At 71.5% G+C, this 57,671-nt stretch carries 49 protein-coding genes and 1 pseudogene (1 of these 50 cut by a window edge); 31 read left to right on the top strand and 19 right to left on the bottom strand.

Annotated features, from left to right (window positions below; all coding sequences use genetic code 11):
• The first annotated feature begins 933 nt into the window (after positions 1-933).
• From ACH4N1_RS20770 to ACH4N1_RS20790, 5 genes are all read left to right on the top strand, one after another.
• Positions 934-1,707 (top strand): isoprenyl transferase, encoded by a 774-nt coding sequence (locus tag ACH4N1_RS20770; RefSeq protein WP_382790649.1) that lies wholly within the window; start codon positions 934-936, stop codon positions 1,705-1,707.
• A 509-nt stretch (positions 1,708-2,216) separates the two neighbouring features.
• Positions 2,217-3,542, top strand: a complete 1,326-nt coding sequence (locus ACH4N1_RS20775) for a PhoH family protein (RefSeq protein ID WP_398098934.1) — start codon at positions 2,217-2,219, stop codon at positions 3,540-3,542.
• Between the two features lie 390 nt (positions 3,543-3,932).
• Entirely contained in the window at positions 3,933-4,637 is a 705-nt protein-coding gene (locus ACH4N1_RS20780) for a transglycosylase SLT domain-containing protein (RefSeq protein WP_398098936.1), read from the top strand.
• Between the two features lie 59 nt (positions 4,638-4,696).
• On the top strand, positions 4,697-5,431 hold the full coding sequence (locus tag ACH4N1_RS20785) for a transglycosylase SLT domain-containing protein (RefSeq protein ID WP_398098938.1): 735 nt from the start codon (positions 4,697-4,699) through the stop codon (positions 5,429-5,431).
• Positions 5,432-5,568: 137 nt separating this feature from the next.
• Complete coding sequence (locus ACH4N1_RS20790) at positions 5,569-6,993, top strand: AI-2E family transporter (RefSeq protein WP_398098940.1); 1,425 nt, start codon at positions 5,569-5,571, stop codon at positions 6,991-6,993.
• 25 nt (positions 6,994-7,018) lie between these two features.
• Here ACH4N1_RS20790 and ACH4N1_RS20795 read toward each other — a convergent pair whose 3' ends face one another.
• Both ACH4N1_RS20795 and ACH4N1_RS20800 read right to left on the bottom strand, forming a co-directional pair.
• The gene (locus ACH4N1_RS20795; protein WP_398098942.1) at positions 7,019-7,552 is read right to left on the bottom strand and encodes an alkyl hydroperoxide reductase; all 534 of its coding nucleotides are present in this window, start codon (positions 7,550-7,552) and stop codon (positions 7,019-7,021) included.
• Positions 7,553-7,558: 6 nt separating this feature from the next.
• On the bottom strand, positions 7,559-8,113 hold the full coding sequence (locus ACH4N1_RS20800; RefSeq protein ID WP_398098944.1) for a peroxiredoxin: 555 nt from the start codon (positions 8,111-8,113) through the stop codon (positions 7,559-7,561).
• Between the two features lie 139 nt (positions 8,114-8,252).
• Between ACH4N1_RS20800 and ACH4N1_RS20805 the strand changes: the two genes are divergently transcribed.
• Entirely contained in the window at positions 8,253-9,206 is a 954-nt protein-coding gene (locus ACH4N1_RS20805) for a LysR substrate-binding domain-containing protein (RefSeq protein WP_398098946.1), read from the top strand.
• A gap of 90 nt (positions 9,207-9,296) precedes the next feature.
• Here the strand turns inward: ACH4N1_RS20805 and ACH4N1_RS20810 are convergent, their stop codons facing one another.
• From ACH4N1_RS20810 to ACH4N1_RS20830, 5 genes are all read right to left on the bottom strand, one after another.
• Positions 9,297-11,639: an ABC transporter permease gene (locus ACH4N1_RS20810; protein WP_398098948.1), complete on the bottom strand. Its 2,343-nt coding sequence runs from the start codon at positions 11,637-11,639 to the stop codon at positions 9,297-9,299.
• Positions 11,636-12,325: an ABC transporter ATP-binding protein gene (locus ACH4N1_RS20815; RefSeq protein WP_398098950.1), complete on the bottom strand. Its 690-nt coding sequence runs from the start codon at positions 12,323-12,325 to the stop codon at positions 11,636-11,638. The genes ACH4N1_RS20810 and ACH4N1_RS20815 overlap by 4 nt, the downstream gene beginning before the upstream one ends.
• Complete coding sequence (locus ACH4N1_RS20820) at positions 12,322-12,846, bottom strand: PadR family transcriptional regulator (RefSeq protein WP_382786588.1); 525 nt, start codon at positions 12,844-12,846, stop codon at positions 12,322-12,324. Before ACH4N1_RS20820 ends, ACH4N1_RS20815 begins: the two co-directional genes overlap by 4 nt.
• A 297-nt stretch (positions 12,847-13,143) precedes the next feature.
• Positions 13,144-13,464, bottom strand: coding sequence for a hypothetical protein (locus ACH4N1_RS20825; protein ID WP_398098952.1), 321 nt, complete (start codon positions 13,462-13,464; stop codon positions 13,144-13,146).
• Complete coding sequence (locus tag ACH4N1_RS20830) at positions 13,461-14,408, bottom strand: SPFH domain-containing protein (RefSeq protein WP_398098954.1); 948 nt, start codon at positions 14,406-14,408, stop codon at positions 13,461-13,463. Before ACH4N1_RS20830 ends, ACH4N1_RS20825 begins: the two co-directional genes overlap by 4 nt.
• 294 nt (positions 14,409-14,702) lie before the next feature.
• Between ACH4N1_RS20830 and ACH4N1_RS20835 the strand changes: the two genes are divergently transcribed.
• Complete coding sequence (locus tag ACH4N1_RS20835; RefSeq protein WP_398098956.1) at positions 14,703-17,126, top strand: transglycosylase domain-containing protein; 2,424 nt, start codon at positions 14,703-14,705, stop codon at positions 17,124-17,126.
• A gap of 246 nt (positions 17,127-17,372) precedes the next feature.
• Here the strand turns inward: ACH4N1_RS20835 and ACH4N1_RS20840 are convergent, their stop codons facing one another.
• From ACH4N1_RS20840 to ACH4N1_RS20855, 4 genes are all read right to left on the bottom strand, one after another.
• Positions 17,373-19,463, bottom strand: a complete 2,091-nt coding sequence (locus ACH4N1_RS20840; protein ID WP_398098957.1) for a SpoIIE family protein phosphatase — start codon at positions 19,461-19,463, stop codon at positions 17,373-17,375.
• A 296-nt stretch (positions 19,464-19,759) separates the two neighbouring features.
• Positions 19,760-20,452 (bottom strand): DUF402 domain-containing protein, encoded by a 693-nt coding sequence (locus ACH4N1_RS20845; RefSeq protein ID WP_398098959.1) that lies wholly within the window; start codon positions 20,450-20,452, stop codon positions 19,760-19,762.
• Between the two features lie 72 nt (positions 20,453-20,524).
• Positions 20,525-21,910 carry a class II fumarate hydratase gene (locus ACH4N1_RS20850; protein WP_398098961.1) on the bottom strand — a complete coding sequence of 462 codons (1,386 nt, stop codon included), beginning with the start codon at positions 21,908-21,910 and terminating at the stop codon, positions 20,525-20,527.
• Between the two features lie 187 nt (positions 21,911-22,097).
• The gene (locus ACH4N1_RS20855; RefSeq protein ID WP_398098963.1) at positions 22,098-23,765 is read right to left on the bottom strand and encodes a fumarate hydratase; all 1,668 of its coding nucleotides are present in this window, start codon (positions 23,763-23,765) and stop codon (positions 22,098-22,100) included.
• Positions 23,766-23,932: 167 nt separating this feature from the next.
• Between ACH4N1_RS20855 and ACH4N1_RS20860 the strand changes: the two genes are divergently transcribed.
• A complete protein-coding gene (locus tag ACH4N1_RS20860) occupies positions 23,933-24,622 on the top strand; it encodes a DUF1707 domain-containing protein (protein WP_398098965.1) in 690 nt (229 codons plus the stop codon).
• Between the two features lie 105 nt (positions 24,623-24,727).
• Positions 24,728-25,102: a WhiB family transcriptional regulator gene (locus tag ACH4N1_RS20865; RefSeq protein ID WP_366060711.1), complete on the top strand. Its 375-nt coding sequence runs from the start codon at positions 24,728-24,730 to the stop codon at positions 25,100-25,102.
• 390 nt (positions 25,103-25,492) lie between these two features.
• On the opposite strand, the gene glpX is transcribed toward ACH4N1_RS20865, so the two are convergent.
• Positions 25,493-26,527: a class II fructose-bisphosphatase gene (glpX, locus tag ACH4N1_RS20870; RefSeq protein WP_382795031.1), complete on the bottom strand. Its 1,035-nt coding sequence runs from the start codon at positions 26,525-26,527 to the stop codon at positions 25,493-25,495.
• Between the two features lie 125 nt (positions 26,528-26,652).
• Between glpX and ACH4N1_RS20875 the strand changes: the two genes are divergently transcribed.
• Positions 26,653-27,180, top strand: a complete 528-nt coding sequence (locus tag ACH4N1_RS20875; protein ID WP_382795034.1) for a DUF4245 domain-containing protein — start codon at positions 26,653-26,655, stop codon at positions 27,178-27,180.
• Positions 27,181-27,281: 101 nt separating this feature from the next.
• Here ACH4N1_RS20875 and ACH4N1_RS20880 read toward each other — a convergent pair whose 3' ends face one another.
• The 3 genes from ACH4N1_RS20880 to xseA form a co-directional block, all read right to left on the bottom strand.
• Positions 27,282-27,872 (bottom strand): malonic semialdehyde reductase, encoded by a 591-nt coding sequence (locus tag ACH4N1_RS20880; protein WP_398098968.1) that lies wholly within the window; start codon positions 27,870-27,872, stop codon positions 27,282-27,284.
• A 166-nt stretch (positions 27,873-28,038) separates the two neighbouring features.
• Positions 28,039-28,272, bottom strand: coding sequence for an exodeoxyribonuclease VII small subunit (locus ACH4N1_RS20885; RefSeq protein WP_398098970.1), 234 nt, complete (start codon positions 28,270-28,272; stop codon positions 28,039-28,041).
• Entirely contained in the window at positions 28,269-29,492 is a 1,224-nt protein-coding gene (gene xseA, locus ACH4N1_RS20890; RefSeq protein ID WP_398098971.1) for an exodeoxyribonuclease VII large subunit, read from the bottom strand. Before xseA ends, ACH4N1_RS20885 begins: the two co-directional genes overlap by 4 nt.
• Positions 29,493-29,601: 109 nt before the next feature.
• On the opposite strand from xseA, the gene ACH4N1_RS20895 reads away from it, so the two are divergent.
• Positions 29,602-30,618, top strand: coding sequence for a 4-hydroxy-3-methylbut-2-enyl diphosphate reductase (locus ACH4N1_RS20895; RefSeq protein ID WP_398098973.1), 1,017 nt, complete (start codon positions 29,602-29,604; stop codon positions 30,616-30,618).
• 29 nt (positions 30,619-30,647) lie between these two features.
• A complete protein-coding gene (gene ppgK, locus ACH4N1_RS20900; protein ID WP_366060704.1) occupies positions 30,648-31,397 on the top strand; it encodes a polyphosphate--glucose phosphotransferase in 750 nt (249 codons plus the stop codon).
• A 202-nt stretch (positions 31,398-31,599) separates the two neighbouring features.
• On the opposite strand, the gene ACH4N1_RS20905 is transcribed toward ppgK, so the two are convergent.
• On the bottom strand, positions 31,600-32,013 hold the full coding sequence (locus ACH4N1_RS20905; protein WP_398099183.1) for a DUF6542 domain-containing protein: 414 nt from the start codon (positions 32,011-32,013) through the stop codon (positions 31,600-31,602).
• A gap of 556 nt (positions 32,014-32,569) precedes the next feature.
• Here ACH4N1_RS20905 and ychF point away from each other — a divergent pair.
• From ychF to ACH4N1_RS20930, 5 genes are all read left to right on the top strand, one after another.
• The gene (gene ychF, locus ACH4N1_RS20910) at positions 32,570-33,658 is read left to right on the top strand and encodes a redox-regulated ATPase YchF (protein ID WP_366060701.1); all 1,089 of its coding nucleotides are present in this window, start codon (positions 32,570-32,572) and stop codon (positions 33,656-33,658) included.
• A 194-nt stretch (positions 33,659-33,852) separates the two neighbouring features.
• Entirely contained in the window at positions 33,853-34,134 is a 282-nt protein-coding gene (locus ACH4N1_RS20915) for a type II toxin-antitoxin system Phd/YefM family antitoxin (RefSeq protein WP_398098976.1), read from the top strand.
• Positions 34,131-34,385 (top strand): Txe/YoeB family addiction module toxin, encoded by a 255-nt coding sequence (locus ACH4N1_RS20920; RefSeq protein ID WP_398098978.1) that lies wholly within the window; start codon positions 34,131-34,133, stop codon positions 34,383-34,385. The genes ACH4N1_RS20915 and ACH4N1_RS20920 overlap by 4 nt, the downstream gene beginning before the upstream one ends.
• A 159-nt stretch (positions 34,386-34,544) precedes the next feature.
• Positions 34,545-34,823 carry a hypothetical protein gene (locus tag ACH4N1_RS20925; protein ID WP_398098980.1) on the top strand — a complete coding sequence of 93 codons (279 nt, stop codon included), beginning with the start codon at positions 34,545-34,547 and terminating at the stop codon, positions 34,821-34,823.
• Positions 34,824-34,880: 57 nt separating this feature from the next.
• On the top strand, positions 34,881-35,561 hold the full coding sequence (locus ACH4N1_RS20930) for a hypothetical protein (protein ID WP_398098981.1): 681 nt from the start codon (positions 34,881-34,883) through the stop codon (positions 35,559-35,561).
• Between the two features lie 120 nt (positions 35,562-35,681).
• Here ACH4N1_RS20930 and ACH4N1_RS20935 read toward each other — a convergent pair whose 3' ends face one another.
• Both ACH4N1_RS20935 and ACH4N1_RS20940 read right to left on the bottom strand, forming a co-directional pair.
• A complete protein-coding gene (locus ACH4N1_RS20935) occupies positions 35,682-36,203 on the bottom strand; it encodes an ATP-binding protein (protein WP_398098983.1) in 522 nt (173 codons plus the stop codon).
• Between the two features lie 94 nt (positions 36,204-36,297).
• On the bottom strand, positions 36,298-36,852 hold the full coding sequence (locus tag ACH4N1_RS20940) for a hypothetical protein (RefSeq protein WP_398098985.1): 555 nt from the start codon (positions 36,850-36,852) through the stop codon (positions 36,298-36,300).
• A 79-nt stretch (positions 36,853-36,931) separates the two neighbouring features.
• Here ACH4N1_RS20940 and ACH4N1_RS20945 point away from each other — a divergent pair.
• The 7 genes and pseudogenes from ACH4N1_RS20945 to ACH4N1_RS20975 all read left to right on the top strand — a co-directional run.
• Positions 36,932-37,165: pseudogene (locus ACH4N1_RS20945) on the top strand (hypothetical protein); the annotation flags it as partial.
• Between the two features lie 371 nt (positions 37,166-37,536).
• Entirely contained in the window at positions 37,537-38,763 is a 1,227-nt protein-coding gene (locus tag ACH4N1_RS20950; protein ID WP_398098987.1) for a DUF4190 domain-containing protein, read from the top strand.
• A gap of 147 nt (positions 38,764-38,910) precedes the next feature.
• Positions 38,911-39,663 carry a GntR family transcriptional regulator gene (locus tag ACH4N1_RS20955; RefSeq protein ID WP_398098989.1) on the top strand — a complete coding sequence of 251 codons (753 nt, stop codon included), beginning with the start codon at positions 38,911-38,913 and terminating at the stop codon, positions 39,661-39,663.
• Between the two features lie 491 nt (positions 39,664-40,154).
• The gene (locus tag ACH4N1_RS20960) at positions 40,155-40,322 is read left to right on the top strand and encodes an SPOR domain-containing protein (RefSeq protein WP_398098991.1); all 168 of its coding nucleotides are present in this window, start codon (positions 40,155-40,157) and stop codon (positions 40,320-40,322) included.
• A gap of 53 nt (positions 40,323-40,375) precedes the next feature.
• Positions 40,376-40,816: a (deoxy)nucleoside triphosphate pyrophosphohydrolase gene (locus tag ACH4N1_RS20965; RefSeq protein WP_398098993.1), complete on the top strand. Its 441-nt coding sequence runs from the start codon at positions 40,376-40,378 to the stop codon at positions 40,814-40,816.
• A gap of 198 nt (positions 40,817-41,014) precedes the next feature.
• Positions 41,015-41,425, top strand: a complete 411-nt coding sequence (locus ACH4N1_RS20970) for an ATP-binding protein (protein WP_398098994.1) — start codon at positions 41,015-41,017, stop codon at positions 41,423-41,425.
• Positions 41,426-41,842: 417 nt separating this feature from the next.
• Positions 41,843-44,485, top strand: coding sequence for a SpoIIE family protein phosphatase (locus ACH4N1_RS20975; RefSeq protein ID WP_398098996.1), 2,643 nt, complete (start codon positions 41,843-41,845; stop codon positions 44,483-44,485).
• 37 nt (positions 44,486-44,522) lie between these two features.
• Here the strand turns inward: ACH4N1_RS20975 and ACH4N1_RS20980 are convergent, their stop codons facing one another.
• Positions 44,523-46,367 carry a hypothetical protein gene (locus ACH4N1_RS20980; RefSeq protein WP_398098998.1) on the bottom strand — a complete coding sequence of 615 codons (1,845 nt, stop codon included), beginning with the start codon at positions 46,365-46,367 and terminating at the stop codon, positions 44,523-44,525.
• 89 nt (positions 46,368-46,456) lie between these two features.
• On the opposite strand from ACH4N1_RS20980, the gene ACH4N1_RS20985 reads away from it, so the two are divergent.
• From ACH4N1_RS20985 to ACH4N1_RS21015, 7 genes are all read left to right on the top strand, one after another.
• Positions 46,457-47,713 (top strand): hypothetical protein, encoded by a 1,257-nt coding sequence (locus ACH4N1_RS20985; RefSeq protein WP_398099000.1) that lies wholly within the window; start codon positions 46,457-46,459, stop codon positions 47,711-47,713.
• A gap of 186 nt (positions 47,714-47,899) precedes the next feature.
• Positions 47,900-48,838, top strand: a complete 939-nt coding sequence (locus ACH4N1_RS20990) for a class I SAM-dependent methyltransferase (protein ID WP_398099002.1) — start codon at positions 47,900-47,902, stop codon at positions 48,836-48,838.
• Between the two features lie 409 nt (positions 48,839-49,247).
• Positions 49,248-51,452 (top strand): ABC transporter family substrate-binding protein, encoded by a 2,205-nt coding sequence (locus tag ACH4N1_RS20995; RefSeq protein ID WP_398099004.1) that lies wholly within the window; start codon positions 49,248-49,250, stop codon positions 51,450-51,452.
• A 162-nt stretch (positions 51,453-51,614) separates the two neighbouring features.
• Entirely contained in the window at positions 51,615-53,522 is a 1,908-nt protein-coding gene (gene typA / locus ACH4N1_RS21000) for a translational GTPase TypA (RefSeq protein ID WP_398099006.1), read from the top strand.
• Between the two features lie 476 nt (positions 53,523-53,998).
• On the top strand, positions 53,999-55,039 hold the full coding sequence (locus tag ACH4N1_RS21005; protein WP_398099008.1) for an ABC transporter permease: 1,041 nt from the start codon (positions 53,999-54,001) through the stop codon (positions 55,037-55,039).
• Between the two features lie 102 nt (positions 55,040-55,141).
• Positions 55,142-56,938: an ABC transporter substrate-binding protein gene (locus ACH4N1_RS21010; protein ID WP_398099010.1), complete on the top strand. Its 1,797-nt coding sequence runs from the start codon at positions 55,142-55,144 to the stop codon at positions 56,936-56,938.
• 103 nt (positions 56,939-57,041) lie between these two features.
• Positions 57,042-57,671 carry the 5' portion of an ABC transporter permease gene (locus tag ACH4N1_RS21015; protein ID WP_398099012.1) on the top strand. Its footprint extends 348 nt past the window's final position, so only the first 630 of its 978 coding nucleotides appear in the window; it begins with the start codon at positions 57,042-57,044; its stop codon lies beyond the right edge, outside the window.

The raw sequence follows: 57,671 nt of genomic DNA on the forward strand, positions 1-57,671 counted from the left end.
GGCCGCGCGCCCGGCACTCCGGCCGCGCGCCCGGCACTCCGGCCGCGCGCCCGGCACTCCGGCCGCGCGCCCGGCACTCCGGCCGCGCGCCCGGCACTCCGGCCGCGCGCCCGGCCGTCGGGCGTGCGGCCCGGCCGTCACCTCCCTGGCCGTCAACTCCGGCCGTGCTCACCGCACTTCGCCCACCCGCTGGATCTGCTCGCCCAACTCCCCTTCTCCTGCCGCTCGCTCCGGGAGCCGCGACTCGTTTGCGCCCGCCGACCCCCGTCGGGCCTCACGGGGTCGGCCGTCCCCCGGACCCGCGCCGGGACAACGACCCCGCGCGAAAAGGGCATTCAGCCCACACCTTCATACATCGCCTCATCATCTCCACAGGGTTTCCACATCGTTATCGGAGTTGGTCCGGACCGCCGCCCCGCCTCCGGTAGATTCGACGCCAGGCAATTCGCGCCAGCAAAGCTGCGCGGGCGTCACCGCGCAGCGGAGGGGGCTGCGCGGTGACGTGCCGCGTCAAGCGGACGCGTCGCCGGGGTTAGCCCATCGGAGGGAAATCGGTCGCGCGACCCGGTCGGGGCCCAACCGGCGCAAAAACCTCCGCTTTCATCGGTGTCCGGGGCGGTCCGCCTGTATTCCGCCGCCTTTCGGTCATGAACCACCTGCGAATCCCACCCCGTCTCGTCAGCGCCCCGTCGCCGGACGACTCCGGAGAGTAATTGTGGCGCGCCGATGCACACGACATCCCTCACGAAGGGTTATGGTGGAAACCCCCCCTCGGGCCGGTCCGTATCCCCCCCACGGACCGGCCCGTTTTTTGTGCTCGCGGGGAGCGGGGTCCCGCAGGGCCCGCCCGCACCCCGCCCGCCCGCCCCGGCTCCCTGGGGGGTAGGCTGCCGCCCGCGGGGACCGCCACCGCACGGAGGGGCTGACATTCACGTGAACCTGCGCGACAAGCTGCGCGGCCTGCTGGTGAGGCTGTACGCGCGCCGGGTGGAAGGCCACCTGGACCACGCTCAGGTGCCCAAGCACATCGGCGTGATCATGGACGGCAACCGGCGCTGGGCGAAGGCCGCGGGCTCCACCACCGTGCACGGCCACCGGGCGGGCGCCGACAAGATCGAGGAGTTCCTCGGCTGGTGCTCCGAGACGGACGTCGGCGTCGTCACCCTCTGGCTGCTGTCCACGGACAACTTCGACCGCGCCGAGGAGGAACTGGTCCCCCTCCTCGGCATCATCGAGGACGTCGTCCGCACCCTCGCCGCCGACGGCCGCTGGCGCGTGCACCACGTCGGCACGCCCGACCTCCTGCCGGCCGGCATGCAGCACACGCTGAAGGAGGCCGAGGAGGCCACCGCCGACGTCGACGGGATACTCGTCAACGTCGCCATCGGCTACGGCGGCCGCCAGGAGATCGCCGACGCGGTCCGCTCGATGATCCTCGACGCCCGGGACAAGGGCGTCTCGATGGAGGACCTCGCCGAGTCCGTCGACATCGACATGATCGGCCGCCACCTCTACACCGGAGCCCAGCCCGACCCCGACCTGGTGATCCGCACCAGCGGCGAACAGCGGCTGTCCGGATTCATGCTGTGGCAGACCGCTCACTCGGAGTACTACTTCTGCGACGTGTTCTGGCCGGCCTTCCGCAAGGTCGACTTCCTGCGCGCCCTGCGCGACTACGAGGCCCGGCACCGGCGTTTCGGCGGCTGAGCCGACCGCGCCACCGGCACGACGGCCGTTTCCGGCCGCACGCGCCGATGGCGGTATGAGCCGATGACACCGCGCGCCGATGACACCGTGCGCCGACGTCGGCCCGGCCGCCTCCACCGACGACGGCACCGCCGTGCGCACCGAAGACGCCACGGCCGGCCGGCCGTACCCACGGCCCCGGCCACGTCTTCCTGCCCCCCCGGTGAAAGCCCCCGGGTACCCCGTCCGGGGCAGAAGTAACAAGGAGTTCATCAACGCGCCGTCATACGCCGTGGCATGGCGGCGCATCTTCGAGGGCATAAACCAAGCAGGTCGACGCCCGAACCACGGGTGTCGGATCTCAGCGGACGGCACGGGGCCGTCCGCCCGGGAGGCCCTTTGCACCAGCCCGATCGTGCGGTCCGCACGGACGCAGCGGAGGGCCGGTTTTCGGCCCGTGCAGGCGGTCGAACTCCGGTCCAGCTCCACTCCGTCGCTCCCCGACCTCATCCGAGGGGGTACGTCCTTCCGTGGTGACCAGCACAAAGCGCCACAAGCCAGACCGGCGCACCTACGTTCTCGACACCAGCGTCCTGCTGGCCGACCCGCACGCCATGAACCGCTTCGACGAGCATGAGGTCGTGCTCCCCGTCGTCGTGGTCACCGAGCTGGAGGCCAAGCGGCACCATCCCGAACTCGGCTACTTCGCCCGGCAGGCCCTGCGCCTGCTCGACGACTACCGGGTGAAGCACGGCCGTCTCGACGCCCCCATTCCGATCGGGGAGCTGGGCGGCACCCTCCGTGTCGAGCTGAACCACTCGGACCCCAGCGTGCTGCCCACCGGCTACCGCCTGGGGGACAACGACTCGCGCATCCTCGCGGTCGCCCGCAACCTCCAGGCCGAGGGGTTCGACGTCACCGTCGTGTCGAAGGACCTCCCGCTGAGGATCAAGGCGTCCTCCGTGGGACTGCTCGCCGAGGAGTACCGGGCCGAACTGGCCATCACGGACTCCTCCGGCTGGACCGGAATGTCGGAACTGACGCTGCCCGGCGAACAGGTGGACATCCTCTTCGAGGAAGGACGCGTGTACGTCCCGGAAGCCTCCGAGCTGCCCGTGCACACCGGCCTGACCATCCAGTCCGAGCGCGGCAAGGCGCTCGGCCGGGTCACGGCCGACGGCGGCGTCCGGCTGGTGCGCGGCGACCGGGAGGCGTTCGGCATCAAGGGCCGCAGCGCCGAGCAGCGCATCGCGCTCGATCTGCTGCTCGACCCGGACGTCGGGATCGTGTCGATGGGCGGCCGGGCCGGCACCGGCAAGTCGGCGCTCGCGCTGTGCGCCGGCCTGGAGGCGGTCCTGGAGCGCCGCCAGCACCAGAAGGTGATGGTCTTCCGCCCGCTGTACGCGGTCGGCGGGCAGGAACTGGGCTACCTGCCCGGCTCCGAGGCCGAGAAGATGAGCCCCTGGGCGCAGGCGGTCTTCGACACGCTGTCCGCGGTCACCAGCCGCGAGGTCATCGAGGAGGTCACCGCCCGCGGCATGCTCGAGGTCCTGCCGCTCACCCACATCCGCGGCCGCTCGCTGCACGACGCGTTCGTGATCGTCGACGAGGCCCAGTCGCTGGAGCGGAACGTCCTGCTGACCGTTCTGTCCCGGATCGGCGCCAATTCGCGGGTCGTTCTGACCCACGACGTGGCACAGAGGGACAATCTCCGGGTCGGCCGCTACGACGGGGTCGTCGCCGTCGTGGAGAAACTGAAGGGGCATCCGCTCTTCGCGCACGTCACCCTGAACCGGTCCGAGAGGTCCCAGATCGCGGCCCTTGTGACCGAAATGCTGGAGGACGGTCACATCTGACCGGACCGCCCCGCTTCGTGGGTGTCGTCGGACAGTTGGCGCCGCTCGGCAAAGGCTGTGAGCCTAGCCGGGCGGCGCCTTCGTGTGGGGGCGAACGAGGAAACACCCAGGGCGAAACGGGATGTGAGCTTTCACACGCAACTCGGAATTGCCACCCGGCGTCGGGTTACGGCAGAGTCTCCATCCTGTCAGGCCCCGCATACGACACCCATGTATCGCCAGCGATACGGCACCACACCAACTCCATAGCTTCGTCGTATGCCGCCCGAGCACCACGCGGCGCTCCCGAACAGGGAGTTGCCCACCGGGCCCGCGCCTCCCGTGACCCCGCAGTTCGGAGGCCAGTGTTCAGGGGCACGATTGCGTCCGCCAGGGTCACCGAAGCGGGCGATGCTGGAAGGAAACCGTGTGAGCCGGATCTCGGTCCGGGGATTCGCAGTGGCCTCGGCCACCGCGGTCACCGCCGTCGGAAGCGTCGTCGGTGTTGCCTCGGGCAGCATCGCGCAGCCCAACGACGCGGAAGCGACGGCAAGCGACGCGACGACGCTCCTCGCTGACATCCCCGCGGGCCAGCAGGCCCAGGTGCAGACCGCTTCCCTGACGCAGCAGGCCAGTGTCCAGGCCATCGCCGCGGACGAAAGCGCCAAGAAGGACGCTGAGGAAGCGGCCCGCAAGGCCGCCGCCAAGACCGCGATCGCGAAGAAGGAGGCCGCCGAGAAGGCGGCCGCGGACGCCAAGGAACGCGCCGAGGCCAAGGCCGCCGCGAGCCGCAGCTCCACGACCTTCGCCGTCCAGAGCTCCTACACCATCGGCCAGATCCAGGCGATGGCGCAGCAGATGGTGCCCGGCGGCCAGTACCAGTGCTTCAGCAACATCGTGGACCACGAGTCCAGCTGGAACTACAAGGCCGTCAACGCCTCCTCCGGCGCCTACGGCCTCTTCCAGGCGCTGCCCGCCGGCAAGTACGCGTCCGCGGGTGCCGACTGGCAGACCAATCCGGCCACCCAGATCAAGTGGGGGCTGAACTACATGAACGACCGCTACGGCAGCCCGTGTGACGCCTGGTCGTTCTGGCAGGCCAACCACTGGTACTGAGCGCGGGCGGCCCCCGCCGCCGTTCCCCCTCATCCGACGGCCCAGCAGAAGGAATCCGTGTGAGTCCGATATCGGCCAGAGGATTCGCCGTGGCCTCGGCGACCGCGGTCACCACCGTCGGCGCCGTCATGGGCGTGGCCCAGGGCGGTGCCGCGCAGACCGCCGACGACGCCCAGGCGACCGGCGGTTCGACGCTGCTCGCCGACTTACCCGCGGGCGCACAGGCCCAGGTGCAGACGGCCTCGCTGGCCCGGCAGGCCGACGCCCAGGCCGTCGCCGCCGACGCCACCGCCAAGAAGACGGCGGAGGAGACGGCCCGCAGACAGGCCGCCGAGGACGCGGTCGCCAAGCAGAAGGCCGCCGCGGCCGAGGCGAAAGCCGAGAAAGCCCAGGAAGAGGCCGAGAAGGCCGAGAAAGAGGCCGAGGAGCGCGCGCGGACGAAGGCCGACACCGCGACGCAGTCGGCCGCGGGCAGCGCCACCTTCACCCAGCAGGCGTCGTACTCGGTCGCCGAGGTGCAGGCCATCGCCCGCCAGATCATTCCCAGCGGGCAGTTCCAGTGCTTCAGCAACATCGTGGACCACGAGTCCGGCTGGAACCACAAGGCCGTCAATCCCTCCTCCGGCGCCTACGGCCTCGTCCAGGCCTACCCCGGATCGAAGATGTCGTCCGCGGGTGCCGACTGGCGGACCAACCCGGCCACCCAGATCAAGTGGGGCCTGAACTACATGAACGACCGCTACGGCAGTCCCTGCGACGCCTGGGCCTACTGGCAGGCCAACGGCTCGTACTGACGGCCCGTACCGAGCCGGTCCCTCGCAACCCCGCGCAGCCCCTCCCCGTCCTAGGGGGAGGGGCTTTCGCCCTGTACGGTCGATGCCGACGACTCCAGGGGTGAGTGGTGGGGAGAGACGGGGGAAGAAGGCGGATCATGTCGAGAGTGCCAGGGTGGCTCGGCCGGCTCGGTGCCGGTCTGACCGAGATGGGTGAGCGGCTCGACGAACGTCGGGCCGAGGCCGACCGAGGGAGCGGCGCCGGGCCCGAACCGGCGGTGCCCGAGACGCCGGTGGCGCCCATCGCGGAACTGCCGCCGCCCGCGCCGCGCCCCGACCCGGCACAGGTCGTCCCGTGGGGTGTCCGGGTCGCCGCCGAGGCGGGCTGGCGGCTGCTGGTGCTCGCCGGGACCGTCTGGGTCCTGATGAAGGTCATCACCGCCGTCCAACTGGTCGTGCTGGCCTTCGTGGTGTCCCTGCTGCTGACCGCGCTCCTCGAACCCACCGTGGCCCGGCTGAAGCGGCTGGGGGTCCCCGGCGGGCCCGCGACCGCGCTGACGGCGATCCTCGGGTTCGTCGTCATCGGCCTGATGGGCTGGTTCGTGACCTGGCAGGTCATGGAGAACATCGACAACCTCTCCGACCAGGTCCAGGACGGCATCGACGACCTCCGCCGCTGGCTCCTCAACAGCCCCTTCCACGTCACCGACAAGCAGATCAACGGAATCGCCAAGAACCTGCGCGAGGCGGTCGGCGCCAACACCGACGAGATCACCTCCGCCGGCCTGGAGGGCGTCACCGTCGTCGTGGAGGCCCTCACCGGCATCCTGCTGTCGTTCTTCTCGACGCTGTTCCTGCTCTACGACGGCAAGCGCATCTGGCAGTGGACCCTCAAGCTGGTCCCCGCCGCCGCCCGGCCGGGTGTCGCGGGCGCCGGCCCGCGGGCCTGGGCGACCCTCACGGCGTACGTGCGCGGCACGGTGGTGGTCGCGTTGATCGACGCCGTCTTCATCGGCCTCGGCATCTACTTCCTCGACGTGCCCATGGCCGTGCCGCTGGCCGTCTTCATCTTCCTGTTCTCCTTCATCCCCCTGGTCGGCGCGGTCGCCTCCGGGGCGCTCGCCGTCGTCGTCGCCCTGGTCACACAGGGCGTGTTCACCGCGGTGATGACGCTGGCGGTCGTGCTGGCCGTGCAGCAGATCGAGGGCCACATCCTCCAGCCGTTCATCCTGGGCCGCGCCGTGCGCGTCCACCCGCTCGCGGTGGTCCTCGCGGTCGCCTCCGGCGGCATGGTCGCCGGCATCGGCGGCGCGGTGGTCGCCGTACCGCTGGTGGCGGTGACGAACACGGTGGTGGGCTACCTGCACGCCTACTCGCGCGAACCGGCCCCGCGGACGGCCCCGCAGCCCAGGGGCGCCACCGCGGTCGACGTGGCGCCGGTCCGGCCGGCCGCCCCTCCGGCCTTCGTGGACGGGTCCGTCCAGCCCGACGGCGGGGGTCCGGCGGCGGCAGCCTCCGACGACGGGGCCCGGCAGGGCGCCGCGGGCGGGGAACGGCAGGGCCCCGCCCACCCCGAGGGGTGAACGGGGCCCGAGGCCGAAGCCGCCGTCACTCGGCGAGGACGGCCTCCGTGTCGAGGGTGACGCCGACCGCCTGGATCACCGAGGCGATCTTGAACGCCTCCTGGATCACCTCACGCTCGACGCCCGCCTTGCGCAGCACCTGCTCGTGCGAGTCCAGGCACATCCCGCAACCGTTGATCGCGGAGACCGCGAACGACCACAGCTCGAAGTCGACCTTGTCGACCCCGGGGGTGCCGATCACGTTCATCCGCAGCCCGGCCCGCAGGTTGCCGTACTCGTGGTCCGACAGCAGGTGGCGGGTGCGGTAGAAGACGTTGTTCATCGCCATGATCGCGGCGGCCGACTTCGCCGCCGTGTACGCCTCGGGCGAGAGGTTCGCCTTCGCCTCCGGCGCCAGCTCGCGCAGCACGATCGGGGAGCGCGAGGCGATCGCGGTCGCCAGCACGGTGCCCCACAACTGCTGGGCGGGCAGGTCGGAGTTGCCGATGACCGAGCCGAGGTTGAGCTTCAGGTCCTTGGCGTAGTCCGGTATCGCGGACTTCAGGGTGTCGAGGGACATCTCAGGTCACTCCCCGGCCAGCAGCTTGACCGGGTCGAGGGTGTCCTCGCCCTTGGTCCAGTTGCACGGGCACAGCTCGTCGGTCTGCAGCGCGTCCAGGACCCGCAGGACCTCCTTGGGGTTGCGGCCGACGGAGCCCGCGGTGACCATCGTGAACTGGATCTCACGGTTGGGGTCGACGATGAAGACGGCACGCTGGGCGAAGCCGTCCTCGCCCTCGATGCCGAGGTCCCGCATCAGCTCGCGCTTGGAGTCCGCCAGCATCGGGAACGGCAGGTCGGTCAGGTCCGGGTGGTCCTTGCGCCAGGCGTGGTGCACGAACTCGGAGTCGCCGGAGAAGCCCAGGATCTGCGCGTCGCGGTCGGCGAACTCGTCGTTCAGCTTGCCGAACGCGGCGATCTCGGTGGGGCACACGAAGGTGAAGTCCTTGGGCCACGCGAACACGACCAGCCACTTGCCCTCGTAGGACTTGTGGTGGATCTGCTCGAACTCCGCACCCTTCTCCAGCGAGACGCAGGCGGTCAGTTCGAACTCGGGGAACTTGTCACCGACAGTGAGCACACGCTCTCCTTGCAGCGAAGAAGCGTCCGGATCGCGGACGCTTCTCATGGGTTGGACGGACCTGATGCTGGCACAGGGTGCATTGATTGCAGAAATCGCTACACTCGGTCGGGTTGATCGGAGGGGACTATCAGTGACCATGGGTAATGGCGGGGCCAAGAGGCGGCTGCCCAGTCTGGCGCAACTGCGGGCCTTCGCGGCCGTCGCCGAGCACCTGCACTTCCGGGACGCGGCCGCCGCCATCGGCATGAGCCAGCCCGCCCTGTCCGGCGCCGTCTCCGCGCTGGAGGAGACCCTCGGCGTGACCCTCCTGGAGCGTACGACGCGCAAGGTGCTGCTCTCCCCGGCCGGTGAGCGCCTCGCCGTACGGGCCAGGGCGGTGCTCGCCGAGGTCGGGGCGCTGATGGAGGAGGCGGACGCGGTGCGGGCGCCGTTCACCGGGGTGCTGCGGCTCGGGGTCATCCCCACCGTCGCGCCCTACCTCCTGCCCACCGTCCTGCGCCTGGTCCACGACCGCTACCCGGCGCTCGACCTCCAGGTCCACGAGGAGCAGACCGCCAGCCTGGTCGACGGACTGCACACCGGCCGCCTCGACCTGCTGCTGCTCGCCGTCCCCCTCGGCATGCCCGGCGTCACCGAACTCCCCCTCTTCGACGAGGACTTCGTGCTCGTCACCCCGCTCGGCCACCGGCTGGGCGGACGCGAGGGCATCCCGCGCGAGGCCCTCAGGGAGCTGAACCTGCTGCTCCTGGACGAGGGGCACTGCCTGCGCGACCAGGCCCTGGACATCTGCCGGGAGGCCGGCCGCGAGGACGCCCCGGTGACCACCACGGCCGCCGGGCTCTCCACCCTCGTCCAGCTCGTCGCCGGCGGCCTGGGCTGCACCCTGCTGCCGCGCACCGCCGTCACCGTCGAGACCAGTCGCAGCACACAGCTCCTCACCGGCCGGTTCGCCGACCCCGCCCCCACCCGCCGGATCGCCCTCGTCATGCGCTCCGGCGCGGCCCGCGGCGCCGAGTACGCCGAACTGGCGGACTCCCTGCGGGAGGCGCTGGTGCCGCTGCCGGTGCGCGTTCTCGGGGCGGGCGCGTGACACCCCCGGTACGGCCGGCCGCGCGCGGGACACGGCGGGTCGAGGCCCGCGACGGCGGACCACCGGCCGTACGGCGCACCGGCCGCGCGCTCACTCCGTGCGCAGGCCGTCCGGCCGCATCAGCCGCAGCAGCGGCGGCAGGCTCAGCAGCGTCACCCCGAGGACGACCGCGGCACCGGTGGCGGTCATCGCCAGCACGCTCGGCCAGTCGACGCTCACCGGCGTGCCCGTCATCCGCAGCAGCACCCCGCCCAGCGTGATGCCCACCAGCGAGGCCAGCAGCAGGCCGAGCCCGACCGGGATCGCCGTCTGCCACAGCACCGACATGCTCAGCGTGCGGCGGCGGGTGCCGAAGGCGACCAGCGCGGACAGCAGCTTGCGGCGTTCGCGCAACTGCTCCAGCTGCGACACCAGCAGGCTCGCCCCGATCAGCACCAGCACACAGGCGGAGCCGACGAGCAGACCGGTGCGGATGGAGGTGAACTTCTGGTCCTCCTGCGTGGAGTACCAGTTCGTCGGGCGGGCCAGCGGATCCACGTGGAACGCCGTGTTGCGGGCGTGGTCGTAGGCGTCGGGCACGGACTCGTCGAACGAGAGGTACAGCTGCCCGCTGACCAGCTTCCCGGCCGCCTCGGGCAGCGTGCTCGGCGTCAGCAGGAAACCTCCGCGCTCCCACTCGGTGAGCCCCTTGAGCGACCGGACCTCGGTGACGCCCGCGGGGACGGTCCAGACGGTCTCCCGGCTGCCTTCCGGCGTGGACTGCTCCAGGTACAGCTTCTTGCCGGGCCTGTTCAGCTGCGGACCCTCCGGGGCGTACTCGGCGCCGTCGACCACGAAGACGTCCCCGTCCTCGCACGAGGGAAGCTTCGCCAGCTCGCGCAGGGCCGGGCAGTCGCCCACGGTCAGCGCCGCGCTCACGCTCGGGCCGTTCTCGCTGTTCCAGGAGGAGTCGCCCAGGTAGCCCTCCCACAGGGCCGTGACCTTGCGGACGCCCTCGGTGTCGGCGAACTTCCGGGCGGTGTCGGCCATCGGGGCGCCGTCCGGCACCTGGACCTGCATCTGCGCCCGGGCGACGTCCTGGCCGGTGGACTTGGTGTAGTCGCCGTCCACGCCCGCGAACAGCATCTGCAGCGCGATCGCCCCGGCGACCGCCACCGCGATGCCGTTGACCATCCGGGCCGCCGTACCGCTGCTCAACTGCAGCCTTCGCACGGCCAGTTGCCAGGCGACACCGCCCGGGCCGAGCCTGGCCACGACCGACTCCACGAGCCAGGGCAGCAGGGCGGTGATCCCGACGAGGAGGAGCAGGACGCCGCCGGTCACCAGGTACTGGTTGAAGTCCCCGTTCTCGCGGCCCTGTCCGATCATCGGGTAGAGCATCGCGAGGCCGGCCACCGGCAGCAGCAGCCGCCACCACAGCCGTCGCCGCGCGGGCCGGGCCGTGCGCACCACGCCGAGGGGTTCGATCACCACGCCCCGCAGCGCGAAGAGGGTGACCAGGACCGCGGCCGTCGGCACCGCCAGCACGATCAGCGCGGCCAGCGCGGGGGAGGGGTCGAGGTAGCTGGGCCACACGCTGATGCCCATCACCTCGACCGAACCGGCCACCTGACGGCCGATCAGGAAGAAGACCGCGCCGAGGACCAGGCCCAGCAGCGAGCCGGCCATCGCCTCGCCCGCCGCGATGCGCCGCGTCATCCGCCCGTCGCTGCCGATCAGCCGGAGGGCGGCGAGCCTGCGGTCGCGCCGCTCACCGCCGAACCGCACGGCCGCGGCGATGAACACGGCCACCGGCATGAGCAGCACCACGATGACGACGAGGACGAGCAGGAGCAGCACCGGGTCGGTCTCCTCCTCCGTCGGCTCGGGGTTCCCGAACTCCTTCAGCCGGACCGCCCCCACGCTGTCGTCGAGGTGTGCGGCGAGTCCGGAGGCGCCCGTGTAGTAGGCGAGTTCCCGGGAGCCGATCAGTCCGGCCTCCCCGATCGTCCCGACGACGCGGTACGGCAGCCGCTCCCGCAGCAACGCCGAACCGTCGGAGGCGAGCAGCTTTTTCAACGCGGGCGAGACCACCATGTCGCCCTTGGCCGGGAACCGGCTCACGCCGGGCGGCAGTGGGGCCCGGGCTCCTTCGGGTTCCACGATCCGGCCGCGTATGTCCTTGTCGCGGAACGTCGTGTCGGAGTCGGCGATCAGCAGGGTGTCGTCGCCCCTGGCCGGCTGGGTCGCCCCGAACGGCCAGTCGAGCCGGGCGTCTTCACGGTCGTGGCGCACCGCGAGGGCGTTCGGCACCGCCGTCGTCAGCAGCAGGACGGCGACGCCGAGCCCGACGCCCACGGCTGTCAGGACGGCCCGGATCCACCCCTCCCGTCCGCCGGCGAAGGCGAACCGGACCCCCAGGCCCAGGTCCCTGGACCACTGGCGGACGTTCATATGACGCGCTCCATGTCCCGCGACTTCCCGTCCCGTACGACGATCTCGCGGTCGGAGTAGGCGGCCACCCGGGCCTCGTGCGTGACGAGGACGACGGCCGCGTTGGCCGACCGGGCGGCCTCGGTCAGCAGCTCCATCACGCGTTCGCCGTTGAGGGAGTCCAGCGCGCCGGTCGGCTCGTCGGCGAACAGCACCCGGGGGTCGGTGACGAGCGACCGCGCCACGGCCACCCGCTGCCCCTGCCCGCCCGACACCTCACCGGGCCGCTTGCCCTTCAGGTCGTCGACCTCCAGCCGCTCCATCCACGCCAGGGCGGCCCGCTCGGCCTGCTTGCGCGGGGTGCCGTTCAGCCTGAGCGGCAGCGCCACGTTCTCCACGCAGGTCAGCTCCGGCACGAGCTGCCCGAACTGGAACACGAACCCGAACTCCGAGCGCCGCAGCGCACTGCGCCGGGCGTCGTTCATCGTCGCCAGTTCCTGCCCGTCGTACGTGATCGAGCCGGAGTCGGGCGTCACGATCCCGGCGAGGCAGTGCAGCAGCGTGGACTTGCCGGACCCGGAGGGGCCCATGACGGCGACGACCTCGCCGGGGTGGATGGAGAACTCGGCGCCGTCCAGCGCGAGCGTCGGACCGTAGGCCTTGCGGAGGTTCTCCGCGGCGAGCAGCGAACCGGCGGGGGCGCTCACGCGGTCACCGCCTCTCGCAGCCGGTCCAGACGGGCGGCGGTCAGTTCCAGCCAGCGCAGGTCGGCCTCCAGGTGGAACAGGGCGTGGTCGCAGATCAGCTGGTCGGCGAGGTCGCCCCGGCGCTTGCGGTCGGTGAGGACGCGCATGCTGCGCAGGTGCTCGGAGCGCTGCGTGTCCAGGATGTCGGCCGCGTCGCGGTGGGTGAGCAGCGCGAGGACGACCTTGGTGTAGAGCGTCGACTGGAGGTACGGCTCGGGCTTCTCGGGCGTGGCGAGCCAGCGGGCGACGTCGGTGATCCCGGCGTCGGTGATGGCGTACCGCTTGCGCTCCGGGCCGCCGCCGGCCTCGATGCCGTCGACCTCGACCAGGCCGTTCTTCAGCAGCCGGGACATCGTCGAATAGACCTGGCCGTAGTGCAGCGGCCGGTCGTGACCGAACTTCTCGTCGAAGGCCCGCTTGAGGTCGTAACCGTGGCGGGGACCGGACTCCAGGAGCCCGAGGAGTGTGTGACCGATGGACATGAGGACGACTGTACACACGGTGTATACGCGGTGTGTATACACGGAGTGCAGAGGTCGTGGCGCGCCGTACGGCGGTGCAGGTGGGGGCTGGTTGTCACAGGTTCGTCACAGCGACCGCCCGGTGTGCGGCGGTTGGACGTGGCGGCCGGATGCCGGGGCCGGACGCCGGGGCCGGACGCGGCGGCTGAACGCTGAACGCCGGGGCCGGACGGGCTGAACGCTGAACGCCGGGGCCGGACGTGGCGGCCGGACGTCGCGGGCCGGCCCGGCGGGCCCCCGCTTCGAGGGCCCGGGCGGTCAGGCCGGCGGGGGCCCCGGGGTGGGGCCGCCGGGAGTGCCGGGAGTACCGGGAGTGCCGGGAGTGCCGGGAGTGCCGGGAGTGCCGGGAGTGCCGGGTGGCCGTCCCCGGCGGGGCAGGGGGCCGGCCTCCCCGGGCAGCCTGCCCGCCTCCTTCAGCGCCCTCCGCAGCAGGAACTCGATCTGCGCGTTCGCCGACCGCAGTTCGTCGGAGGCCCACCGGGCCAGCGCGTCGTGCACCAGCGGATCGAGCCGCAGCAGCACCTGCTTGCGCTGCTGCGGCCGACGCCGAGGGGCGGCCCCCTCTTCGGGCGGGGTCACTGGTAGAGCGTCCCCGCGTTCAGCACCGGCTGCGGTGCGCGGTCCCCGCACAGCACCACCATCAGGTTGGACACCATCGCCGCCTTCCGTTCCTCGTCCAGTTCCACGATGCCCTGTTCGGCGATCCGGCCGAGCGCCGCCTCCACCATGCCGACCGCGCCGTCCACGATCTCGCGCCGCGCCGCGACCACCGCGCCGGCCTGCTGCCGCTGGAGCATCGCGGAGGCGATCTCCGGAGCGTAGGCGAGGTGCGTGAAGCGGGACTCGATGATCCGCACACCGGCGGCCGCCACGCGCGCGTGCAGCTCGACGGCGAGCTTCTCGGTGATCTCCTCGGCGTTGCCGCGCAGCGAGAGCCCGTCCTCGTCGTGGGCGTCGTAGGGGTACTCGATGGCTATGTGCCGCACCGCGGCCTCGGTCTGGGTGGAGACGAACTCCACGAAGTCGTCCACCTCGAAGGAGGCCTGCGCGGTGTCCTGCACCTTCCACACGACGACCGCGGCCAGCTCGATGGGGTTGCCGTAGGCGTCGTTGACCTTGAGGACGGCGGTCTCGTGGTTGCGGACGCGGGTCGAGATCTTCTCGCGGGAGGTGAAGGGGTTCACCCAGCGCAGTCCGTCCTCGCGGATGGTCCCCCGGTAGCGCCCGAACAGCTGCACCACGCGGGCCTCGCCCGGCGCCACCGTGTTCAGCCCGCACATCGCGAGGAACGCGGCGAGCGCGACGAGGACGCCGCCGGTGACGAGCGCGGCCTTGCCGCCGGTCGCGGTCACGGTGGTGGCGGCGGCGAGCAGGGCGGCGCCGGCCAGCAGTCCGAGCAGGCCGGACAGCAGGGCGAGGCCGCCGCCCACGCTGCGGGCCGGGAACTCGCGCACCCGCGGGGCGGGCATCTCGGGCACGTCGGCGGTGGCCGACGGGTCGTGCGTGGACTCGTTCGCGGACATGGGTCCCCCCGTTTCTCGCGGGCGGACGGGCCGGTGGTCCGGTGGTCGCCCGCGGATGAGCTGTGGTCTATCTAAGTGATATCACTTTATCGCGCGATGGCAACCCTCGGTGGCTCTCGGGCGTCGGTTCCGGTGGAACGGTGCGCCGGTTCCCCCGTCGGGGGTGCTGATTCTCACGCCCCCGTGGGGCCGGATCGAGACCCGTTCGTCACAGAGAGCGGTGTTAGCTTTCTGAGCTGACCTGCCTCCGGGCACTGGTGCGACTGGCGAGTAGGAAGCGGAGCGAGCGGACTCATGGGACGAGCGGAAGACAGACGAGCGCGACAGCGTGGTGGTCGTCGCGCGGCGCCCGGGAACCGCTCGTCGCAGACGGCGGCCCCCGCGTCGCACGCCGAGTCGGTGCCGTCGGCGCAGGGCGCGACGCGCACCGCGGCCGGCGGGCGCGCGGCGGCCCGCCGCGGCGCGGCGAAGGGCGGCAGGGGGGCCGAGGGCGGCAAGGGCCGCATACGCCGCCTGTTCACCTGGAAGAAGATGCTCGGCGGGTTCCTGGGCTTCTGCGTGCTCGTCATCGGCGCCTTCATCGTCCTGTACATGACGACGCCGATTCCCGCCGGCAACGCCGCCGCCAAGCTCCAGAGCAACGTCTACAAGTACGGCGACGGCACGCTGCTCACCCGCGACGGCGACGTCAACCGGGAGAACGTCGACCTCGCCGAGGTCCCCAAGGAGGTCCAGCACGCCTTCGTCGCCGCCGAGAACAAGAGCTTCTACGACGACGCCGGCGTCGACCTGAAGGGCACCGCGCGCGGTCTCCTCAACACGGTCATGGGCAGGGGCGCCCAGGGCGGTTCGACGATCACGCAGCAGTACGTCAAGAACTACTACCTGACCCAGGAACAGACGGTCACCCGCAAGCTCAAGGAACTGGTCATCTCCCTCAAGCTGGACCGGGAGGAGTCCAAGGACTACATCCTGGCCGGCTACATCAACACCAGCTACTACGGCCGCGGCGCCTACGGCATCCAGGCGGCGGCCCAGGCCTACTACCGCGTCGACGCCGACAAGCTCAGCGTCCCCCAGGGCGCCTACCTCGCGGCCCTGCTCCAGGCCCCCAGCCAGTACGACTGGGCCTCCGCCAGCGACACCGGCAAGAAGCTGGTCCAGCAGCGCTGGAACTACGTCCTCGACAACATGGTCGAGGAGGACTGGCTCGACAAGGCCGAGCGCGACGGCATGAAGTTCCCGTTCCCCGAGGAGCCCAAGGCCGTCCCCGGGCAGGAGGGCCAGGTCGGCTACCTGGTGAAGGCGGCCAACAGCGAACTGGAGAGGCAGCTCGTCGAACAGGGCGTCGCCGACAGCAGCCAGGAGGCCGAGGCGATGGTCGGCGCCGGCGGCTGGAACATCACCCTCAACATCGAGAAGAAGAAGCAGAAGGCGCTGGAGAAGTCCGTCAAGGAACAGCTGACCAGCAAGCTGGACGCGAAGAAGCGCCCGGTCGACGGCGACATCCAGGCGGGCGCCGTCTCCGTGAACCCGAAGACGGGCGCGGTCGTGGCGATGTACGGCGGTGTGGACTACGTCAAGCACTACACGAACAACGCCACCCGCACCGACTACCAGCCCGCCTCCACCTTCAAGCCGGTGATCCTGGCCGCCGCCCTGGACCAGGGCGCGGTGACCCAGGACGACCAGAAGATCAGCGTGAACACGGTCTACGACGGCACCAGCAAGCGCCCCGTCGTCGGCAGCGACATCGGCTTCGCCCCGGAGAACGAGGACGACGTCGACTACGGCGACGTCACCGTCCAGACCGCGATGAACAAGTCCATCAACTCCGTCTTCGCCCAGCTGGGCGTCGACGTCGGCATGGACAAGGTCCTCAAGACCGCCTCCGACCTCGGCATGGACACCGCGGACCTGAAGGCCGTGCCCGCGCAGACCCTCGGCACCATGGGCGCGAGCCCGCTGCAGATGGCCGGCGTGTACGCGACCCTCGACAACCACGGCAAGAAGGTCACCCCGACGCTCATCAAGGCGGCGGAGAGCAGCACCCACGCCGTGAAGCCGGCCGACCCGATCGGCGGGCAGGTCGTCAGCCGCGAGGCCGCCGACACGGTCACCTCGGTGCTCACCGGCGTGGTCGACGACGGCACGGCCCAGAAGTCCGTGCGGGACAACCCCCTGCGCAACGGCCAGAAGGTCGCGGGCAAGACGGGCACCTCCGACGACAACAAGTCGGCCTGGTTCACCGCCTACACGCCCGACCTGGTCACCTCGGTCGGCCTGTTCGGCGAGTCCGCCAAGCCGCCGCACCCCCAGGTCACCATGACCGGCGCGACCGGCCTGCTCCCCGGCAAGGGCCGCGTCAACGGCGGTGGCTACCCGGCGCAGATCTGGGCGGCGTACACCTTCGGCGTCTCGAGCAAGGTCAGCAGGTTCGACCTGGAGACCGACCAGGGCGCGGCGGTCCAGCCCAGCATCACGACGAGCCCCTCGCAGTCGCCCTCGGAGGAGCCGTCGGAGGAACCGACCACGGAGTCCCCGTCGAGCGAGCCGTCGAAGACGCAGGAACCGTCGGAGACGCCCACCACCCAGGAACCGTCGGAGACGCCGACCACCCAGGAACCGTCGCAGACGCCGACCACGGGGACGCCGACGACCGGCGAACCCCAGAACCCGCTGGATCCGCAGTTCGGCAGCGGCACCGGCAGCCAGTAGCGGGGCGGAGACCGACGCGGAGGGGGGGCCCGCCCCCCCCCCCCCGCCCCCCCCCCGCCGCCCCCCCCCCCCCCCCCCCCCCCCCCCCCGGGGCCCCCCCCCCGCCCCCCCCGGCCGGCCCCCCCGGGGGGGGGGGCCCCCCCCCGGGGGGGGGCCCCCCCCCCCCCCCCGCCCCCCCCCTCCGCGTCGTACCGCCGCCCGCCGTCCCGCCACCGGGACGGCGCGGCCCACGAGCCCTGGTGCACCCTACGAGCCCTGGTTCAGCTCGAACCAGACCACCTTCCCGGTGCTCAGCCGGGTCGCTCCCCACCGCCGGGCCAGCCGGTTCACCAGGTACAGCCCGCGGCCGCCCTCGTCGGTGGCACGGGCCTGCCGCAGCCGGGGCAGCTGCGGCACGTCGTCGCCGACCTCGCAGCGCAGCACGTCGGTGCGCAACAGCCGCAGCGACACCGGCCGGGTGGCGTACCGCACCGCGTTGGTCACCACCTCGCTCACCAGCAGCTCGACGGAGTCCGTCATCTCCTCCATGCCCCAGCGGGCCAGCGCCCGCCGGGCCAGGCGCCGGGCCCGCCCCGGAGCCGCGTCCTCCGGCTCCAGGAACCAGTACGCGACGTCACTGGGCGCGATCCCGTCGAAGCGGGCGGCCAGCAGCGCGATGTCGTCGTCCCGGTCGCCGGGACCGAGCATGTCGAGGACCTCGTCGCACAGCGCCTCCAACGGCGGCGGATGGTCGGGGCCGGTCAGCTGCGCGGTCGCGGCGAGCTTCTCGCGCAGCTGCTCTATGCCGGTCGCCACGTCCCGCAGCCGGGACTCCACCAGACCGTCCGTGTACAGCAGCAGTGTGGCACCGGCGGGCGCGTCCAGCTCGACGGCCTCGAAGTCGACGCCGCCCACCCCGATCGGGGCGCCCGGCGGCACCCGCAGCACCTCGGCCCGGCCGCCCAGGTGCAGCAGGATGGGCGGGGGATGGCCGGCGTTGGCGATGGTGATGCGGTGCGACACCGGGTCGTAGACGGCGTAGAGGCAGGTCGCCATGCGGTCGGTGCCCAGGCGCTGGGCCTGCTCGTCCAGGTGGTGCAGCACCTCCTGCGGGGGCAGGTCCAGCCCGGCCAGCGTCTGGGCCGTCGTGCGGAGCTGGCCCATGATGGCGGCGCTGGTCATGGAGTGCCCCATGACGTCACCGACCACCAGCGCGACGCGGCTGCCCGGCAGCGGGATCGCGTCGTACCAGTCGCCGCCCACCCGCGCGGTCTCCGCCGCGGGCAGATAACGGGAGGCCAGCCGCACGCCCGTGGGCCGCGGCAGGGTCTCCGGCAGCATCGTGCGCTGGAGCTCGTCGGCGATGTACGCCTCACGGTCGTACAGCACCGCCTTGTCGATGCCCAGGGCGCTGTGCGTGGCGAGCTGCGCCGCCACCAGCAGGTCGTCCGTGTCGAACGGGATGCGCTCGGGACGGCGGATGAAGACCGCGGCCCCGATCACCCGGCGCCGGCCGCGCAGCGGCGCGAGGATCGCCCGCTGGCCGCCCGGAACGTCCAACCGGTTCTCCGGGCCGAGGAGTTCGGGCAGCGCGGCGGTCGCCGCCGGGGTGTCCGCGAACACCGGACGCACCCCCCGCAGCACCTCGGCGAGGGCCCCGCCCGGGCGCACCTCGCACAGTTCCGCGATCGCCGCCGACAGTTCGGACAGCTCCGGCGCCTCGGGGGGCGGCAGACCGAGCTGCGCGAACCCGGGCTCGGGCTCGCGCTCCTCGGGGATCCGGTCGGTGCGCCGCAGCCGCAGCACCACCCGGTCGGCGACCGGCCGCTCGTCGCCGACCGGCAGCGGATCGCGCAGATAGACCAGGATCGCGTCGGAGAAGGTCGGCACGGTGGCCCGGCACAGCCCCATCACGATCTCGTCCAGGTCCAGACCGCGGGCGATCCGCCGGGTCGCCGCGCCCACGAAGCGCAGCCGGTCGCCGTCCCGCCGCATCGGCGTGGGCTGCCGGCCGGTCGCGGGCCCCTGTCCGGTACGCCGGTCCCGGCCGTCCGGGCGCGTCTCGGCGCCCGGCTGGAGCGGTATGGCCTCGGGCGCGGGGCGCGGCCGGTGCGCGTCCGGCTCGGCGGCCGCAGGCTGTGAGTGCTCGGCGTCGGAAACGGCCTGATCCTTCCCCTGGGGGCAGGGCGCCGGGCCGCCCGGCGCGGTGGTGCCCGGGGGACCGTCGGTACGGGCCCGGTCGGCGGGCGGTAAGGCGGCGGCGCCGGGCGAGGCCTCCTGGGTACGCAGGAGCGCCCCGCGGTCGTCCGTGGGGTCCACGCCCTGAGGGCGTTCGTAGGAGGTGGGCTGCTCCGTCACGCGTGTCGAATCCGTCCGTCCGGGGCTGCGCGCCGCGCGTGCAGTCGGTCCCGCAGAGAATCCGATACCCGGAATACATGTCCCCGGAACGGATTTCCCGCGTGGTCAGAGGCTGTTCCTGTGCCACCGGTGGGCCCACCGCGGCCCCTGCCGGTACTGCCCTCGTACCCCTCGCTCACGTCCTGCCGCCCCTCGGTGACGTTCGGTCAGACCTGGCGCCCGCTCCGGGAGTTACGGTGGGAGCGCCCTTGCGGAGGACGATCCTACGTTTGCCGCCCGGGGGCACATCAAGGGTCTCATGTGGACAGGCGCGCAGGCGTTCGATGCCAGTCCTGCGGCAACGACGGTACCGCCCAGGACGGATCCGGGCGCCAGTCCTCCCAGCCGTCGGCGAACGGCGCGCCCCAGGCACGGACCACCTCCACCGCCGACCGGCCGGCCTCCCGGACCCGCTCGGCCACCGACACGTCCATCAGCCCGTCCTGCTGAGCCTGCGCGAACTCGTCCTCGTCGCGCCAGCCCCAGGAGCGGTCGGGATAGACGCACAGGTCCAGGAAGTGGTCCTCGGAGTCCACCCCGCCGTCCCAGCGGACCAGCGGCTCCTCGAAGTTGACGTACCAGTTCTTGAACTGCCAGCCCGGCTCCCAGAACAGCCACACCGACCAGGGCTCGTCGGGCCGGGCCAGCTTCAGCACGCCGGTGCCGAACCAGCGGCCCGGCACCACCGTCCGCGGCTTGGTGTAGCGCGTGCGCAGCGGCTCCTGGTGCGGGGGAGTGCCGTCGGCGAGCACGGGTCTGACGCACTGGGTGCCGGGGGCCAGCCACACGGCCAGCAGCTCCTCGTCGTCCCGGACGACGGTGACGGGGCGGGCGATGTGGACACCCGCGCCGCCGTTCTCCCGGTACCGCCACAGGATCTGGTCCCCGGGCCGCCAGAAGCCCGCCGCCCCACCCGTTCCCACGCGCCTCACCGCTCCACCGTCTGCCATGCACAGATATTAGGTGCCATGGCCATACGACGCTGCGGTACGCGTCACGGTTCTCGCGCCGGCCGCGAAAGGTTACGGGCATGTCATCCGCAGGACATCGAGTGCCTCGTCGAGCTGCTGGAGCGTGAGGTCACCGCGCTCCACGTACCCGCCGTCGAGCACCGTCTCGCGGATCGTCCGGCGCTGCGCCAGCGCCTTCTTGGCGACCTTCGCGGCCTCCTCGTACCCGATGTACTTGTTCAGCGGGGTGACGACGGACGGCGACGACTCGGCGTACTCGCGGGCGCGTTCGCGGTGGGCGACGATCCCGTCCACGGTGCGGTCGGCGAGCAGCCGCGACACGTTGGCGAGCAGCCGGACCGACTCCAGCACGTTCTTGGCGATGACCGGCAGCATCACGTTCAGCTCGAAGTTGCCGGCCGCGCCCGCCGTCGCCACGGTGGCGTCGTTCCCCACGACCTGCGCGGCGACCATCAGCACCGCCTCCGGGATCACCGGGTTGACCTTGCCCGGCATGATCGAGGACCCAGGCTGCAGGTCGGGCAGCGAGATCTCCGCCAGCCCGGTCCGCGGCCCCGAGGCCATCCACCGCAGATCGTTGGCGATCTTCGTCAGTCCCACGGCGATCGTCCGCAGCTGCCCGCTGGTCTCCACGATGCCGTCGCGCGCGCCCTGCGCCTCGAAGTGGTCGCGCGCCTCCGTCAGCGGCAGCCCGGTGACCCGGGCGACCTCCTCGATGACGGCCGCGGAGAAACCGGGCGGCGTGTTGATGCCCGTCCCCACCGCCGTGCCGCCCAGCGGCAGTTCGGCGAGCCGGGGGAGGGAGGCCGTCAGCCGCTCCACGCCGTACCGCACCTGCGCGGCGTACCCGCCGAACTCCTGCCCCAGGGTCACGGGCGTGGCGTCCATGAGGTGGGTGCGCCCCGACTTCACCACGTCGGAGAACTCCGCCGCCTTGCGCTCCAGGGAGCCGGCCAGGTGCTCCAGGGCGGGGATCAGGTCACGGGTGACGGCGGCGGTGGCGGCGATGTGGATCGACGACGGGAAGACGTCGTTGGACGACTGCGAGGCGTTCACGTGGTCGTTGGGGTGCACGTCCCGGCCGAGCCGCTCGGTCGCCAGGGTGGCGACGACCTCGTTGGTGTTCATGTTCGACGACGTCCCGGACCCGGTCTGGAACACGTCGACCGGGAAGTGCGCGTCCCACCTGCCCTCGGCGACCTCACCGGCCGCCTCCTGGATCGCCCGGGCGATCTCCTCGTCGAGCACGCCCAACTCGGCGTTCACCTTCGCGGCGGCCCCCTTGATCCGGGCCAGCGCCTCGATGTGGGCGCGCTCGATGCGCTGCCCCGAGACGGGGAAGTTCTCGACGGCCCGCTGGGTCTGGGCCCGCCACTTGGCGTCCGCCGGGACGCGGACTTCGCCCATGGAGTCGTGCTCGATGCGGTATTCGGTCATACGGGGTACAGCGAACGGGGCGGCGGGGTTGTTCCGGGGCGGCCGATCCAGCCCCTCCGGCGTCCGAGGAGCGGGGGTCCGGGGGCGACAGCCTTCCGGGGCGGGGCGGGGCGGGGCGGGGCGGGGAGCGGCGACGGGGGCGGCGCGGGGTGGCGGGGGCCGAAACCCCCGCCACTTCCCCGTGGCCCTACGCCAGCCCCGGCCCCCGCACCGGGATGCTCGTGAACGTCGGCGCCGGAGCGGGATCCTGGAAGAAGTCGTTGCCCTTGTCGTCCACTACGACGAACGCCGGGAAGTCCTCGACCTCGATCTTCCAGACCGCCTCCATGCCGAGTTCCTCGTACTCGACGACCTCGACCTTCTTGATGCAGTCCTGGGCGAGCCGGGCGGCCGGGCCGCCGATGGAGCCGAGGTAGAAGCCGCCGTGGGTGCCGCACGCGTCGGTGACCTGCTTGCTGCGGTTGCCCTTGGCGAGCATGACCTTCGAGCCGCCGGCGGCCTGGAACTGCTCGACGTAGGAGTCCATGCGGCCGGCCGTCGTCGGGCCGAAGGAGCCGGACGCGTAGCCCTCGGGCGTCTTGGCCGGACCGGCGTAGTACACCGGGTGGTCCTTCAGGTACTGCGGCATCTCCTCGCCGGCGTCGAGGCGTTCCTTGATCTTGGCGTGCGCGATGTCGCGGGCCACGACGAGCGGCCCGGACAGGGACAGCCGGGTCTTCACCGGGTACTTCGTCAGCTCGGCGAGGATCGTGTCCATCGGCTGGTTCAGGTCGATCCTCACCACGTCGGAGGACTCGTCCAGGTGCTCGTCGGTCGTGTCCGGCAGGAACCGCGCCGGGTCGGTCTCGAGCTGCTCCAGGAAGACGCCCTCGGCGGTGATCTTCGCGACGGCCTGCCGGTCGGCGGAGCACGACACGGCGATCGCGACGGGGCACGAGGCACCGTGCCGCGGGAGCCGCACGACCCGCACGTCGTGGCAGAAGTACTTGCCGCCGAACTGCGCGCCGATCCCGATCCGCTGCGTCAGCTCGAAGACCTTCTCCTCCAGCTCCTTGTCCCGGAAGCCGTGCCCGAGCGGCGAGCCCTCGGCGGGGATCTCGTCCAGGTAGTGCGCGGAGGCGTACTTGGCGGTCTTGAGCGCGTACTCGGCGGAGGTGCCGCCGACCACGATCGCCAGGTGGTACGGCGGGCAGGCGGCCGTACCGAGGGAGCGGATCTTCTCCTCCAGGAACTTCATCATGGAGGCCTCGTTCAGGACGGCCTTCGTCTCCTGGTAGAGGAAGGACTTGTTGGCGCTGCCGCCGCCCTTCGCCATGAAGAGGAACTTGTAGGCGCCGCCGTCGGTGGCGTACAGCTCGATCTGGGCCGGCAGGTTGGAGCCGGTGTTCTTCTCCTCCCACATGGTGAGGGGAGCCATCTGCGAGTAGCGCAGGTTGAGGTTGAGGTAGGCGTCGTAGATGCCGCGGCTGAGGGCCTCCTCGTCGCCGCCCTCGGTCAGCACGTTCTGCCCGCGCTTGCCCATGACGATGGCGGTGCCGGTGTCCTGGCACATGGGCAGGACGCCCGCGGCCGCGATGTTCGCGTTCTTCAGCAGGTCCAGGGCGACGAACTTGTCGTTCGCCGAGGCCTCCGGGTCGTCGATGATGCGGCGGAGCTGGGCGAGGTGGGCCGGGCGCAGGTAGTGCTGGATGTCGTGGACGGCCTCCTCGGCGAGCTTGCGCAGCGCCTCCGGCTCCACTTTGAGGAACGTCCGCCCGTCGGCCTCGAAGGTGGAGACACCCTCGGAGGTCACCAGCCGGTAGGGGGTGGTGTCCTCTCCCATGGGGAGCAGATCGGTGTACGCGAACTCAGGCATGTCGCCCATTCCTCACTCGACAGACAGCGCGGCCGGCCTCCGTTGGCGGCGCCCACCAGCGTAGGACCTGCCGATCGCAGCGGGCCTGTGAGGTAAGGCTCAGTTCGGTGCCGGCCGGCCGCCGGAGAGGGCTATCGCGATCTATCGTGTTTCGGTACGCTGCTGTCGTGGACCTTGAGAAGCAGAACCGACCGCGCGCCGCGGCGAGCGAGTTGCGCGCCTCGGACGCCGACCGTGACCGCATCGCCGACATCCTGCGCGAGGCTCTCGCCGAGGGGCGTCTCACCGCCGACGAGCACGCCGAGCGCGTCGAGGGCGTGCTGGCCGCGAAGACGGTCGGCGAACTGGACGTGTTCGTCCGGGACCTGCCCGCCGCGCACGGCCGGCCGGCCCCGCCCCCCGTCCCGGCCCCCAACCGCCCGACGGCCGGAGCCGTCCCGGCCGACCCGGACGACAGCCTGGTCGCGATCTTCAGTACCGCCGTCCGCAGGGGCCGCTGGCGCGCGGGCCGCCGTATCCACGCGTACGCGGTCTTCGGCAGCGTCGACATCGACCTGAGCGAGGCGGTCTTCGAGTACCAGCAGGTCGTCATCAAGGCGTTCTCGGTCTTCGGCAGCGTCGACATCCGCGTCCCGGAGAACGTGTCGCTGCGCGGCACCGGCGGCGGCGTCCTGGGCACCTTCGAGGTGCACACCCTCGACTCGCCCGACCCCGGCGCCCCCGTCGTCTACGTCGACGGCTGGGCCGTCCTCGGCAGCGTCGAGGCCCGGCCCAGGCGCGGCAAGGTCGTCGCGGACATCCTCGACCGGGTCCACCGCAAGGTCGACAGGAGTGTGCGCAAGCACCTGGACCGTTGACGGCCGCGACGGCGGCGGCCGTCAACTCAGTGCATAGGCGCACGCACAGCGGGTAGGCCTTGCTGCATCGTCTCTCGCTCGCGAAGCCGTCGTCAGGAGTAGACCGTGCTGCAATCGCCGCATTCGTCCCAGGTCGCTGCCGTGCCGGCCCAGCTGCTGCCGGCGCGAGACAGGGACCAGGACGCGCCATGGCACACCGAAGCGGTGTGCCGGCGCGACGAGGCAGGCCTGTTCTTCGCCCCCTCCAAGGAGCCCACCGCGGCCCGCCTGTCCCGCGAGGAGGCTGCCAAGCGGGTCTGCGCACGCTGCCCGGTCATGGTGGAGTGCCGGGAACACGCCCTGCTCCAACCGGAGCCCTACGGCGTCTGGGGCGGCCTGACCGCGGCGGAACGCCGAGTGGTCCTGGCCCGCCGCCGTCGCCGGGACGTGGAACTGAAGAAGGCGGCCAGACCGGCGGACCGCATAGCGGCCGCCGGCTAGTGCTGTGACCGGAAAGGTTTGCCGGAAAGCTCGCGGCGTCCGGTGCGGTGCATCGCAAGGCGGAGCATGACCCGCGTACTGGATGTACTCGGGTGATGCGACAACGCGGCGGTGGGGGTCCCTCCCGCGCGAGCGAAGCCGAGCGTGGGGGAGCCGTGCCGGGCGTCGCGAGCCGGTGAACCTTTCCGGTCACAGCACCAGAACGACGCCCACCGGAAAGGGCGCCCCCACCGCACCGGGGGCGCCCTTTCCGGCGGGGCGGCCGCCGCGCCCCGAGGGGCGTGGGGCCGGATCGGCGCGCGGCTCCGCCGCACGGCCGCGGCCGGCGGCGGGCTCGCACGCGCCCACTGCCCGCGGCCCCGTCCGGCGGGCGGCGGAGCCGCTTCGCCGCTACTTCGCCCGGTCGAAGTCGATCGCGCTGTAGGCCCGCAGCTTGCTCAGCCGGTGCTCGGAGTCGATCCTGCGCACCGTTCCCGACTTCGACCGCATCACGATCGAATCGGTGACGGCCGTCTCGGACCGGTACCGCACGCCCCGCAGCAACTCGCCGTCCGTGATGCCGGTGGCGACGAAGAACACGTTCTCGCCGGTCACCAGGTCCTCGGTGGTCAGCACGCGGTCGAGGTCGTGCCCGGCGTCGATCGCGCGCTGCCGCTCCTCCTGGTCCTTCGGCCACAGCTTGCCCTGGATGGTGCCGCCCAGGCACTTCACGGCGCAGGCCGAGATGATGCCCTCCGGGGTGCCGCCGATGCCGAGGAGCAGGTCGACGCCGGTGCCCTCGCGCAGCGCGAGGATGGAACCGGCGACGTCGCCGTCGGAGATCAGCTTGATGCGGGCGCCGGTCCGGCGGATCTCGTCGATGATCCCCTCGTGCCGCGGCCGGTCCAGGATGACGACGGTGACGTCCTCCGGGGTGGCCCGCTTGGCCTTGGCGACCCGGCGGATGTTCACCGACACGGGGGCGTCGATGTCGACGAAGTCGGCGGCTTCGGGGCCGGTGACCAGCTTGTCCATGTAGAACACGGCGGACGGGTCGAACATGGCGCCGCGTTCGGTGGCCGCGAGGACGGCGATCGCGTTCGGCATGCCCTTGGCCGTCAGCGTGGTGCCGTCGATGGGGTCGACGGCGATGTCGACCTCGGGTCCGGTGCCGTCACCGACGCGCTCGCCGTTGAAGAGCATCGGGGCTTCGTCCTTCTCGCCCTCGCCGATGACGACGACGCCGTTCATCGAGACGGTGGAGACGAGGGTCCGCATCGCGCGCACCGCGGCGCCGTCGGCGCCGTTCTTGTCGCCGCGTCCCACCCAGCGGCCCGCGGCCATGGCGGCGGCTTCGGTCACCCGGACCAGTTCCAGGGCGAGGTTGCGGTCCGGGGCCTCGGAGGGGACATCGAGTTCGGACGGCAGATGATGATGCTCGGTCATCGGAGCGCACCTTTCTGATACGACGACGGCCGGATGAGGGTTCGACTCGACTCTATCGTCAGTACGACAAAATGAGCAGGGGACCCCACGGATGAGCGCATCCGGCACCTGCGACGATAGGGGGCGTGGCAGGTTCGAAAGGCAAGACGCAGACGGTCCGGGACATGGTGCTCTCGCTGGGCCTGATCATGGTCGCCGGTCTGGTGATGTACTTCTTCATCCCGCACGACGACAGCGCCGCTCCCGACGTGAAGCGGGTCGACTACCGCGTGGAGCTGCTGACGGCGCGCCGCGCGGCCTCGTACCCGGTGGCCGCGCCCGAGGGGCTGTCCTCGGACTGGAAGGCGACCTCCGTGCGGTTCGACGGCGCCGAGTTCGACTCCTGGCACCTCGGCTTCCACGCTCCCGACGGGGAGTACGTGGCGGTGGAGCAGTCGACCCAGGAGCGCGCTCCGTTCATCGACGACGCGAGCCAGGGCGCCCGCGAGACGAAGGTGACCGAGGAGATCGGCGGCCGCACCTGGACCCGCTACACCGGCGGCCGCTACGACGCCCTGGTGCTGGAGGGCACCGACGGCGCCACCACGGTCGTCACGGGTACGGCGCCGTTCGCCCGGCTGGCCCAGATGGCGGGCGCGCTGAAGCTGGCGTGAGGCCCTGACCGCACCCCGAGCACGACGAAGGCACCCGGCCGATCCGCCGGGTGCCTTCGTCGTGCTCGGGATGTCGCGTCCGGGACGGGGCGCCCCGTGTCTCAGACGGTGGTGAAGACCTGCTCGTACGACAGGCGCGGGGAGCGCGGGTAGGAGGCGCCCTCGCCCGGCTTGCCGATGTTGACGACGATCAGCGGGGTGTGGTCGTCGTCCAGGAACTCCTTGCGGATGCCCTCGGCGTCGAAGCCGGTCATCGGGCCGGCGGCGAGACCGGCGGCGCGGATACCGACGATGAAGTAGGCGGCCTGGAGGGCGGCGTTCAGCGTGGCGGAGCCCTCGCGGGCCGGGCGCTCGGCGAAGAAGACGTCCTTGGCCTGCGGGAACGCCGGGAACAGGGTCGGCAGCTCCTCGTGGAACTCGTTGTCCGCGGAGAGGATCGCGACCAGCGGCGCGGTGGCGGTCTTGGCCTGGTTGCCCTCGGCCATGTGCTGCACGAGGCGCTCGCGGGCCTCGGCGGAACGGACCAGGGTGACGCGCAGCGGGGTCTGGTTGAAGGCGGTGGGGCCGAACTTGACCAGGTCGTAGATCGCCTGGACCTGCTCCTCCGTCACCGGCTCGTCGGTGAAGGTGTTGGCGGTGTGGGCCTCGCGGAACAGCAGGTCCTGGGCGGCGGGGTCAAGAACGAGAGACATGGGGGATCTTCCTCGGGGTGGGCGTCGGTGGCCCGGTGCCGGGCCGGTTGACGGGCTCGACAGTACGCCAAGGAAATTCAACTTTCAACAAAACCCCGGCCGTCAGTGACCCGCCTCACACCCGGCGTCACCGACCGGCTCCGTCCGCCCCGGCCCGCGCCGCCGCCTACTCCTCCCGCGCGGCCCCCTCTCCTTCCTCCTCCTCGGTGAGCGCCGCGTCCAGCCGGGCCCGCGCGCCCTCCAGCCAACGCCGGCACACCTTGGCCAGCTCCTCCCCGCGCTCCCACAGGGCGAGGGACTCCTCCAGCGTCGTCCCCCCCGCCTCCAGGCGGCGCACCACCTCGATCAGCTCGTCGCGCGCCTGCTCGTACCCCGGCGCCTCGTCCGTCCTGCCCGTCATGCACCCATTCCCTGATCGTCGACTCGAACCGTGAACTCACCTGCGGCGACCCGCGCCCGGAGCACCTCGTCCGCCGCCACCTCGCCCGGATCCCGGACCACGTGCCCGTCGGCCCTCTGCAGCACCGCGTACCCCCGCTTCAGCGTCGCCGCGGGGGAGAGCCCCACCACGCGCGCGTGCGTGTGCGCCAGCTCGGAGTCGGCGCGGTCGAGGAGGTGTCCGAGCGTCCGCCGCGAGCGGTCGACCAGCGAGGAGACGTGCTCCGCGCGCTCGTCCACCATCCGGTGCGGATCCTGCAGCGCCGGCCGGCCGAGCGCGTGCTCCAGCCCGCGCTCCTCGCGTTCCACGAACGCCTCCACGCACCTCCTCGCCCTGCCGCGCAGCATCCGCACCCGCTCCAGCTCCTCGCCGACGTCCGGCACCACCTTCTTCGCCGCGTCGGTCGGTGTGGACGCCCGCAGGTCGGCCACGTGGTCCAGCAGCGGATTGTCGGGCTCGTGCCCGATCGCCGACACCACCGGCGTGCGGCAGGCCGCCACCGCCCGCACCAGCTGCTCGTCGGAGAACGGCAGCAGATCCTCCACGCTGCCGCCCCCGCGCGCGACGACGATCACGTCCACGCCCTCCAGGCCGTCCAGCTCCTGCACGGCCCGGACGACCTGCGCCACGGCGTGCACGCCCTGCACCGCGACGTTGCGCACCTCGAAGCGGACGGCGGGCCAGCGGCGCCGGGCGTTCTCCAGCACGTCCCGCTCCGCGGCCGAGGCCCGCCCGCACACCAGCCCGATGAGCTGCGGCAGGAAGGGCAGCGGCTTCTTCCGCTCGGCGGCGAACAGCCCCTCGGCCGCCAGCGACCTCTTCAGCTGCTCCAGCCGGGCCAGCAGCTCCCCGACCCCCACGGGCCGTATCTCGACGGCCCGCAGCGACAGCTGCCCGCGCGGGGCGTACCACTCCGGCTTGGCGTGCACGACGACGCGGGCGCCCTCGCCGACGACGTCCGCGACCGCGTCGAAGACCTGCCGGAAGCAGGTCACGCTCACGGACACGTCGCGCGACGGGTCGCGCAGCGTCAGGAACACGACACCCGCACCGGGGCGCCGCGACAACTGGGTGATCTGCCCCTCGACCCACACCGCGCCGAGCCGCTCGATCCACCCGCCGATGAGCCGCGAGACCTCGCCGACGGGCATCGGGGCCTCGGCGGACGTATTGACAGCCATGCCGCGAGGGTAGTGGCCGGCGCCGACAACACCCCGCACGCGGCGGCCCCGTCGGCCCGGGACCCGTGCGCGATCTCCGCGCCGTCGACCCGGCCTTACGATGGGACGCATGACCGCTTCGTCTGGCCGCCGTGTCCTGCTCGCCGCCCCCCGGGGCTACTGCGCGGGAGTGGACCGCGCCGTGATCGCCGTCGAGAAAGCCCTGGAGCAGTACGGCGCTCCCGTCTACGTCCGGCACGAGATCGTCCACAACAAGTACGTCGTGCAGACCCTGGAGAAGAAGGGCGCCGTCTTCGTCGAACGGACGGAGGAGGTCCCGCCGGGCAACATCGTCATGTTCTCGGCGCACGGCGTCGCCCCGGTCGTCCACCAGGAGGCCGAGCGCGGCCGGCTGGCCACCATCGACGCGACCTGCCCGCTCGTCACGAAGGTCCACAAGGAAGCCGTCCGGTTCGCCTCCGAGGACTACGACATCCTGCTGATCGGCCACGAGGGCCACGAGGAGGTCATCGGCACCTCCGGCGAGGCCCCCGACCACATCCAGCTCGTCGACGGGCCCGAGGACGTCGCCAAGGTCGAGGTCCGCGACCCCTCCAAGGTCGTCTGGCTGTCGCAGACCACCCTCTCCGTCGACGAGACGATGGAGACCGTCGACGCCCTCAAGGACAAGTTCCCGCAGCTCATCTCCCCGCCCAGCGACGACATCTGCTACGCCACGCAGAACCGTCAGCTCGCGGTGAAGCAGATGGGCGCCGAGGCGGAGCTGGTGATCGTCGTCGGCTCGCGCAACTCCTCGAACTCCAAGCGGCTCGTCGAGGTCGCCAAGCTCGCCGGTGCCCGCGAGGCCTACCTGGTGGACTTCGCGAGCGAGATCGACGAGGCGTGGCTGGAAGGGGTGACGACGGTCGGCGTCACCTCCGGCGCCTCCGTCCCCGAGGTCCTCGTCGACGAGGTCCTCGGCCGGCTGGCCGAGCGCGGCTACGGCGACGTGGAGCTGGTGAAGGCCGCCGACGAGCACATCACCTTCTCGCTGCCCAAGGAACTCCGCCGCGACCTGCGTGAGGAGGCCGCCGCGCTGGTGGCCGGGCGGGGCGGGAGCGGCCCGGTGACGACCTCGGGCGAGTGACGGTCCGTCCGCCGTCGTACCGTGGGGCCATGCAGATCTTCGGCGTGGACATCGGTGGATCCGGGATCAAGGGCGCCCCTGTGGACCTGGACAGGGGCGACCTCGCCCAGGAGCGCTTCAAGGTGCTCACCCCGCAGCCGGCGACGCCCGACGGCGTCGCCGACGGCGTGCGGCAGGTGATCGAGAACTTCGGCTGGACGGGCCCGGTCGGCCTGACCTTCCCCGGCGTGGTCACCGGCGGCTCCACGATCCGTACGGCGGCCAACGTCGACAAGAGCTGGATCGACACGGACGCGCGCGCCCTGTTCGGCGAGCGGCTGGGCGGACTGCCGGTGACGGTGGTCAACGACGCCGACGCGGCGGGCGTCGCCGAGGTCGCCTTCGGCGCCGGCCGCGACCGCCGGGGCACGGTCATCCTCCTCACCTTCGGCACCGGCATCGGCAGTGCCGTCTTCGTGGACGGGGTCCTCGTCCCCAACACGGAGCTGGGCCACCTCGAACTGCACGGCCACGACGCGGAGAAGCGCGCCTCCAGCAAGGCCCGGGAGGACGAGGAACTGACCTGGGAGCACTGGGCGCACCGCGTCCAGAAGTACCTCGCGCACGTCGAGATGCTCTTCTCGCCCGAGCTGTTCATCATCGGCGGCGGCGTCAGCCGCAAGTCCGAGAAGTTCCTGCACCACATCGACGGCATCAAGGCGGAGATCGTCCCGGCGCAGCTCCAGAACAACGCGGGGATCGTCGGCGCGGCGATGCGGGCGGCGAAGGAGAGCCGCTAGCGGCCCTGCCCGGCCCCGCACACCGGGGCCGGAGCCGCCGCCGGACGGACCCTCGTGACCTGAGTCGGAAGTTCTTCGCCAGACGGGCGGCCGTCAACCGGAGGCCGGACTTCAGCAGGCCAGGTCCGAGCCGGCCTGCTGAAGTCCGGCCTCCGGCACGTCAGGCAGCTCGCGAGAACCACCCGAAAATCTCCGACTCGGGTCACCGGCGGCGGGCGGCGGCCCGTCGCCGGGCCACCAGGACCACCCGGCGCACCAGCACGGTCAGCGCGGCCAGGAGCGTGCCGCCGTACAGCCAGCCCACCTGGGTGGCCAGGGCGGTGGCCAGCGCCATCAGCCGGGCGCCGGGCCCGTCGCTGTCCTTCGCCAGCGGCAGGACGCCCACGGCGAAGGCGATCGGCACCACGACGGGCGCGGCGAGCAGTTCGGCCTGCCGCACCCACAGCCCGCACAGCACGCACACCGGCAGGAACAGCACGCCGTACGCCGTCTGCGAGGCACCCAGCAGCCGGTCGAGCCAGCCGAGCGTCAGCATCAGCAGCACGCTGAACAGGCCGGTGCCGAGGCCGGTGAGCCGGGGACTCGGCAGCCGCCGGGCCGCGGCCGGGGGCGGCAGCGACGCGGGTGCGCGGGCCGGTTTCGGGAGCCGCGGCGTACCGCCCGGCCGGGGCGGCGCACCGGGACCTGATCCGCGCGGCGTACCGGGACCTGATCCGCGCGGCGTACCGGGACCTGATCCGCGCGGCGTACCGGGACCTGATCCGCGCGGCGTACCGGGACCCGAGTTGCGCGGCGTACCGGGACCCGAGTCGCGCGGCGTACCGGGACCCGAGTCGCGCGGCGCACCGGAATCGGAACCGCGTGCCGCGTTCCTCCGGCCGGTACCCACCGGCCCCCGTCCGCGGCGGGCGCCGCCGGCCCCGCCGCGGCCGGTCTGTGGCGGCAGGGGCGGGCCGCCGCGCCGCGTTCCGTTCTGCGGGGGTCGCGTCCTGTGTTGCTCCACCGGTCCAACCTAGGTCGGTTTATGTGCCGAATCGGGCCCGGGACACGCCGGAGGGACGACCTTGGCCAAGCGTTCGACAGGTCCGCCGGGGCGGGCGCGGGCACGCCGTAAACTGGTGGATCGGCCAGCCCCCTGGCCCCCTGGCCCTCTCACTACGGGAAGTCGCAACGTGTCGCTCACGATCGGAATCGTCGGTCTGCCGAATGTCGGCAAGTCGACCCTGTTCAACGCCCTGACCAAGAACGACGTGCTGGCGGCCAACTACCCGTTCGCCACGATCGAGCCGAACGTGGGTGTCGTGGGCGTCCCCGACGCCCGGCTCACCAAGCTCGCGGAGATCTTCGGCTCGCAGCGGATCCTCCCGGCGACGGTCGACTTCGTCGACATCGCGGGCATCGTGCGCGGCGCGTCCGAGGGAGAGGGCCTGGGCAACAAGTTCCTGGCGAACATCCGCGAGTCCGACGCGATCTGCCAGGTCATCCGCGCCTTCAAGGACGAGAACGTCGTGCACGTCGACGGCAAGGTCTCGCCGAAGGACGACATCGAGACGATCAACACCGAGCTGATCCTCGCCGACCTCCAGACCGTCGAGAAGGTCCTTCCCCGGCTCCAGAAGGAGTCGCGCATCAAGAAGGACATCGGCCCGAAGGTGAAGGCCGTCGAGGAGGCCAAGGAGATCCTGGAGAAGGGCGACACGCTCTTCTCGCACGGGATCGTCCAGGGCACCGAGCGCAACGAACTGCTGCACGACCTGCACCTGCTCACCACCAAGCCCTTCCTCTACGTCTTCAACGTCGACGAGGACGAGCTGATGGACGAGGACTTCAAGGACGAGCAGCGCGCCCTGGTCGCCCCCGCCGAGGCGATCTTCCTCAACGCCAAGCTGGAGGCGGACCTCGCCGAACTCGACGAGGCGGACGCCATGGAGCTGCTGGAGTCGGTCGGCGCCGAGGAACCGGGCCTGACCACCCTCGCCCGCGTCGGCTTCGACACCCTCGGCCTCCAGACCTACCTCACGGCCGGCCCCAAGGAATCCCGCGCCTGGACGATCAAGAAGGGCGCCACCGCTCCCGAGGCCGCCGGCGTCATCCACACCGACTTCCAGAAGGGCTTCATCAAGGCGGAGGTCATCTCCTTCGCCGACCTGGTGGAGACCGGCTCGGTGGCCGAGGCCCGCGCCAAGGGCAAGGCCCGCATGGAGGGCAAGGACTACGTGATGCAGGACGGGGACGTGGTGGAGTTCCGCTTCAACGTGTAGCGGGCGACGCACCACCACATCGTCAGCCTGGCGAACACGCAGGTGGGAAGGGGTCACTCCTCCGGGAGCGGCCCCTGGCCTTTTCCCTGCCGGACCGGTGCGGGGACAGCTGATCGCACATCAATCGTTTTCCCCTCCCGAACGACACCAAGAGTGGTACGTTATCAGGTACCACTTGAGGGAAGGGTCAGGTCATGTCGATAACCGCGAGTGAAGCCCGCAAAGAACTGTTCCCGCTCATCAAGAAGGTCAACGAGAACCACGAGGCCGTCGAGATCGTCTCGAAGCACGGCAACGCCGTGCTTGTCTCGGCCGAAGACTATGCGGCGCTGCGCGAGGGCTCGTACCTACTGCGCTCGCCGGCGAACGCCCGGCGGCTGCTCAAGGCGTACGAGAACGCCCTGTCCCACGTCGACGTGTCGGAGCGCGAGCTGATCGATCCGGACCTGCCGGCCCCTGGTTCGGGTGCCGCGTGAGGCTTCTCTTCGAGGACCAGGGCTGGGAGGACTGCACGTCCTGGCTCAAGAGCGACCGCAAGATGCTCGTTCGGATCAACAAGCTCATCGAGGACGTCAGGCGTGATCCCTTCTCGGGAATCGGCAAGCCTGAGCCGCTGAAGTACCACTTGCCGGGGGCTTGGTCGCGACGGATCGACGACGAGCACCGCCTCGTGTACCTGGTGATGGACAAGGAGATCGTCATCCTCGCCGCCCGGTACCACTACTGAGCGATGAGTGTTCGATGTGTGCTCGAAGTCGCCTCACGTGCTCAGACGGCCTCCCCGAAACCTCCGTTTTCGCAGGCGGGATCCCTGCGTTCGATGTTCCGCTTCCCTGTGGCCGAGTTCCGATCCAACTTCCGGTGTGAAGGAATGCAGAGTTACTGAATGGCTGATGTCACCTTCCTGAGTCAGGCTGAACCGGTCGATGAGTACGGTCGTGCTCTTTACGCGGTGTCGCGATCAATTTTGAGAGCTCACTTCGATGAACTGTCGCAGGCGGACCTCGAAGACCTCAATTGCGATCGGGTGGACGTCACGTTTCGGCAGCTCGCTAAGCTCGCTCGCCTCCACCGCGATAAGGGATCGCGCGGAGACGGGTTCGAGTGGGCCGTTCACGAGGCGATTGTCGGCGGCGAACCGAGAGTTGTCGATCTGGTCGGTTAAGCGCTCAGGGAAGTGAGCCCCAGGTCCTTCGCCGACTTGGACAGACCGACGTCCCTGATGTTCGGGCACGAGCGTGCACGCCATCTCGGATTCACCGAGGCTGTTGTCAACAACGCCAGTGGTGATGCGGTGTTGTTGCCTGACGGATCAGGTCGACCCTTCGCATTCGGATCCTGGGTGCCGATCGCTGCTCGCGGTGTCGCCGCCGAGCCTGAGCTTCGGAAACGGATCAAGAAGGTGTGGAAGACCGACCTGTTCCTGAGCAGTGCAGAGAAGGCGCGGTTTGCCGCCGCGACCATCAAGAGTAATTGGCATCAACTCGAAGACGGTAACGGGCTCCGAGTGGCGATCGTTCCCCAGGCCCTGGACCTTCCGGCCGGATATCAGAGGTGGAAGAGTCTCCACCTGGTCGCGCTACCGGACCCGGACGGCTTCATGGGCTTGTTCAACGATGCTTATGAGGCAGTCGCTGAAGCGATTCTGACGGTCGGCAGGCACGATCGTGCGCCCTATTACTACAAGCCGAGTGTGAAGGCCCAGAAGATCCAGGTGCAACTGGAGAAGTACGGGAAGGTGAAGGTGGTCGACATACTTGATGCCCTGAACGAGGCGGCGCAGCAGAATCTCATCACTGTCGACCGAAAGCTCATGTCGGTGGAAGCGCCTACGTGGCTCAATATCAATGAAAAGCGTACGCCCATCATCGCGCCGAGACCTTCGTTCGAGAAGCTCGACTGATCTCGGAGGCGACATGACACGGCGATGACGGACCGGTCCGGGGGCTCCGGCCGCTCTGCCCGGCACCGGAAGGTCGTTTTCCGTTGTCGCCTGCGGCTGCTTTCGCGTGACGGGCGAACCTCAGCTCCTGACGGCCTCCGCGATCTGCCGGGCGGCCTCGGCGGGCGTGAGGTGCGTGGTGTCGACGACCTCGGCCTCGCCGTGCAGCCACGTGCGGGCTGCCTCGGCGTAGGGCTCGAGGTACTTGAGGCGGAACGGGGAGGGGCCGAGAACCGTGTCCCCCTCGATGCGCCCGCGGAGAGTGGCCTGGTCGGCGTGGAGGACGAAGTGCCGTACCGGGATGGCATGTCGGGCGAGGCCCGTGCTGATCTCGCGCCAGTACTGCTCGACCAGAACAGTCATGGGCATCACCAGAGTGCCGCCGGTGTAGTCGAGAACGCGGCGGGCGGTCTCGACGACGAGCGGCCGCCACGGAGGCCAGTGCTGGAAGTTGTCCGTCTCGGGCAGTCCCGGCGTGATGTCCATGAGTGTCTCGCCGACTTTCTCGGCGTCGAACACGCGTGAATCCGGGATCAATTGCTGCACGAGTGCACTGGTCGTCGTCTTGCCCGCGCCGTGGGTGCCGTTGAGCCATACGATCACGGGACTCAACGGTAGTGCCCTGCGACGGGGGCTCGGCCACGTCGTCGCCCGCCGCCCGACCGGCCTCGCCGTTCACGTCGGCGCCGGGACGCCCTCACCCGCTTCGCCGCACAGGACCGCTCGGGAACATGAGCCCGTACGGCAGGTGGTCGTCGTCCCGCACGCGCGGCACGTGGTCGGGGGCCGTCCGCGCGGCCACGGCCAGCAGCCGAGCGGCAGCCTCCTCCGCGGAGAGGGGAGCAAGCCCGAGGGCGTGCAGGAGGCGGTCGCGCTCGGCGTCGAAGTCCGGGTGGCCGGCCCGGAGGTCCGAGCCGAGCTCGCTGATCACGAAGCCCTTCGCCAGGTCGCGCCAGAAAGGCAGGACGACGACGAGGGTGACGGCCTCGACGAGGTCGGCGCCGATCAGCGTGGCCTGACCCTCGGAATCGGCGTACAGGACAGGTCGCTCCCTGGACCCGGCTTCCCCGCAGAGGAAGTACGTGCCGCCGGCGCCGCATCCGGCCACCGGGTGCAGCGGCCGGCCGGACGGGAGGACGAGATCCTCGACGGGATCCCGGCGGTCCACGTCGAAGTCACCTGGCCAGGCCAGCGCGGCAGCCAGCGACGAGTCCTGCTCGAGGCGGCGAAGCAGAGCGTCTGATGCGGTCATGGGCGGAAGGTAACAGCGCCCTCGGCCGGTGCGTCCGGTTGCCGTGCCGCCTGACATCGCCGGGCAACCGTTCTCCGCCGGCTCGGTCGAGCGGCTGGAGCGGTCGCCCTTCGACCGGTACGACCCGGCAGCTCTCCACTACCACCGAGCCGCTCTCACCGACGAGCCCGTTCCCGTCGTGGCGGTCTCGCGCCGCGGAGTCGACCGTCCGGGGCTCGACGCCGCTTACGGTCCGGGTGACCTGCCTGCCGCTCGGCCCTCCCGTGAGCGGCGGACGGCGGGTGAGGGCGTGCCCGCCCGTCCTGGTACCTGAGGTGCCGTCATGTGTTCGTCGACGGGCGGCGCACGGACGGACGGCGTGCCGGTGTCCGGGCCGGTGCCGTCGAGCGGATGCGGCCCGGCTGGCTGCCCCGTCGGGAAGGCCGCGTGATCTCCGGCCGCTCCACCCGGGGGTGGCGACCCGCCGGATGACGAGCCGCCGGGTGACGGGCCGTCGGACGGCGAGCCCTCTGGTGGTGGGCGTCCCCGCCGCCCGGATCGTCGTGTTCGCGACCCCCGTACCGCCCCCGCCCGCACCGCGCTTACCATGCGCAGTCGTACGTCAGTTCTGCATCACGGCGTGCAGCCCGCGCGGCCCGCCCCGCCCGACCCGCCCGCCCCGTCCGATCCAGGAGCACGCCACTCGTGTCCATACCCCCGCCCTCCGGGCCCCAGCAGCCTCAGGACCCGTACGGGCCTCCGCAGCCGCAGGGGCCGGGCCCGTACCCGCAGCAGCCGTACGGCCCGCAGGCGCCCCAGGCGCCCCAGGGGCCGTACGCGGGGGCGCCGTACGCGGTCTGGGGGCAGGGGTACCTGCCCCTCAACCGGCCCGCGCCGGTCAACGGGGTCGCGATCGCCGCGCTCGTCCTCGGCGTGCTGTGCTTCCTGCCGGCCGTCGGCCTGGTGCTCGGGATCGTCGCGCTGGTGCAGATCAGGAAGCGCGGGGAGCGCGGCTCGGGCATGGCGATCGGCGGGGCCGTGCTGTCCTCGCTCGGGCTCGCGCTGTGGGTGCTGGCGCTCGCCACGGGGGGCGCCTCCTCGTTCTGGGAGGGGTTCAAGGAGGGCGCGCGGGGCACCTCCAGCCTCTCCCTGGTCAAGGGCGACTGCTTCGACGTGCCGGGCGACTCCGTCGGCGGGGACGTCTACGACGTCGACACGGTGGACTGCGCCGGCGAGCACGAGGGCGAGGTGTTCGGCACCGTCCCGCTGACCGGCGGGAGCTACCCGGGCGACGACCGGGTGGCGGACGAGGCCGAGGACGAGTGCCGCACCCTCGAGACCGAGTACGCGATGGACACCTGGGCGCTGACCGAGGAGATCGACGTCTACCACCTCACGCCCACGCGGGAGAGCTGGGAGTGGGGCGACCGCCAGATCGTCTGCGTCTTCGCCCACACCGATGAGCGGTCCTCGCTGACCGGCTCGCTGCGCTCCGACGCCACGACCCTGACCGCCGACCAACTGGCCTTCCTCGAGGCGATGAACGTCCTCGACGACGCGCTCTACGAGGAGCCCGAGGACTACGCCGAGGAGGACCTGGACGCCAACAGGGCCTGGGCCGGCGACGTCGCCGACGCGACCGCCGAGCAGGCCGCGGTGCTGGACGGGCACACCTGGCGGACCGGCGCCGACGAACCCGTCGCCGCCCTGGTCAAGGACATGGGCAAGGCGGGCAAGGAGTGGACGGCGGCATCGACCGCGGCCGACGTGGACACCTTCTACGAGCACTACGACACCGCCTACTCGTACGTCGACGGTGCCGCGACCGTCACCGCCCGCAATGCTCTGGGGCTGGTCACCAGGCCGCCCGCGTACGAGGAGGACAGCGAGGGCGGGAGCGCCGGGGGAGACGACGGCGGCCTGGATGTGTGATCGCGTCCATAGCGGGGAGAAACCGCCTGCGTAAAGCCCCTCCCCGGCATAAGTCATCACATCGAGTGATTCTCTGGCCTTTGCTTGCACGGGACAACTGATGGTTGCCACGCTGTTGCTGTCTGTACAACCTGATGGGAGCGGCCAGTGACATTCGGTGAGCAGCCTGCGTACCTGCGGGTCGCGGGCGATCTCCGCAAGCAGATCGTCGACGGCTCGCTGCCACCGCGCACCCGCCTCCCGTCCCAGGCCCGCATCCGCGAGGAGTACGGCGTCTCCGACACCGTCGCGCTGGAGGCGCGCAAGGTGCTGATGGCGGAGGGCCTGGTCGAGGGCCGCTCCGGTTCGGGGACGTACGTGCGCGAGCGTCCGGTGCCGCGCCGGATCGTGCGCTCCGGGTACCGCCCGGAGTCCGGCGCGACCCCGTTCCGGCAGGAGCAGGCGGACGCCGTGGCGCGCGGCACCTGGGAGTCCGGCAGTGAGCAGGTGGAGGCCGGCCGGGCCGTGGCGGAGCGGCTCGGCATCAAGCCCGGCGACCGCGTGATGCGCACCAAGTACGTGTTCCGGGAGGCCGGTGAGGCGATGATGCTCTCCACCTCCTGGGAGCCCCTCGCGGTCACCGGCCGCACGCCCGTCATGCTGCCCGAGGAGGGACCGCTCGGCGGCATGGGCGTGGTCGAGCGCATGCGCGCCATCGACGTCGTCGTGGACAACGTCACCGAGGACGTCGGCGCCCGTCCCGGCCTCGCGGAGGAACTCCTCACCCTGGGCGGCGTACCGGGGCACGTCGTCCTGGTCGTCCAGCGCACCTACTACGCCTCCGGCCGCGCGGTCGAGACGGCGGACGTGGTCATCCCCGCCGACCGCTACCGGGTCTCCTACCACCTGCCGGTGAGATAGCCGCCCGCCCCCGCCGGTGAGGGGCTGGAGCCGTCCGCCGCGGTGCCGGGGCCGCCGTCCCGCCGCGGGGCCGGGACGCCCCGTCCCGGTGTGCCGGCGGGCGCCGCCCCGAGTGCGGGGGTGAAGTGGCGCACACCTCTGTGGTGACAGCGCACACCCCCCTGGCAGTTGCCCCCGGAAACGGCCCGCCGCGTAGCCGTCCGCGGGCCGTCGGAATCCGGTCGTTCTCGCACGTTCCCGCAGGTCGACCGCCGGGTGCCCGGCAGCACGCCGACCGGAGACATCGCGGTGGACGGGCGGCGCGTTCGGTCCCGTGCGCCCCCTGCGCGTTGGCTGGTTGCGTACCTGTTTGTGAAAAGCCGTATTCGCTCCGTAAAGGTTGGGCGTACGCTCGGGCATATGCGGATTGCGGTTTCCTCACAGGGCGAGACGCGGGTCGCGCCACGGACGGGATCCGACCCGGCCGGGGCGAGAAGGGGGCGTGGGGCGCGGTGAACGACGGCACGGTCTCTCTGCCCTGGCTCGTCATACGCCAGGACGACAACGGCAATCGCTACCGCGTCGGCCGGTACGCGACCCGCGCCGAGGCCCAGAAGATCGCTGACAGCCTCGACAACCGCGGCCACAAACAGCTCTACTGGGTCGAACACATCGCCTAGCACGGCGACGGCGCACGGAACCGGTGCCCGGCCGCTCCCGTAGGCTCCCGCGCATGACGGAACGGATCGTGGTGGTCGGAGCCGCCCTCCTCGACGGCGGCCGCCTGCTCGCCGCACGCCGCAGCGCACCCCCCGAACTCGCCGGGCGCTGGGAGCTGCCCGGCGGCAAGGTGGAGCCGGGTGAGCGGCCCGAGGAAGCCCTCGTCCGCGAACTGCGCGAGGAACTCGGCGTCGACGCGAGAGCCCTGGAGCGCGTCCCGGGGGAGTGGCCGCTGAGGCCGCCCTACGCCCTGCAGGTGTGGACCGCCCGCCTGGAGCCCGCCTCCACCCCGCCCGCCCCCCTCCAGGACCACGACGGCCTGCGCTGGCTCGCGCCGGAGGAGATCTGGGACGTCGACTGGCTCGACCAGGACGTCCCGGCGGTACGGGAGGTGGCCGCGCGGCTGGGCGACGGAGCCGGGGAGCCGCCGGCGGCGGCGGCCGACCCGCGCTGATCGCCGCCACTCCGTCACCGCCGCCGCTCCAGCGCCGTCACCCCGTCGCCGTCACTCCCTCCCGCGCGCTCTCCGTGCCCCCTCGACGTGGCTTCGGCGCCACCGTGCGCCGTCCCGCGCGGTACTCATGCCGCATAACGGGTATATCTCTGTCAACACCCCTTGATCGGACGCGGGTGTGCTTCGCCGGCCCGGGAAGTGATCGGCGTGATCGACGACACCGAAGGCGACTGCGCCGGGTGGACGTTCCCCGCGGAAGCCGGTGCGGTGCGCGCCGCCCGGGCCGCGGTACGGGGGCAGTTGTGCCGCTGGGGCCTCGACAGCCTCGGTGACGTCGCCGCCCTGCTGGTCAGCGAACTCGTGACGAACGCCCTGCGGCACGCCACCGGTCCCATCGGGGTCCGCCTGGTGCGGCCCGCCGGTCTCCCCGAGGTACTGCTCGTGGAGGTCTCCGACCCGGTGCCGGACCCGCCCCGCGAGCGTGCCGCCCGGACCGACGACGAGAGCGGCCGCGGACTGCAACTGGTCGCCTCCTCCTCGCGCCGCTGGGGGAGCCGGCCCGGCGGCACGGGCAAGACGGTGTGGTTCGAACTGGCGGTCCCCGGCTGACGTACATGCCCGCGCGGATCGCCCGGCTGACGTACGCGCCCGCGCGGATCGCCCGGCTGACGTACGTGCCCGCGCGGATCACCCGGCCGACGCACGCGCCCGCACGGATCCGGAGGCCGGGAGCGATGCCCGGACCGGGCCCGTTCCGAGGCCGGATCCGGGCCGGGAATCCGGGCTTTCGCGGTCCCGCCGGCGGCCGCCCGGACACCGGTCCGGCGAACCGTGCCGTCCGGGGTGGTTCGACGACGTGTCCGCTGGTTAGAAGACGGGGAGTGTTGTCGCGGCACGGTCCGAAAAAAGCCTGGACCGTGCTGTGATCGTGAACACCGTGTCGTGCGGCGCCGTAGTGCTGGATACTGCGGGCAGCCGCAACCGGTGACCGGTGCCGGGCGCGGTGAGCTGGAGGGGACGGTTCGCGTGAGCGAGATACCAGCGAAGGCCACGGAGTCCGAGGACCCGTCGGACGGCGCGAGGGCGAAGACCGCGGGTGCGCTCGCGGGCGACGCCGGACGCGCCCTTGCCGACGGCGAGGGCGAGACGCCGGCCGGTGACGCGGTGTGGCAGAGCAGTCCGCCCGGCTCCATCTACGACTACATCAAGGTCGCCTCCTTCTCGATCGGGCCCGACGGACTCGTCGACCAGTGGAGTCTGCGCGCCGAGCAGATCTTCGGCATCCCCGCCGACCGGGCCGTCGGCATGGACCCGATCGACGCGTTCATCGACGCCGGTCAGCGCGAGCGCGGCCAGCGGAAGATGGCCGAGATCCTCGACGGCCGCGAGTGGACCGGCGTCGTCCCCTTCCGGCTGCCCGCCACCGGGGACGGGGCGCGCCGCGAACAGGGCCTGGCCGAGGTGTACGTCATGCCGACGCGCACCCAGGAGGGCGAGAAGGCCGCCGTCTGCATCGTCGTCGACGTCCGCACCCTGCGCAGCATCGAGACCGACCTGGCCGCCTCGCAGGCCATATTCGGTCAATCCCCGTTCGGCTTCCTGCTGATCGACCCCGAACTGCGGGTCCGCCGGGCCAACGAGCGGTTCGCGTCCATCTTCGGCGGCACCCCCGACGACCACCGCGGCAAGGGTGTTCAGGACTATCTGCCGAGGCCCGAGGCCGAGCGGGTCAGCGCCGTGCTGCGCCGGGTGCTGGAGACCGGCGACTCCATCACGGACATGCACGTCACGGGCTTCGTGCCGGACTCCGAGGAACGCCGGCACTGGTCCATCAACCTGTACCGCGTGCACAGCGGTTCCGGCCGGCCGATCGGCGTCGCCTGGCTCGGCGTCGACATCACCGCCCGCCGCGCGGCCGCCCGCGAGGCCGCCGCCGCACGGCGCAACCTCGCCCTGCTGAACGAGGCGGGGGCCCGCATAGGGAACTCCCTCGACCTCGAGACCACCGCGCGCGAACTCCTCGACGTCGTCGTGCCCGGGTTCTGCGACCTGGCCACCGTCGACCTCTACCAGGGGCTCCTCGTCGGCGACGAGACTCCGCCCGGCCTCGCCGACGGCAGCGCCGAACTGCGCCGCGTCGCCTTCTCGTCCGCCGTGTCCGACGCGCCGTTCCCCGGCAGCGGTGCGGCCGTCACGGTCGGCGCGGTCCACCACTTCCCGTTCAACTCGCCCTGCGCGGACGCCCTGCGTACCGCCCGCCCGGTGGCCGTCCCCGGCGAGGAGGGCGGCCTCGTGCAGTCCACCCTCGCCGTTCCGATGGTCGCGCACGACACGGTCGTGGGCCTCGCGCAGTTCTCGCGGACGAAGGGCAGCGAGCCCTTCGGGGACCGGGACCGGGACCTCGCGGTGGAGCTGGCGGCACGGGCGGCGGTCTGCATCGACAACGCACGGCTGTACCGGCGTGAGCACGAGCGGGCCCTGATGCTCCAGCGGTCGCTGCTGCCGCCGGGCGACCCGGTCGCCTCCGGCCTGGACATCGCCTGCCGCTACCTGCCCGGCAGCGTCGCCTCGGGCCGCCCCAGCGAGGTCGGCGGCGACTGGTTCGACGTCATCGAACTTCCCGGTCACCGCACGGCGTTGGTCGTCGGGGACGTGATGGGGCGCGGACTGCGGGCGGCGGTCGCGATGGGCGAACTCCGCACCGCCGTACGGACCCTCGCCCTCCTCGACCTGGAACCGGCCGAGGTGCTCTCCGCGCTGGACGAGATCGCGCGCGGCCTCGGCGCCCCCGGCGGCGTCCAGCAGGCCACCCGCGCCGCCCGCCGCCCCCGCGAGGCCGACCTGTCCGAGGTGTACCTGGCGACCTGCGTGTACGCCGTGTACGACTCGGTGACCCGCAGGTGCACCTTCGCCAACGCGGGCCATCTGCCGCCCGTGCTGGTCGAACCCGGCGAGGCCGCGCTGATGCTCGACGTGCCGCCCGGCATGCCGCTCGGCGTCGGCGGGGAGCCCTTCGAGGAGGTCGAGGTCGAACTCCCCGAGGGCGCGCTGCTCGCCCTCTACACGGACGGACTCGTCGAATCCCGCGACCACCCCCTCGACGAGGGCCTCCAGGCCTTCGTGGGCGCCCTGACGGACCCCGCGAGCCCCCTGGAGGACGTCTGCGACCACGTCCTCAACACCCTCGACACCCACCACGGCGAGGACGACATCGCGCTGCTGATGGCCCGCGTCCAGGGCCTGCCCGCCGAGTCCGTCGGCGACTGGACCCTGCCGCGCGAGCCGCGCAGCGTGGGCCGGGCCCGCGAGTACGCCCGCGGACAGCTGATCGCCTGGGACATGGAACCGCTGGTCGACACCGCGGAACTCCTCGTCAGCGAACTCGTGACGAACGCGCTCCGCTACGGCGAGGGCGAGATCAGACTGCGGCTGCTGCTGGACCGCACGCTGGTCTGCGAGGTGTGGGACGCGGGCCTCGTCCAGCCGCGCCGCCGCCGCGCCCGCGACACCGACGAGGGCGGCCGGGGCCTCCAGCTCGTCGGCCTGCTCTCCGCGGCCTGGGGCTCCCGCCGTACCCCCCGCGGCAAGACGGTCTGGTTCGAACTCCCGCTCCCCGGAGGCGAGACGGGCCTCGCGGACCCGGCGGAGGCGTTGCTGAGCCTGTTCTGACGGGCGGTCCCGCCGGACCGTCCCGGCGTGCCGCCCCCTACTCGGGCGGTGTCGGGGGCGGTCGTCCGGCGAAGCCCGCCGGATCGGCGTTCTCCGGGTCGTCGGCGGGGAGGATGCCGCCCAGGACGGCACCGGCCGTGCCGGCCGTGGGCGCCGGGCGGGCCGCGTCGGGGGCTGACGGTGGCGCGGCGTACGGGTTGCCCCGGATCCGCACGTCCTGTTCGGCCAGGGCGCGGGCCTCCAGCGCCAGGGCGTCGGCCCCCGGGTCGTCGCCCGCGGCCAGCAGACGACGGGCTTCCGCGAGGCGGGTACGGGGGGCGGCACCGACCGCCCCCCGGTGCGTCGCGACGAAGTCGTCCGCGGCGGCGGTGGCACTGCGCGCGACGAGCCGGCCGACGACCCCGGCCACACCGGCCGGCTCCGGGCCCGACGACGGCTCCGACGACAGGTCCGGGGGCGCCCCGGGACGCCCTGCGCCCGGCGGGAGCTTCGGGGACGCCTCGGGGCGTCCTCCGGCCGGCACCGGGTCCGTGGGGCCGTCGGCTCGGCCGGAGGCCGCTCGCGAGGCGGAGGTGGCGGAGGCGGAGGTGGCGGAGGCGGAGGTGGCGGAGGCGGAGGTGGCGGAGGCGGAGGTGGAGGTGGCGGAGGTGGTGGAGGTGGCGTTCGTGATGCGGCGGAGCATGCCGAGGGGGTCGGGCGGACGGTCCGAGGTCAGTTCCCGGCGCACGGAGGACAGGACCGCGTCGGTGTGCAGCAGGGGGGCGGAGGTCTCGTCGCCGGGTCCGGCCGTGTCCCGCAGCGGGGCCAGTCGCGCTTCCGCGTCCGTCAGCGCGGCCGGCACCAGGCCTGCCGCCTCCCGCAGTTCGGCGGCCGTCCGTTCCACCGCCCCGACGAGGACGGCGGCCTGGGCGACGGCGCCCTCGGCGGCGCGCAGGTGCCGGGCCGCCTCCCCGGGACGGCCCGAGTCGTCCGCCTGACGGGCCTGGTTGAGCCGGACGGTGGCGAACACCAGCCGGTCCTTGGCCTGTTCGACGTACCCGACGACGGACGCGCTCGCCGTGACCGCGTACGCCGCCCGCACGTCGTCGAGGACCGCCTCCGCCGCCGCCGTCCGACCCGTCAGCTCCCGGAACCGTGCCTCCGCGACCCCCAGCGCCCCACCCACTCCGCGCTCCAGCCCCCGCAGCCGCCGGAAGCCGTCGGCCGCCGCGTCCAGCCGCCGCACCGCCTCCGCGCACCGCCCGACGATCCCGGCCCGCGCCTGCCGCCGGGCCGCCGCGTCCCGCGGTACGCCGTCGTCGTGGCGCTGCCGCATCCGGAAGGCCGCCGCCAGTTCCGTCTCGGCCTCCCGCAGGGCGCCGGTGAAGGGCGCCACCGCCTCCGGGCCGAACAGTTCGCGCACGAAGCCGAGTTCGTCGCGGGCGGCGCGGACGCGGTTGTCGGCCGCGACGAGGGCCGCGCGGACCTGTTCGTCGGGCACGCCGGTCTCCGCGTGCGGGGAGGGGGTGGCGCCGCCGCCCGGGGTCGTCCGGGTGCGGGCGCGCCGGACGCGGCGCAGGTAGCCGTACCCCGCGAGGGCCCCGGCCGCGCCGACCGCGACGAGCGGCAGGACCAGGTCGGCGGTGGACGTCCCGTCCTCCGAGGTCGCGGCGGCCGGGGTGGACACACCGGACGCGCCAGGCGCATCGGACACATCGGACGTGCCGGACGCGGCGGTCGCGGTGGGACGGGTGATCGCAACCGGAACGTCCGTCCGTGTCGTCATCCCCGGCAACACCAGCCACACGATGCCCGTCGCTCCGCCCAGCACGGCGTGCAGCACCCGCACGGACACCTGCGCACCGGCCCGCCGCGGCCGGCTCCGGAGCTTGGACGACGTCACATTCGGGAGCGTATGACCGCCCATGCGGCCACGCGACCGGGATGCACCGGGACGGGGCACGTGGGGCGGGCGACACGGAGGGGGAACAGGTGACGGATCACTCGACCGGTACGGACGCGGGGGCCACGCCCGGCACGGACGCGCCGACCACCGAGGCGGACAAGGCCACCGAGACCGACAAGGCCACCGGGGGCGACACGACCACCGAGACCGACAAGGCCACCGGGGGCGACACGACCACCGAGACCGACACGACCACCGGGACCGACAAGGTCACTGGGGCCGACACGACCACCGGGGTCGACGAGACCGCCGGAGCGGCGGCACTCCGGCGGCGCCGGCGCCGGCGCCGGACGGTGCGCATCGCCCTGGCCGTCCCGCTCCTCCTCCTCGTGCTCCCGGTCCTCGTCGCCCTCACCGCCCTGCGCGTCAACTACACGGGCGACCCGGCCGACGGCACGTACACCCGTGGCAAGGACGCGCTCTGGCTCGGCCACGCCTGGGTGGACGGCCGCAAGAAGGACGCCGACGTCAGCGCCCTGGCCGACCGTCTGAAGGACACCGGCGTCCGCGACCTGTACGTCCACTCCGGGCCCCTGGAGCACGACGGGACGCTTCCCGCGTCGTCGTATCCGAACGCCCGCTGGTTCATCGCCGCCGTCCACCGGGAGATGCCCGAGGTCCGGGTCCAGGCCTGGCTCGGCGACGTGCTCGCCAGCGAGAGCCCGCACGGCATGCGGCTGGAGCGCGCGGCGACGCGCGCCGCCGTCGTACGGTCCACGCGCGAGATCCTCGCCACCGGATTCGACGGGGTCCACTTCGACCTGGAACCCCTGCACTCCGGCGACCGGAACTACCTGACCCTCCTCGACGCCCTGCACCGCGTCACCGCCGACCGGAACGCGCCCCTGTCCGTCGCCGCCCACCAGATCGACCCGGTGCCCGGCTTCCACTCCTTCTGGGGCACGACCACCGGCCACCCGAAGTGGTGGTCGCAGAAGTTCTTCGGCGAGGTGGCCCGCCGCGTCGACCAGATCGCCGTCATGTCGTACGACACCATCCAGCCGCTGGAGAGCACCTACGGCGGCTACGTCGCCCAGCAGACCTCCCTCGCGCTGGAGGTCACCCCGCCCACCACCGACCTGCTGATGGGCCTGCCCTTCTACCACGAGAACCGGTTCGGCCACTGGAACCACGCCGAGACCGTCCCCGCCGGAGTGCGGGGCGTCCGCCTCGGCCTGTCCCGCACGGACGCCGACCGCGCGAACTTCGGTGTCGCGCTGTACGTGGACTTCGCGGCCGAGGAGGCGGACTGGACGGCGTACCGCGACGGGTGGGTGCGCTGACACCCGGCGCCGGCGACCGGTCCGTCGTGCCGTGGGGCGCGGCCGCCGCCGCGCCACCTGCGACGCCATCGGAGCGTCGTCCGGACGTCATGCGGCCTTCGCCTCCGGGGCCACCCGCGTTGGTTGTGCGGGGGCTGTGAGCGCCCTAGCGTCCACATCTCCCATCCCTGTAAGGGTCACACTCTGATGCGATCGCTCCTCACCCGTAAGGCCGTCCGCCGAGCCCTGCGCCCGGTGGCCGAACTCATCGACCAGCGCATCGAGCGTCAGGTGCGCCGTGCCGTCCGCGACAACGGGCGCGCCACCGCCGACGCCTCCCTCGACGCGATGCGGCACGAACTCCAGACGCTCCGCAACCGGCAGCGCCCTCTGGAACTCTTCTTCGACGGCACCGGGCGCGGCATGGCGCGCATGCCGTCCGCGACCCACCTGGACCAGCTGGTCGACGAGCTGGCCGCGGTGACCGGGAACCGGGACGAGGCCGAGCGCAGTGCCGCCCAGGCGTTCCGGCTGCTCCTCGCCCTGGAGGCGCTCGGCGTGGGCCGGATCGCCGGCGGCACGATGAACATCGTCGGCAAACTGTCCGCGGTGCCGCTGCTCGATCCGCCGAACGACGACATGCTGGAGATCGGCACCCTGTACGGGATGTTCGGCGCGGCCCTCATCCGCATGATGGAGCGCGCCGGCCGCGACCCCCGCCTGACGATCGTCGACCCGCTCGCCGGCACGCAGTTGCAGCCGGGCACCACCATGTCGGACGACGCCTCGGGCACCCCGGTGCGGGAGGCCGCCGTGCGCACCAACCTCTCCCTGGCGGGCGCGGCCGGCGCCGCGACCCGGATCCAGCAGGGCTTCTCCGAGGACCCCGAGGTGCGCGCCCTGGTCTCCGACCGCTCCTACGGCGTGATCGTCGTCGACGGCGACCACTCCGCCGCCGGTGTCGCGGCGGACCTGGAGTGGGCCGAGCGGATCGTCGCGCCGGGCGGCATCGTCGTGCTGGACGACTTCGGACACCCCAAGTGGCCCGGCATCAAGGAGGCCTTCGACAAGCACATGGCCGGCGACACCCGGTTCACGTTCCTCGGGCACGTGGCGCACTCGGGGTATCTGCGGGCTTCCGCCTGACCCTGCCGACCTGATCCTGCCGACGGGCCGCACGCGCGGGCCGTGCGAGCGGGTCGTGCGCGCGGCGCACGTCGAGCACGTCGTCCGCCCGCCCGCCGCCGTCCGTCCGCCGCTCGGGCGCCCGACGGACCGGGGCGGGTCGCCGCGACAGCGCCGCACCGGCCTCGGTCCGCCGTGCGCGCACAGGTCGTACCGCGCCTCCGCCGGCCGAAGGAACACGCACCCGAGCGTCCGGGACGCTCGGGTGCGTCCCGGCGCGTTGCGCCGCACGGGTGGGCTTCCCGGCTGCCGTCGCCGTGTCGTCGACCGCTGCCGAATCCTTTCCTCTTCAGTGGCCGCATAGATGTGATCAGCTCCATATACCGCCAAAAGTGATCATTGCGCCCGCGGCTCCCGGAGGTAAGCAGAGATGTCCCACGACGGCCCCGGACCCCGCGCGGTCATGCGCTCGGTCGCCTTCCTCACCGCGGGCGCGCTCGCGGTGCCCCTGCTGTCCGCCTGCTCCTCCGAGGACGAGGCCGGCAAACCGCTCGCCGCCCAGGACATCGCCCCCGCCGCACGCGCCCAGATCACCGACGGCGGCACCCTGCGCTGGGCCGTGGACGCCGTACCCGAGACCTTCAACACCTTCCAGGCGGACGCCGACGCCACCACCACCCGGGTCGCCCAGGCCGTCCTGCCGTCGATGTACCGGCTCGACGCGACCGGGCGGCCCCGGCCGAACCCGGACTTCCTGGAGTCCGCCGAGGTCGTCGACACCGAGCCCAAGCAGGTCGTCCTGTACCGGCTCGACCAGCAGGCCGTGTGGAGCGACGGCCGCGAGATCGGCGCCGCCGACTTCGCCGCCCAGTGGCGCGCCCTGTCCGGCAAGGACAGCGCCTACTGGACCGCCCGCAACGCCGGCTACGACCGCATCGAGAAGATCGAGCGGGGCGCCAACGACCTGGAGGTCCGGGTCACCTTCGCCCGCCCCTACGCCGACTGGCGGTCGCTGTTCTCCCCGCTGTACCCGAAGGACGTCATGGGCACCCCCGACGCCTTCAACGACGGGGCACGGCGCAAGCTGAAGGTCACCGCCGGGCCGTTCGCCGTGAAGGAGGTCGACCGCGAGAACGACCGGATCCGGCTCACCCGCAACCCGCGCTGGTGGGGCCGGCCCGCCAAGCTCACCGAGATCGAGCTGACCGCCGTACCGCGCGACGAACGGGCCGCCCGGCTCGCCGACGGCGATCTCGACCTGGCCGAGATCGACCCGGCCGCCGCCCGTGCCATCGACAGCGCGGCGGGCGCCGCCGGACCGCTCCCGGGGCCCGGCGGCGGCCGCACCGGGGCGAAGGCTCCGCGCTCCTCGGCCGTCGCCGACGGCACCGACGAGGGCGCGGCCGACGAGGAGGTCCACGCCCGCGAGAAGCCCCGCGGGTCCGTCGCCGCCCGGGAACGGCAGCAGAAGGAGCTGCGCGACTACGAGGTGCGCAGGTCGCTGGAGCCCGCCTACACCCAGCTGGCCCTCAACGGGGCCGACGGGCCCCTCGCCGACGAGCGGGTGCGCCGGGCGGTGGCCAGGGCGATCGACCGCGAGGAGCTGGCGAAGGTGGTGCTGAAGCCGCTCGGCCTGCCCGCCGAGCCGGTCGGCAGCCACCTGGCGCTCGCCGGGCAGGCCGCGTACGCCGACAACAGCGGCACCCTCGGCGGCCAGGACACCGAGGAGGCGCAGGCGCTGCTCGCGGACGCCGGCTGGGTGGCCGGCGGCCCGGTCGACAAGGCGGAGAAGGGCGAGAAGGCCGCCGGGTCCGAGGGCGAGAAGAAGCCGGAGGACGGCAAGAAGGAGGACGGCGACGACAAGTCCGAGGGCGGCGACGACGGCACGTACATCGTCGGCCAGGACGGCAAGGCACCCGCGGAGCACAGCCCCGGCCACGAGGACCACGGCAGGCGGCTCGCCCAGGACGGCAAGCAGTACCTCAACCGGCCCGGCGCCCCCGGCGCCTACGCCCCCGGGGGCACCGCCGCCCCGGCCGGTGCCGCGCGCGAGACGCTGGCCAAGGACGGCAAGGCGCTCACCCTGCGGTTCGTGCTGCCGACCGGTCCCGGCGCGGAGTCCCTGCACCTGGTGGCCGGGCGGATCACGCGGATGCTGGAGAAGGTGGGCATCCGCACCGAGACCACCAAGGTCTCCGACGAGAGCTACTTCAAGGACCACATCGCCTCCGGCGAGTACGACCTGGCCCTGTACTCCTGGCCCGCCTCCGTCTTCCCGGCCACCGACGCCCGCCCGATCTACGCCAAGCCGGTGCCGGGCGCCGACGGGTCGCTGAGGGTCGAGCAGAACTACACACGGGTCGGCACCGACCAGATCGATCAATTGTTCGATCAAGCGGTCTCGACCCTGGACGAGAAGGAGGGCCGGTCCCTGATCCGCAAGGCCGACGCCCGTATCTGGGCGGCTGCCGGATCGATTCCCCTCTACCAGCGCCCCCAGCTCACGGCCGTACGGAAGACCGTGGTCAACGCCGGTGCCTTCGGCTTCCAGACCCCCGTCTACGAGGACATGGGCTTCCTGAAGAAGGGCGTGAAGATCTCCGTGAAAGTCTCCGCGAGCCCCTCGGAGAAGTGAGCGCGCGGTGATCGCCGGATGAACCGTTCGGCCCTGCGGAGGCCGTCCCCCGCCGAGCCACGTACGATGGGGTGAGGCCGTGGCGTGTCAAGCCCGGCAGGGCCCGCGTAACACAGACGTACGCAGCAGGGCCGCCCTCACACTCCGGGAGATCGCCGCTTTATGGCCACGCGCCACGACATTCGCAACGTAGCCATCGTCGCCCACGTCGACCACGGCAAGACGACTCTGGTCGATGCCATGCTCAAGCAGGCCGGCGCCTTCGCCGCGCACGCCGCAGAGTCGCTCGACGACCGCATGATGGACTCGAACGACCTGGAGCGTGAGAAGGGCATCACGATCCTCGCCAAGAACACGGCGGTGAAGTACCACCCCAAGGACGGGGGGGACGTCGTGACCATCAACATCATCGACACCCCCGGTCACGCCGACTTCGGCGGTGAGGTCGAGCGTGGTCTGTCGATGGTCGACGCCGTCGTCCTGCTGGTGGACGCCTCCGAGGGTCCGCTGCCGCAGACCCGCTTCGTGCTCCGCAAGGCGCTCCAGGCCCGCCTGCCCGTCATCCTGTGCATCAACAAGACGGACCGCCCCGACTCGCGCATCGACGAGGTCGTCAACGAGGCCTACGACCTCTTCCTCGACCTCGACGCCGACGAGGACCAGATCGAGTTCCCGATCGTCTACGCCTGTGCGCGGGACGGCGTCGCCTCGCTGACCAAGCCGGAGGACGGCACGGTCCCGAAGGACAGCGACAACCTGGAGCCGTTCTTCTCCACGATCCTGTCGCACGTCCCGGCTCCGGAGTACGACGAGGAGGCTCCGCTCCAGGCGCACGTCACCAACCTGGACGCCGACAACTTCCTCGGCCGCATCGCGCTGCTGCGCGTCGAGCAGGGCGAGCTGCGCAAGGGCCAGACCGTCACCTGGATCAAGCGCGACGGCACGATGGCCAACGTGCGCATCACCGAGCTGCTGATGACCGAGGCGCTCACCCGCAAGCCCGCCGAGAAGGCCGGCCCGGGTGACATCTGCGCCGTCGCCGGCATCGCGGACATCATGATCGGCGAGACCCTCGCCGACCCCGAGAACCCGGTCGCGCTGCCGCTCATCACGGTCGACGAGCCCGCCATCTCGATGACCATCGGCACCAACACCTCGCCGCTGGTCGGCCGTGGCGGCACCGGCAAGGGCGCCGACAACAAGGCCGCGGTCAAGGACCGCAAGGTGACCGCCCGTCAGGTCAAGGACCGCCTCGACCGCGAGCTGATCGGTAACGTCAGCCTCCGCGTCCTGGACACCGAGCGCCCCGACGCCTGGGAGGTGCAGGGCCGCGGCGAGCTGGCGCTGGCCATCCTGGTCGAGCAGATGCGCCGCGAGGGCTTCGAGCTGACCATCGGCAAGCCGCAGGTCGTCACCAAGCTCGTCGACGGCAAGGTCTACGAGCCGGTCGAGCGCATGACGATCGACGTGCCCGAGGAGCACATGGGCGCCGTCACGCAGCTCATGGGCGTCCGCAAGGGCCGGATGGACAACATGTCCAACCACGGCTCCGGCTGGGTCCGCATGGAGTTCGTGGTCCCCTCCCGCGGCCTCATCGGCTTCCGCACCGAGTTCCTGACGGGCACGCGCGGCACGGGCATCGCCCACTCCATCCACGAGGGCCACGAGCCGTGGTTCGGCACGCTGACGACCCGTAACAACGGCTCGCTGGTCGCCGACCGCGCCGGTGCCGTCACCGCGTTCGCGATGACGAACCTCCAGGAGCGCGGCGTGCTGTTCACCGAGCCCGGCACCGAGGTGTACGAGGGCATGATCGTCGGCGAGAACTCGCGCGCCGACGACATGGACGTGAACATCACGAAGGAGAAGAAGCTCACGAACATGCGGTCCTCCTCGGCCGACTCGTTCGAGGCGATCGTGCCGCCGCGCAAGCTGTCGCTGGAGCAGTCGCTGGAGTTCTGCCGCGACGACGAGTGCGTCGAGGTGACCCCGGAGGCGGTTCGCATCCGCAAGGTCGTGCTCGACCAGCGCGACCGCGCCCGCACCGCGAGCCGCGCCAAGCACGGCTGACGCGCGTAGGCCGAAGTCCCGGCTCCCCTCGGCGGAGGGCCGGGACTTCGGCGTGCCCGGGCGGCGTGCCGCCGCGTGCCGTCACGGGGGGCCGTGGCGGGGCGGTATGCCGGCTTCCGCGAGGCCGAGAGGGGTTCGCGAGGGTATGCCGGGAGACGTGGCGAGAAGCCTGTGAGCCCGCTGTCCGCGTCACAGGAGCAGCCGTCCGTTTATCGGTTAACCAGCCAACGCGTTTCGGACATGTAAACAAAAAATAGTCAATGTATGTCCGAAATGACCGTTCATTGTCCCACCTGTCAAGCGCGCGCAGGTGTCGATCTTTGCAATTTTTCCTCAAAATATGGGCGGTAGGGAGATCCCTATGTCATTCGCCCTTGACGCGCGTTGAACACTTTGGCGAAAGTTCCCCCAAACCACAGAACCTGCCGGTATCTGTGCTGCGCTCAACTCTCCAACCCCCCGGGGGAAGTACACACATGACCAGTCCAGCCAAGGCTGAAGGCTCCGGGCCCGCGATCGCCTTGGACCCCCAGCTCGAGTCGACACCTGAGCCCGTCAAGGGTGAGGCGAAGCTGGAGGGTCGTTCTCCCGGCCAGTTGATGTGGCAGCGCTTCAAGCGTGACCGTACCGGTGTCGTCTCCGCGTGCGTAGTGATTTTCTTCTTCGCCGTGTCCGCGCTCGCCCCGGTCATCTCCAAGCTGTACGGCAAGGACCCGTACACGCTGTACGCGCAGGAGCCGGACTACCCCTTCCTGCTGGACGACTTCGCCATGCCGACCGGTTCCTTCGGCGGCATGTCGGGCGACTTCTGGTTCGGTGTCGAACCCCGGCTCGGCCGTGACGTGATGACCATGCTGCTGTACGGCATGCGCACCTCGCTGTACATGGCGGTGGTCGTGACGGTGGCCAGCGTCGTCACCGGCGTACTCATCGGCATGGTCGGCGGCTACTTCGGTGGCAGGGTCGACTACTGGACGGGCCGGGTCACCGACTTCTTCCTCGCCTTCCCGAGCCAGCTGTTCTTCATCGCCTTCATGCCCGTCGTCACGGCCATGTTCGTGTCCCCGCAGGACGAGACCCCCACCTACCTGCGGGCCGTCGCGATCATCCTGGTGATGTGGTTCCTCGGCTGGATGGGCATCGCCCGTCTGGTGCGCAGCTCCGTGCTCTCCCTGCGGGAGCGGGAGTTCGTCGAGGCCGCCAAGGTGTCGGGTGCCTCTCCCTGGCGCATCGTGCGCAAGGAGATCCTGCCCAACATCGTCACGCCGATCCTGGTGCAGGGCACCTACCTCCTGCCGAGCACGATCCTCTCCATCGCCTTCCTCTCGTACGTGGGTGTCGGCTTCGTCGAGCCGACCCCGGACTGGGGCCGCATGTTCGCCATCGGCTCCGAGATCTACGAGCAGGACCCCATGTTCATGGTCTTCCCGGGCGTGGCGATGGTGGTCTTCGTGCTGGCATTCAACCTTCTCGGAGACTCCGTCCGGGACGCATTCGACCCCAAGACCGGACGCTGACTCGTCCTTTGGTGGTGGGGGGACTGCCACCCCCGATCCGGGTCTCCCGGGCCGTCAGGCAGTACTCGTGGACAACTATCGACAGGCAGGTGCATCGGGATGATGACGCCCATCAGAACGCGCCAGGCGCGCGCCATAGCCGTGGCCATCGTGGCCGGATCGCTGGCACTGACCGGCTGCTCCGACAACAACAAGAGCAACACCAAGGACACGTCCAAGTCCAAGGACGACGCCGCCGCGCAGTCGAAGCCCGTCGCCTACGGTGACGTGAAGGCCTCCACGGGTCCGGCCGAGGAAGTGACCGGGGCGAAGCCCGGCGGCACGATCAACGTGTACATGCAGTCGGACATGAGCCACATGGACCCGGGTCAGATCTACGTCAGCGACGCCGGCCAGTTCGCCAACCTGATCCACCGCGGCCTGACGAACTACCAGGAGGACGACAAGGGCAACCTGACGGTCGTCGGTGACATCGCCACCGACTCCGGTAAGTCCTCCGACGGCGGCAAGACCTGGACGTACACCCTCAAGGACGGCGTCAAGGACGACAAGGGCAACGTCATCACGTCCGCCGACGTCCGCCACACCGTCGAGCGGCTGTACTCGAAGGTCATCTTCGACGGCCCGACCTACCTGCAGAACTGGCTGTCGGGTTCGGACTACCGCAAGGCGCTGCCGGACGGCCCGTACAAGGGCAAGCACCTGCCGGACACCGTCCTGGAGACCCCGGACGCGAAGACGGTCGTCTTCCACTTCGACAAGCCGCGCCCGGACCTCCCGCAGGCCCTGGCCATGGCCGGTTACGGCATCGTGCCGGCGAAGCGGGACACGAAGGAGGGCTACGACAAGGCCCCCGCCTCGCTCGGCCCGTACAAGATCTCCGACTACAAGTCCGGCAAGTCGCTGACCCTGGTCAAGAACGACCAGTGGGACCCGAAGACGGACTCGGTGCGCCACCAGTACGTCAACGGCTACAACTTCACCACCACGATCGACCAGGCCAGCCAGACCAAGCGTCTGATCGCCGACCAGGGCGACGCCAAGAACGCCATCCAGTTCACGGACTCGGTGGACCCGGCCCAGCTCTCCACGGTCATCGGCAACGCCGCGGCCAAGAAGCGCACGATCCAGGGCTACCAGCCCTACGTGTGGCAGATGTCCTTCAACCTGGACCGGATGAAGGACAAGAAGGTCCGCGACGCGATCGCCTACGCCCTCCCGAGCCAGGCCATGGTCCAGGCGGACGGCGGCCGCTACGGCGGTGAGGTCGCCGGCGGTCTGATGGCCCCGACCCTGCCGGGCTTCGACCCGAAGTACGACCCGTTCGGCAAGCTGAAGAAGCCGAACGGCGACCCGGCGAAGGCGAAGGAGCTGCTGAAGGAGGCGGGTGTCAAGGAGGGCACGAAGCTCACCTACGCCTACTCCAACAGCCCCCGCGGCCAGGCCCAGATGGTCATCGTCAAGGACGCGCTGAACAAGATCGGCTTCAACATCCAGGCCAAGGAGATCGACCGCGCCTCGTTCTACGAGCAGATCGGCAAGCTGGCCAACCCGTACGACCTGTACATGACCGGCTGGGGCCAGGACTGGTCCTCCCCGTCCACCGTCATCACCCCGGTCTACGACGGTACCCAGGTCGCCGACGGCGCCTCGAACTACTCGCACATCAAGGACCCCGAGGTCGACGCCCTCATCCAGAAGGCGCTGACCGAGCAGCCGACCGAGGCCGCCAAGACCTGGGAGAAGGCCCACCACCTCATCGTGGAGAAGGTCAACCCGGCCGCCCCGGTGTACTACTCCAAGCAGATCCAGCTCTTCGGTTCGAACATCGGCGGTGCCCGCTACAGCACCGAGTCGAGCTACATCGACATCAACGACCTGTTCCTGAAGCAGCCGTAACCGGTCAGTTCTGCTGACCCGCGGGGGTGCGCGCCAGGCGGAGCGCACCCCCGCGGTCGGTACCCCTCACACCGCCGCTTTTCGAAGAGAGCATCTATCCGCCATGCTTCAGTTCCTTCTCCGCAGGCTGACCGGCGCCGTCGTGATCCTGTTCCTGATCGGCGCCTTCACCTTCTTCCTGTTCTACACAATCCCCCAGGACTTCGCCGAACTGTCCTGCGGCAAGAACTGCACCCCCGAGAACATCGCGGTGATCCGCGAGAACCTCGGTCTGGACAAGCCCATCACCGCGCAGTTCTGGGACTTCATGGTGGGCATCGTGACCGGCCGGGACTTCCCGCAGGGGCACTGTCCCGCGCCGTGCCTGGGTGTCTCCTTCAGCAGCGGTGACTTCGTCTGGGACTCCATCATGGACCGCTTCCCGCTGACGCTGTCGCTGACCGTCGGCGGCCTGGTGATCTTCCTGCTGTTCGGTCTCGGTACGGGCCTGCTCGCCGCCTGGAAGCGCGGCACGATCGTCGACAAGGTCGTCAGCGGCGCGTCCATGGTGCTGAGCTCGTTCCAGATCTACTTCCTCGGCCCGATCGTCCTCGGCTTCCTCGTCTACAGCACGGGCTGGATGGACAACCCCAAGTACGTGCCGTTCACGGACAACCCGGCCAGCTGGTTCCTGGGCATGCTGATCCCCTGGCTCGTGATGTCCACGATCTTCACGGCGCAGTACACGCGTATG

Origin of the sequence: Streptomyces sp. NPDC017202 (assembly GCF_044331705.1) — a bacterium.
GTDB lineage: Bacteria > Actinomycetota > Actinomycetes > Streptomycetales > Streptomycetaceae > Streptomyces.

Excerpts from the sequence above, each read along its gene's own strand:
- ACH4N1_RS20810 (WP_398098948.1), bottom strand. The coding sequence starts at position 11,639 with ATGAACGTCCGCCAGTGGTCCAGGGACCTGGGCCTGGGGGTCCGGTTC.
- ppgK (WP_366060704.1), top strand. The coding sequence starts at position 30,648 with ATGCAGATCTTCGGCGTGGACATCGGTGGATCCGGGATCAAGGGCGCC.
- ACH4N1_RS20940 (WP_398098985.1), bottom strand. The coding sequence starts at position 36,852 with ATGACCGCATCAGACGCTCTGCTTCGCCGCCTCGAGCAGGACTCGTCG.
- ACH4N1_RS20830 (WP_398098954.1), bottom strand. The coding sequence starts at position 14,408 with ATGTCCGCGAACGAGTCCACGCACGACCCGTCGGCCACCGCCGACGTG.
- ACH4N1_RS20885 (WP_398098970.1), bottom strand. The coding sequence starts at position 28,272 with ATGACGGGCAGGACGGACGAGGCGCCGGGGTACGAGCAGGCGCGCGAC.
- ACH4N1_RS20805 (WP_398098946.1), top strand. The coding sequence starts at position 8,253 with ATGGGTAATGGCGGGGCCAAGAGGCGGCTGCCCAGTCTGGCGCAACTG.
- ACH4N1_RS20820 (WP_382786588.1), bottom strand. The coding sequence starts at position 12,846 with ATGTCCATCGGTCACACACTCCTCGGGCTCCTGGAGTCCGGTCCCCGC.
- ACH4N1_RS20895 (WP_398098973.1), top strand. The coding sequence starts at position 29,602 with ATGACCGCTTCGTCTGGCCGCCGTGTCCTGCTCGCCGCCCCCCGGGGC.
- ACH4N1_RS20915 (WP_398098976.1), top strand. The coding sequence starts at position 33,853 with ATGTCGATAACCGCGAGTGAAGCCCGCAAAGAACTGTTCCCGCTCATC.
- ACH4N1_RS20835 (WP_398098956.1), top strand. The coding sequence starts at position 14,703 with ATGGGACGAGCGGAAGACAGACGAGCGCGACAGCGTGGTGGTCGTCGC.
- ACH4N1_RS20795 (WP_398098942.1), bottom strand. The coding sequence starts at position 7,552 with ATGTCCCTCGACACCCTGAAGTCCGCGATACCGGACTACGCCAAGGAC.
- ACH4N1_RS21005 (WP_398099008.1), top strand. The coding sequence starts at position 53,999 with ATGACCAGTCCAGCCAAGGCTGAAGGCTCCGGGCCCGCGATCGCCTTG.
- ACH4N1_RS20930 (WP_398098981.1), top strand. The coding sequence starts at position 34,881 with ATGTTCGGGCACGAGCGTGCACGCCATCTCGGATTCACCGAGGCTGTT.
- xseA (WP_398098971.1), bottom strand. The coding sequence starts at position 29,492 with ATGGCTGTCAATACGTCCGCCGAGGCCCCGATGCCCGTCGGCGAGGTC.
- ACH4N1_RS20880 (WP_398098968.1), bottom strand. The coding sequence starts at position 27,872 with ATGTCTCTCGTTCTTGACCCCGCCGCCCAGGACCTGCTGTTCCGCGAG.
- ACH4N1_RS21010 (WP_398099010.1), top strand. The coding sequence starts at position 55,142 with ATGACGCCCATCAGAACGCGCCAGGCGCGCGCCATAGCCGTGGCCATC.
- ACH4N1_RS20790 (WP_398098940.1), top strand. The coding sequence starts at position 5,569 with ATGTCGAGAGTGCCAGGGTGGCTCGGCCGGCTCGGTGCCGGTCTGACC.
- ACH4N1_RS20990 (WP_398099002.1), top strand. The coding sequence starts at position 47,900 with ATGCGATCGCTCCTCACCCGTAAGGCCGTCCGCCGAGCCCTGCGCCCG.
- ACH4N1_RS20845 (WP_398098959.1), bottom strand. The coding sequence starts at position 20,452 with ATGGCAGACGGTGGAGCGGTGAGGCGCGTGGGAACGGGTGGGGCGGCG.
- ACH4N1_RS20780 (WP_398098936.1), top strand. The coding sequence starts at position 3,933 with ATGCTGGAAGGAAACCGTGTGAGCCGGATCTCGGTCCGGGGATTCGCA.
- typA (WP_398099006.1), top strand. The coding sequence starts at position 51,615 with ATGGCCACGCGCCACGACATTCGCAACGTAGCCATCGTCGCCCACGTC.
- ACH4N1_RS20925 (WP_398098980.1), top strand. The coding sequence starts at position 34,545 with ATGGCTGATGTCACCTTCCTGAGTCAGGCTGAACCGGTCGATGAGTAC.
- glpX (WP_382795031.1), bottom strand. The coding sequence starts at position 26,527 with ATGACCGAGCATCATCATCTGCCGTCCGAACTCGATGTCCCCTCCGAG.
- ACH4N1_RS20995 (WP_398099004.1), top strand. The coding sequence starts at position 49,248 with ATGTCCCACGACGGCCCCGGACCCCGCGCGGTCATGCGCTCGGTCGCC.
- ACH4N1_RS20965 (WP_398098993.1), top strand. The coding sequence starts at position 40,376 with ATGACGGAACGGATCGTGGTGGTCGGAGCCGCCCTCCTCGACGGCGGC.
- ACH4N1_RS20850 (WP_398098961.1), bottom strand. The coding sequence starts at position 21,910 with ATGACCGAATACCGCATCGAGCACGACTCCATGGGCGAAGTCCGCGTC.
- ACH4N1_RS20855 (WP_398098963.1), bottom strand. The coding sequence starts at position 23,765 with ATGCCTGAGTTCGCGTACACCGATCTGCTCCCCATGGGAGAGGACACC.